39 protein-coding genes and 1 tRNA gene (1 of these 40 running past the window's edge) are annotated in these 40,841 nt (G+C 66.3%); 35 read left to right on the plus strand and 5 right to left on the minus strand.

Annotated elements, in window-relative coordinates:
* From C1706_RS09010 to dprA, 11 genes are all read left to right on the plus strand, one after another.
* Positions 1-1,645: the 3' portion of a fumarate reductase/succinate dehydrogenase flavoprotein subunit gene (locus C1706_RS09010; RefSeq protein WP_129458907.1), read on the plus strand. Its footprint begins 350 nt before the window's first position; 1,645 of the gene's 1,995 nt are visible here — the last part of the coding sequence; its start codon lies off the left edge, out of view; its stop codon occupies positions 1,643-1,645.
* Positions 1,642-2,394 (plus strand): succinate dehydrogenase/fumarate reductase iron-sulfur subunit, encoded by a 753-nt coding sequence (locus C1706_RS09015; protein ID WP_129458908.1) that lies wholly within the window; start codon positions 1,642-1,644, stop codon positions 2,392-2,394. The genes C1706_RS09010 and C1706_RS09015 overlap by 4 nt, the downstream gene beginning before the upstream one ends.
* Positions 2,395-2,605: 211 nt before the next feature.
* Entirely contained in the window at positions 2,606-3,463 is an 858-nt protein-coding gene (locus C1706_RS09020; RefSeq protein ID WP_129458909.1) for an IclR family transcriptional regulator, read from the plus strand.
* A 128-nt stretch (positions 3,464-3,591) separates the two neighbouring features.
* Positions 3,592-4,935, plus strand: a complete 1,344-nt coding sequence (locus tag C1706_RS09025) for an MFS transporter (RefSeq protein ID WP_129458910.1) — start codon at positions 3,592-3,594, stop codon at positions 4,933-4,935.
* A 235-nt stretch (positions 4,936-5,170) separates the two neighbouring features.
* Positions 5,171-5,521, plus strand: coding sequence for a 50S ribosomal protein L19 (gene rplS / locus C1706_RS09030; RefSeq protein ID WP_129458911.1), 351 nt, complete (start codon positions 5,171-5,173; stop codon positions 5,519-5,521).
* A 20-nt stretch (positions 5,522-5,541) separates the two neighbouring features.
* Entirely contained in the window at positions 5,542-6,288 is a 747-nt protein-coding gene (lepB, locus tag C1706_RS09035) for a signal peptidase I (protein ID WP_206661057.1), read from the plus strand.
* A complete protein-coding gene (locus tag C1706_RS09040) occupies positions 6,288-6,926 on the plus strand; it encodes a ribonuclease HII (RefSeq protein WP_129458913.1) in 639 nt (212 codons plus the stop codon). The genes lepB and C1706_RS09040 overlap by 1 nt, the downstream gene beginning before the upstream one ends.
* Positions 6,923-7,234: a DUF2469 domain-containing protein gene (locus tag C1706_RS09045; protein WP_129458914.1), complete on the plus strand. Its 312-nt coding sequence runs from the start codon at positions 6,923-6,925 to the stop codon at positions 7,232-7,234. The genes C1706_RS09040 and C1706_RS09045 overlap by 4 nt, the downstream gene beginning before the upstream one ends.
* A 99-nt stretch (positions 7,235-7,333) precedes the next feature.
* Positions 7,334-7,696, plus strand: coding sequence for a YraN family protein (locus C1706_RS09050; RefSeq protein ID WP_129458915.1), 363 nt, complete (start codon positions 7,334-7,336; stop codon positions 7,694-7,696).
* Positions 7,693-9,222: a YifB family Mg chelatase-like AAA ATPase gene (locus tag C1706_RS09055; protein ID WP_284690561.1), complete on the plus strand. Its 1,530-nt coding sequence runs from the start codon at positions 7,693-7,695 to the stop codon at positions 9,220-9,222. The genes C1706_RS09050 and C1706_RS09055 overlap by 4 nt, the downstream gene beginning before the upstream one ends.
* Complete coding sequence (gene dprA / locus C1706_RS09060) at positions 9,219-10,415, plus strand: DNA-processing protein DprA (RefSeq protein WP_129458916.1); 1,197 nt, start codon at positions 9,219-9,221, stop codon at positions 10,413-10,415. Before C1706_RS09055 ends, dprA begins: the two co-directional genes overlap by 4 nt.
* 53 nt (positions 10,416-10,468) lie before the next feature.
* Here dprA and C1706_RS09065 read toward each other — a convergent pair whose 3' ends face one another.
* Positions 10,469-11,278 (minus strand): sulfite exporter TauE/SafE family protein, encoded by an 810-nt coding sequence (locus C1706_RS09065; protein ID WP_206661058.1) that lies wholly within the window; start codon positions 11,276-11,278, stop codon positions 10,469-10,471.
* 321 nt (positions 11,279-11,599) lie between these two features.
* On the opposite strand from C1706_RS09065, the gene C1706_RS09070 reads away from it, so the two are divergent.
* Positions 11,600-13,087, plus strand: a complete 1,488-nt coding sequence (locus C1706_RS09070; protein ID WP_129458917.1) for a mannitol dehydrogenase family protein — start codon at positions 11,600-11,602, stop codon at positions 13,085-13,087.
* Between the two features lie 79 nt (positions 13,088-13,166).
* Here the strand turns inward: C1706_RS09070 and C1706_RS09075 are convergent, their stop codons facing one another.
* Positions 13,167-14,066 carry a DUF4862 family protein gene (locus C1706_RS09075; protein WP_129458918.1) on the minus strand — a complete coding sequence of 300 codons (900 nt, stop codon included), beginning with the start codon at positions 14,064-14,066 and terminating at the stop codon, positions 13,167-13,169.
* Between the two features lie 193 nt (positions 14,067-14,259).
* Here C1706_RS09075 and C1706_RS14005 point away from each other — a divergent pair, with 193 nt between their 5' ends.
* The 4 genes from C1706_RS14005 to C1706_RS09090 all read left to right on the plus strand — a co-directional run bounded on the left by C1706_RS14005 (position 14,260) and on the right by C1706_RS09090 (position 17,171).
* Entirely contained in the window at positions 14,260-14,457 is a 198-nt protein-coding gene (locus tag C1706_RS14005; protein WP_164987496.1) for a hypothetical protein, read from the plus strand.
* A complete protein-coding gene (locus C1706_RS09080; RefSeq protein WP_164987497.1) occupies positions 14,454-16,034 on the plus strand; it encodes an LCP family protein in 1,581 nt (526 codons plus the stop codon). The genes C1706_RS14005 and C1706_RS09080 overlap by 4 nt, the downstream gene beginning before the upstream one ends.
* A gap of 98 nt (positions 16,035-16,132) precedes the next feature.
* Positions 16,133-16,218: transfer RNA gene (locus tag C1706_RS09085), tRNA-Leu, on the plus strand.
* A 635-nt stretch (positions 16,219-16,853) separates the two neighbouring features.
* Complete coding sequence (locus C1706_RS09090) at positions 16,854-17,171, plus strand: hypothetical protein (RefSeq protein ID WP_129458920.1); 318 nt, start codon at positions 16,854-16,856, stop codon at positions 17,169-17,171.
* A 176-nt stretch (positions 17,172-17,347) separates the two neighbouring features.
* Here C1706_RS09090 and C1706_RS09095 read toward each other — a convergent pair whose 3' ends face one another.
* A complete protein-coding gene (locus tag C1706_RS09095; protein WP_129458921.1) occupies positions 17,348-18,325 on the minus strand; it encodes an aldo/keto reductase in 978 nt (325 codons plus the stop codon).
* Between the two features lie 19 nt (positions 18,326-18,344).
* Positions 18,345-19,184, minus strand: a complete 840-nt coding sequence (locus C1706_RS09100; RefSeq protein WP_129458959.1) for an undecaprenyl-diphosphate phosphatase — start codon at positions 19,182-19,184, stop codon at positions 18,345-18,347.
* A 116-nt stretch (positions 19,185-19,300) separates the two neighbouring features.
* Between C1706_RS09100 and mshC the strand changes: the two genes are divergently transcribed.
* From mshC to C1706_RS09120, 4 genes are all read left to right on the plus strand, one after another.
* Positions 19,301-20,539, plus strand: coding sequence for a cysteine--1-D-myo-inosityl 2-amino-2-deoxy-alpha-D-glucopyranoside ligase (gene mshC, locus C1706_RS09105; protein WP_129458922.1), 1,239 nt, complete (start codon positions 19,301-19,303; stop codon positions 20,537-20,539).
* A gap of 111 nt (positions 20,540-20,650) precedes the next feature.
* Complete coding sequence (locus C1706_RS09110) at positions 20,651-20,914, plus strand: phosphoribosyl-ATP diphosphatase (protein ID WP_129458923.1); 264 nt, start codon at positions 20,651-20,653, stop codon at positions 20,912-20,914.
* Positions 20,915-20,940: 26 nt separating this feature from the next.
* Positions 20,941-21,786, plus strand: coding sequence for an ATP phosphoribosyltransferase (hisG, locus tag C1706_RS09115; protein WP_431830695.1), 846 nt, complete (start codon positions 20,941-20,943; stop codon positions 21,784-21,786).
* On the plus strand, positions 21,783-22,220 hold the full coding sequence (locus tag C1706_RS09120; RefSeq protein WP_129458925.1) for a PH domain-containing protein: 438 nt from the start codon (positions 21,783-21,785) through the stop codon (positions 22,218-22,220). The genes hisG and C1706_RS09120 overlap by 4 nt, the downstream gene beginning before the upstream one ends.
* A gap of 57 nt (positions 22,221-22,277) precedes the next feature.
* On the opposite strand, the gene C1706_RS09125 is transcribed toward C1706_RS09120, so the two are convergent.
* Positions 22,278-22,775 (minus strand): hypothetical protein, encoded by a 498-nt coding sequence (locus tag C1706_RS09125; protein ID WP_164987498.1) that lies wholly within the window; start codon positions 22,773-22,775, stop codon positions 22,278-22,280.
* Between the two features lie 58 nt (positions 22,776-22,833).
* On the opposite strand from C1706_RS09125, the gene C1706_RS09130 reads away from it, so the two are divergent.
* The 15 genes from C1706_RS09130 (at position 22,834) to tyrS (ending at position 39,796) form a co-directional block, all read left to right on the plus strand.
* A complete protein-coding gene (locus C1706_RS09130) occupies positions 22,834-23,337 on the plus strand; it encodes an SseB family protein (RefSeq protein ID WP_164987499.1) in 504 nt (167 codons plus the stop codon).
* 224 nt (positions 23,338-23,561) lie between these two features.
* Positions 23,562-24,263: a translation initiation factor IF-3 gene (gene infC, locus C1706_RS09135; RefSeq protein WP_129458928.1), complete on the plus strand. Its 702-nt coding sequence runs from the start codon at positions 23,562-23,564 to the stop codon at positions 24,261-24,263.
* A 70-nt stretch (positions 24,264-24,333) separates the two neighbouring features.
* Complete coding sequence (rpmI, locus tag C1706_RS09140; protein WP_129458929.1) at positions 24,334-24,528, plus strand: 50S ribosomal protein L35; 195 nt, start codon at positions 24,334-24,336, stop codon at positions 24,526-24,528.
* Positions 24,529-24,569: 41 nt separating this feature from the next.
* A complete protein-coding gene (gene rplT / locus C1706_RS09145) occupies positions 24,570-24,935 on the plus strand; it encodes a 50S ribosomal protein L20 (RefSeq protein ID WP_129458930.1) in 366 nt (121 codons plus the stop codon).
* A gap of 125 nt (positions 24,936-25,060) precedes the next feature.
* The gene (locus C1706_RS09150; protein WP_129458931.1) at positions 25,061-25,882 is read left to right on the plus strand and encodes a TrmH family RNA methyltransferase; all 822 of its coding nucleotides are present in this window, start codon (positions 25,061-25,063) and stop codon (positions 25,880-25,882) included.
* 17 nt (positions 25,883-25,899) lie between these two features.
* Positions 25,900-27,009, plus strand: coding sequence for a phenylalanine--tRNA ligase subunit alpha (gene pheS, locus C1706_RS09155; protein WP_129458932.1), 1,110 nt, complete (start codon positions 25,900-25,902; stop codon positions 27,007-27,009).
* Complete coding sequence (gene pheT / locus C1706_RS09160; RefSeq protein ID WP_129458933.1) at positions 27,006-29,564, plus strand: phenylalanine--tRNA ligase subunit beta; 2,559 nt, start codon at positions 27,006-27,008, stop codon at positions 29,562-29,564. Before pheS ends, pheT begins: the two co-directional genes overlap by 4 nt.
* A 117-nt stretch (positions 29,565-29,681) precedes the next feature.
* Positions 29,682-32,207: a DEAD/DEAH box helicase gene (locus tag C1706_RS09165; RefSeq protein ID WP_129458934.1), complete on the plus strand. Its 2,526-nt coding sequence runs from the start codon at positions 29,682-29,684 to the stop codon at positions 32,205-32,207.
* Positions 32,208-32,288: 81 nt separating this feature from the next.
* Positions 32,289-33,317 (plus strand): N-acetyl-gamma-glutamyl-phosphate reductase, encoded by a 1,029-nt coding sequence (gene argC / locus C1706_RS09170; RefSeq protein WP_129458935.1) that lies wholly within the window; start codon positions 32,289-32,291, stop codon positions 33,315-33,317.
* On the plus strand, positions 33,314-34,468 hold the full coding sequence (argJ, locus tag C1706_RS09175; protein WP_129458936.1) for a bifunctional glutamate N-acetyltransferase/amino-acid acetyltransferase ArgJ: 1,155 nt from the start codon (positions 33,314-33,316) through the stop codon (positions 34,466-34,468). The genes argC and argJ overlap by 4 nt, the downstream gene beginning before the upstream one ends.
* A 5-nt stretch (positions 34,469-34,473) precedes the next feature.
* A complete protein-coding gene (gene argB, locus C1706_RS09180) occupies positions 34,474-35,367 on the plus strand; it encodes an acetylglutamate kinase (RefSeq protein WP_129458937.1) in 894 nt (297 codons plus the stop codon).
* Positions 35,364-36,527, plus strand: coding sequence for an acetylornithine transaminase (locus tag C1706_RS09185; protein WP_129458938.1), 1,164 nt, complete (start codon positions 35,364-35,366; stop codon positions 36,525-36,527). The genes argB and C1706_RS09185 overlap by 4 nt, the downstream gene beginning before the upstream one ends.
* Positions 36,524-37,027 (plus strand): arginine repressor, encoded by a 504-nt coding sequence (locus C1706_RS09190; RefSeq protein WP_284690562.1) that lies wholly within the window; start codon positions 36,524-36,526, stop codon positions 37,025-37,027. The genes C1706_RS09185 and C1706_RS09190 overlap by 4 nt, the downstream gene beginning before the upstream one ends.
* Entirely contained in the window at positions 37,024-38,439 is a 1,416-nt protein-coding gene (gene argH, locus C1706_RS09195) for an argininosuccinate lyase (RefSeq protein WP_129458939.1), read from the plus strand. The genes C1706_RS09190 and argH overlap by 4 nt, the downstream gene beginning before the upstream one ends.
* 91 nt (positions 38,440-38,530) lie before the next feature.
* Positions 38,531-39,796, plus strand: coding sequence for a tyrosine--tRNA ligase (gene tyrS, locus C1706_RS09200; RefSeq protein WP_129458940.1), 1,266 nt, complete (start codon positions 38,531-38,533; stop codon positions 39,794-39,796).
* Positions 39,797-40,841 lie beyond the last annotated feature (1,045 nt).

A 40,841-nucleotide genomic window follows, 5' to 3' on the forward strand; every position in this document is an offset into this window, starting at 1 on the left:
CTACCGCGCCCGTGAAACGAACGTCTACCGGCTCGCTGAGGTCAGCGCCAACATCATCGACCAGTGTGTCGCGCAAGGCGTCCCCTTCGCTCGCGAATATGGCGGCCTGCTCGACAACCGTTCGTTCGGTGGCGTTCAGGTGCAGCGCACGTTCTACGCGCGCGGCCAAACCGGCCAGCAGCTGCTGATCGGCGCCTACCAGAGCCTGGAGCGTCAGGTGGCGGCGGGCACGGTCACGATGTACACCCGCCACGAGATGATGGAAATCATCATGTCGGAGGGGCGTGCACGAGGCATCGTCACCCGGAACATGGTGACCGGCGCCATCGAGGCCTACACCGCCGATGCGGTCGTCCTGGCCACGGGTGGCTACGGCAACGTGTTCTTCCTGTCGACGAACGCGATGGGCTGCAACGCCACCGCCGCGTGGCGCGCCCACCGCAAGGGCGCCTACTTCGGGAACCCGTGCTTCACGCAGATCCACCCGACCTGCATCCCGGTGCACGGCGACACCCAGTCCAAGCTCACGCTGATGTCGGAGTCGCTGCGTAACGACGGTCGCATCTGGGTGCCTAAGAAGGCTGAGGATTGCACGAAGGATCCTCGCCAGATCGCCGAGGAGGACCGCGACTACTACCTGGAGCGGATCTACCCGGCGTTCGGCAACCTGGTTCCCCGTGACATCGCGTCGCGCCAGGCCAAGAACATGTGTGACGAAGGACGCGGCGTCGGCCCGGCCGTCGAAGAGGTCAACCACCGCACCGGCGAGACGGTCTCCCGTCGTCGTGGCGTGTACCTCGACTTCGCCTCGGCCATCGAGCGGCTCGGCCGCGATGCCGTGGAGAAGAAGTACGGCAACCTCTTCGACATGTACGCGCAGATCACGGGTGAGAACCCGTACGAGACGCCGATGCGCATCTACCCGGCCGTGCACTACACGATGGGCGGCCTGTGGGTTGATTACGACCTGCAGAGCAACCTGACCGGCCTGTACGTGACGGGCGAGGCGAACTTCTCCGACCACGGTGCCAACCGCCTCGGCGCGTCCGCGCTGATGCAGGGCCTGGCCGATGGCTACTTCGTCCTGCCGAACACGATCAACGACTACCTTGCTGGTGCGCCTTTCGCCCCGCTGGGTGCCGATGATCCCGCAGTGGTGGAGGCGGTCAACGACGTGAAGAACCGCGTCAACCGACTGCTGTCCATCGACGGTTCCCGCACAGTTGACAGCTTCCACAAGGAACTGGGCAACATCATGTGGGAGTACTGCGGCATGGAGCGTACCCAGGAGGGTCTGACCTACGCGATCGGGCGCATCCGTGAGCTTCGCGAGGAGTTCTGGTCCGACGTCAAGGTCACCGGCGTGAACGAGGACTTCAACCAGACCCTCGAGCGCGCGGGCCGCGTTGCCGACTTCTTCGAGTTGGCCGAACTCATGTGCGTGGACGCCCTGCACCGCCGCGAGTCCTGTGGCGGTCACTTCCGGGCCGAGTCCCAGACCGAGGAAGGCGAGGCGCTGCGTCACGATGACGAGTACCTCTACGTCGCGGCGTGGGAGTTCGGCGGCGAAGGCAGCAAGCCGGTCCTGCACAAGGAACCGCTCGACTACGAGTTCATCGAGCTGAAGCAGAGGAGCTACAAGTGAACATCAACCTGCGAGTCTGGCGGCAGCCGAATGCCCAAACGCCGGGCAAGATGGTGTCGTACCGGGTCGAGGGTGTCTCTGAAGACATGTCGTTCCTCGAAATGCTCGACCTGCTGAACGAGGACCTCACGGTCAAGGGCGAAGAGCCGGTGGCTTTCGACCACGACTGCCGCGAAGGTATCTGCGGTATGTGTGGCGTCGTCATCAACGGTGCCGCCCACGGCCGGTCCGCGTCCCCGGTGCCGACCACCACGTGCCAGTTGCACATGCGGTCGTTCGCTGACGAGGCGACGATCGACGTGGAGCCGTGGCGGGCGGGTGCTTTCCCGGTCATTAAGGACCTGGTGGTAGACCGCACGGCCTTCGACCGGATCATCCAGGCGGGCGGCTTCATCAGCGTCAATGCCGGATCGGCCCCTGAAGCCCACTCGGTGCCGGCGCCCAAGGCCGAGGCGGATCGTGCGTTCGACGCAGCGACCTGCATCGGGTGTGGCGCCTGTGTGGCGGCGTGCCCGAATGGTTCGGGCATGTTGTTCACGTCCGCGAAGATCACGCACCTGGCGATGCTGCCGCAGGGCCAGCCCGAGCGGTACACGCGCGTGCGGACCATGGTCGCCCAGCATGACGACGAGGGCTTCGGTGGCTGCTCCAACATCGGTGAGTGTGCGGCGGTCTGCCCCAAGCAGATCCCGCTGGACACCATCAGCCAACTCAACCGTGACTTGATGAAGTCGCTGTTCAAGCGCTGATTCGATCACCTCATTGCGCCAAGGGCGCCGTTCCCGACGTAAGGGGACGGCGCCGTTGGCGTTTGGCCTCTCGTTGCTGCGCTGTTGCCGTTCGCGACCGCTCCGCGGGTGGACTCGGTAGCCTGAGCCCATCGGCAAGGACGCCCGCGCCTGACTCGGACTGTTCGGTTGCGCCTACCCGCCGTGGAAGATGAGCACGACAGGAGAGCACATGCCCGCCCGCTCCGGCAGCGACGAGGTTCCAGCAGGATCGGCCCCGGCGGTGATCCGCGCGGTGCGGATCTTGGACGCGTTGGCGGACAGCCCCACCGGCTTTCTCACCCTGTCGGATCTTGCCCGAGAGGTGGGAATCCCGAAGTCCTCCGCAAGCGCCATCTGCCTAGCACTGGAGGCTGGCAAGCTCATTCATCGCGAAGACATTGGCTATCGCCTGGGGCGTCGCAGCGTCGAGTTGGGCGGGGCTTACCTCGCTCGCATGGATCAGGTCACGGAGTTCTACGACGTGTGTAGCAGTTCAGAGCTCTTTCGCCACGAAACACTACGGCTCAACGTCTTGGCGGGGATCGACACCTTGTGCGTCGCCCGCTACGAGGGGCACCCGGCACTGCGACTGACCTCCGGTATCGGCGACAAGTTCCCGGCCCATGCGACGGCCCAGGGAAAGGCCCTGTTGGCACGTCTGGATGACGCCGAGGTCAGGCGCATCTTTCACGGGTTGCCACGGCTGGAGGTCGCTACCGCGAAGACGATGAGGGAACTCCCCGCCTTGCTGGACGATCTTCGCGCGACCCGGGAGCGTGGCTTTGCCGTGGATGAGGGGGAGGCCGCCGACCATGTCGTTGGCCTGGCCGTCACGGTGCCGACACGAGGGGTGCGCAGCCCGATGCTGGCGGTGTCGGTCACGTTGCTGGACTGGGAGGCAACCACCGAGCGTCGGATCCGTATGGTCGCCGGGTTGCGCGAAGTGGCTCGGGCCCTGGGGAATCCCATGTCGTCCACGGGTGCGGGGGAGGCCACGCCGTCTTCGGGACTGGCCTCTCGCCATGGTGGTTCGCCCGTGAACACATGAGATCGTCGAATGTGTTCGATCTACTGTGCGCTGTTCGATAGAGAGTGCATACTGAGGGGGTCGGTGATCGTTGTGGCTCACCCGCGGCCATGAGGCTTCCGGCGTAGAAACGCTCGAAAGGAACCTCGATGCCCCTCGCCTCAACTCCGGCTGCGCAGGAAGAGCACCACGTCGACCCTGACCAACTTCGACGCGCCACACTCGCGTCCTCCGTCGGGTCCGCGCTGGAGTACTACGACTTCTATATCTACGGTCTGGCCACCGCGCTGATCTTCGGACCCTTGTTCTTCGGCCCCCTCGGGGATGCCGGAGCAACCATCGCAGCCTTCGGCACCTATGCGGTGGGGTTCGCGGCCCGCCCGATCGGCGGTTTGGTCTTCGGCCACCTCGGCGACAAAGTTGGCCGCAAATCCATCCTGATCATCACCATCGCCCTCATGGGTGGATCCAGCTTCCTCATCGGCTGCCTCCCCACCTACGCGGCGGCGGGCATGGTGGGGCCGGTGCTCCTGGTAGTGCTGCGCATCCTGCAAGGTCTCGGCGCCGGTGCCGAGCAGGCCGGGGCGACGGTTCTCATCTCTGAGTTCGCACCCCCTCGACGCCGTGGCTTCTTCGCCTCGTTGCCGTTCGTCGGCATCCAACTCGGCACCGTGCTGGGTGCGGGCACCTTCGCGCTCATCGCCTTGGCGCCCCACGAGGTTCTCTTCGGTTGGTTGTGGCGCCTTCCCTTCCTGCTGGGCGCAATCCTGGTCCTGGTCGCGGTCTGGATTCGCTTGAAGCTGAAGGAGTCTCCGACGTTCGAGGTCCTCGAGCGCGAAGACGGTGAAGAGCCGGTCAAGATGGGGCTCGGGGAAGCGCTGCGGACCTCGCGCAAGAACATCCTCATCGGCATCGGGTTGCGCATGGCCGAGAACGGGAACTCGTCGATCTACTCCGCCTTGCTGTTGTCGTTCATCGGGGGCATGGCGGTCTACAAGGGCCAGAACCCCGGTCCGCTGGGGGCCGTCATCGCGGCCGTCGTGTCGGCGATCATGGTCGTTGTGTTTGGCTTCCTGTCGGACAAGTACGGACGGGTGCGCGTCTACCGTTTCGGTGCGCTCTTCCAGGCGATCATCGCTCTGCCCGCCTTCTACTTGCTCACCTTGGGGCAGACCTGGCTAGTGTTCGTCGTCATGTCGGCCGGTATCGGCATCGGTGTCCAGGCAATGCTCGGGCCGCAGTGCGCGCTGCTGCCTGAACTCTTCGGCAACACCCACCGATACACCGGTGTGGCCATGTCCCGCGAGATCTCTGCGGTGTTGGCAGGCGGGATCGCCCCCTTGCTGGGTGCATCGTTGCTGGCTGTGACCGGCCATGCCTGGTGGGTCGTGGGCGGTTACTCGCTGGTGCTCTCCCTCATCACCTTCGCGACCACCTTCGTGACGCCTGAGACGGCAGGGCGGTCTCTTACGGCGCTGGAGGATGCGTCTTGAGGTGACGCGACGTCACCACGGCACTGACGTGAGGAAGGCGGGCCCCGCACCGGGGTCCGCCTTCCACGGCGAGAGGGCCTGCCCCCAGGAATGGAAAGGAACTGGTTCGCCAAGTGGAGTGCGGTGTGGCAAACTTGTGCAGGTTGTGCACGCGCTCCTGCCACAGGGGGTTGGCGCGGCATGGCAGACGAACATCAATATGAGGTGACCTGTGGCACCGGCGAGGACGAATCCAATGAACAAGCTCGTGGCGGACATCGCCGCCTCCCAGCTCCGCGATGACCTTCCTGACTTCCGCCCCGGCGACTCGGTCAAGGTGCACGTGAAGGTGGTTGAAGGCACGCGTTCGCGTATCCAGGTCTTCGCTGGCGCGGTCATCGCGCGCAACGGCCGCGGGATCGGTGAGGCGTTCACCGTCCGCAAGGTCTCCTTCGGCACGGGTGTTGAGCGCACCTTCCCGCTGCACTCCCCGATCATCGACAAGATCGAGGTGGAGCGGCGCGGTGACGTGCGGCGCGCCAAGCTGTACTACCTGCGTGGTCTTCACGGCAAGGCTGCCAAGATCAAGGAGAAGCGCGACCGCTGATCGCGTCAGGAGGGGATCGCGTGGACGAGGAGCGTGGCAATGGCGTGGGCGGTTTCCTGAAGGAGACGGCAATCGTCGTGGTAGGGGCTTTGATTGCCTCCACCTTGCTCCGGCTCTTCCTCGTCCAGGTCTTCCTCATCCCATCGGGCTCCATGGAGTCCACTTTGAATATCAACGATCGCGTCGCCGTGCAGAAGGTCACTCCCTTCCAGCGCGGCGACGTCGTCGTGTTTCGTGACGACTTGGAATGGCTGGGTAACCCGGACCGATTCGCCCATGAGCCATGGCAGGATGCGCTGATCTTCCTCGGCCTGATGCCGGATCCCTCCGCTGGACACCTGATCAAGCGGGTCATCGGGACGGCCGGCGACAGGGTCGTCTGCTGTGACGTTGATGGACGCATCACGGTGAATGGGGCCGCTCTCGACGAAACGGCGTACCTCTACACCGACGATGCCGGGGTCCAAAACGCGCCCTCGCTGTACCCCTTCGATGTCGTCGTGCCTGCCGGGCGCATCTTTGTGATGGGTGATCACCGGGAGGCGTCGGCCGACTCACGTTGTCATCTTTCCGAGAATGCTCTGGGCGTGACGAACCTGGGCGGGTTCCCTTCACGAGATTCTGTGGTGGGCGTGGCTGCGGTCACACTCTTCCCCTTCGAGCGATGGCGGACCTTCTCCACTCCCACTGTTTTCGGCGGTATCCCCGCCCCAGCGTCACCGGCTCCCGAACGGCCGGTGATCACCGGGGAACTGCCTCCCTGCTGATGAGCTTCATCATCCGTCGAGACGCGGGCCTGTACGGGTACGAGCGGGCGCTGCGGCGAGCCGGGTTCGACCTGGTGGCCGGCGTGGATGAGGCGGGCCGGGGTGCGTGCGCCGGGCCGCTGGTCGCCGCCGCCGTCATCTTGCCGACGCGTCCCATCGAGGGCCTGGCTGACTCGAAGAAGCTGACGGCCGCACGTCGGGAGAGGCTGTATCCCGAGATCACGCAACGAGCGTTGGCATGGTCGGTCGTCCGGGTGGAGCCCGAGGAGTGCGACGCTTTGGGCATGCATGTCGCTGACGTGGAAGCGCTCCGGCGTGCCGTAGCCCGTCTCGACACGCGCCCTCATTTCGTCTTGACCGACGGCTTTCCCGTCGACGGGCTGGGAACTCCATCACTGGCGATGTGGAAGGGGGACGCGGTGGCTGCCTCGGTGGCCGCAGCGTCGATCATCGCCAAAGTGACCCGCGACCGCATCATGGTGGACTACGCGGCGGAGTTCCCCACGTACCAATTCGACGTCCACAAGGGATATTGCACGGCGCTGCATCAGTCGGAACTGGACGAGCAGGGCCCGTGCGCGATTCATCGTCAGGCTTGGGACAATGTGGCGCGAACCACTAAGCTGAAACGGTCATGAGCACCGACGATCTAGAGCAGTACGAGTCCGAGCTGGAGTTGCAGCTGTACCGCGAGTACAAGGACGTCGTGGGCATCTTCACGTATGCCGTGGAGACCGAGCGCCGATTTTACCTGTGCAACGCCGTGGATCTGAAGGTGCGCACCGAGGGCGGCGACGTCTACTACGAGGTGTCCATGGGGGACGCCTGGGTGTGGGACATGTACCGGCCCGCTCGTTTCGTGAAGTCAGCCAAGGTGTTGACCTTCCGCGATGTGTCGATCGAGGAGATTACGCATTCGGAACTGCAGGTTCCCGACAGCCTGTAGACCTCTCACGATCCACAAGGGGGGCCAGATGTCCTGCTGGTCGTCCACAGGCCAGCGTGATCGTGACGCGCCACGCGTGGGAGCGCCCAACGTGAGTTCGTGGATGAACGACGTGGCATCGGGGCCCGGGGCGAGGAGTTGGCCGCCCGTTATCTCACGCGGCTGGGCTGGTCCGTCCTGGCGCGCAACTGGCGTTGCCGATACGGCGAACTGGATCTGATCTGCCGCCAACCTGACGGGACGGTGGTGGTGTGCGAGGTGAAATCCCGCACCGGGCACGGCTATGGAACCCCGTTGGAGGCCATCACTCACGCCAAGGCGCAGCGTCTGCGACAGCTGACCGCCGCGTGGGTGAAGGAACACGACCAACCCGTCACTCGCCTCCGCATCGACGCGGTCGGTGTCTTGTGGCATCGCGACGGCACGGCGAGTGTGACCCATGAGCGGGGGATCGCGCGATGAAACTCGGGCTAGCGCAGAGCGTGGGGCTCATCGGCATGGACGCCACGGTGGTGGACGTGGAGGCGGTCGTGGGTGGCGGCCTACCTCGCACGGTCATCGTCGGCCTTCCCGATGCGGCCCTGCACGAGGCTGGTGATCGCTGTCGTGCTGCACTCACCCAGGCCGGGTTCACCTGGCCCGACCAGCGCGTCACGATCAATCTGAGCCCGGCCTCGCTGCCCAAGGCAGGAACCCACTTCGACATCGCCATCGCCGCCGCGGTCCTGACAGCAGCGACCTTGCTCCCGGCGGGACGCCTCCAAGGGACGGTCTTCTTGGGGGAACTGGGTTTGAACGCGCGCGTTCGTTCTGTCCGGGGAGTTCTTCCGGCCGTGCTCGCCGCAGCGAACGCCGGGTTCACGCGTGCCGTGGTTCCGGCCGCGCACGTCCATGAGGCCAGTCTCGTCGAGGGCATCGAAGTGGTGGGAGTGAACACTCTCCACGATGTCGCGACGTGGCTGCGTGGAGGGGAAGTACCTTTGCCCGCGCCAGAGCCCGCCGAGACGGTGGAGGAACACCAGTGGGATCTGGTGGATGTAGCTGGGCAGTTGGAGGCGCGTTGGGCCATCGAAGTGGCCGCTGCAGGGCGCCACCACGTGTTCTTGACGGGGCCACCGGGTGTGGGCAAGACGCTCTTGGCCGAACGACTCCCCGGGATCCTTCCCGAGTTGTCCCCCTCGGAAGCCCTGGAGGTGGCGGCGATTCGTTCCGTCAGCGGGCTTGCGCTCGGCACCCAGTTGTCGCGCCGTGCCCCCTTCTCCGCCCCGCACCATTCGGCTTCGGTGGCAGCGATGGTGGGAGGCGGCGCTCGGATCGCCCAGCCTGGCGCGATCTCGCTCGCCCATCGCGGCATCCTCTTCTTGGACGAAGCGCCAGAGTTCAGTCCGCGCGCACTCGACGCTTTGCGAACACCCTTGGAATCGGGGCGAGTCGAACTGGCCCGCTCGTTGGCCAGTACGAGCTATCCGGCACGATTCCAACTCGTGCTCGCCGCCAATCCTTGCCCGTGCGGGCATGCGGGCCAAGCCGGAGTTCACTGTGAATGCACGCCGATGGCGGTCCGGCGTTACGGCGCACGGCTCTCCGGGCCGATCCTTGACCGCGTCGACATCATTGCGCCCCTACGCCCGATGACGAAGTCCTACTTGCGTGCGGCGGGCTCCACCGGCGAGCCGAGCGCTGCCGTCGCGGCCCGTGTGGCCGAGGCGCGCGAGCGTCAGCGCGTGCGCCTCGAGCCGGTGGGGTGTCGGACGAACGCAGAAGTGCCCGGATCAGTCCTGCGGACGTCTTTGCCCCGTCCGGAGGGAGTGGACCTCCTCGAAGCGACGATGACGCGCGGGCTGCTCAGCCTGCGTGGGCTGGACAAGGTCCTGCGACTTGCGTGGACGATCGCCGACCTTAACGGCGCGGATCGGCCGCGGCTCGATCATGTTCGCGCGGCGATCGCACTGCGTCGGGGCGAGGACCAGGCGGGGGTGGTGTCATGAGTGCGACCCACGAGGAGCGTATGGCGCGCTTGGCGCTGAGTTGTGTCGTCGAGCCGGGCGACCTCCAGTTGGCTCAACTGCTGGAAACCTACTGTGTCGAGGAGATCTGGGAGCGCCTGCGCCAGGACGGCCCGCCGGGGGCATGGCGCAATCGCGCCCACGCTTTGAACCTCGAACACGTCACTCAACAAGCCCAGAAGGCGGCGGCTCGATTTGTGATTCCCGGTGACGCACAGTGGCCGGCGGCGCTGGGTGATCTTGCCGCGGCAGACCCGGTCCGCGACTGGGGAGGGACGCCTCTGGGGTTATGGGTGAAAGGAAACGGCGCGCTGGGCCCTATGACCAGAGACGCCGTCTCGGTGGTCGGAGCCAGGGCCGCGAGTCCCTACGGCGAGAGGGTGGCTGCGGAACTGGCCGGTGCGGCGGCTGAGCGTGGGTGTTGTGTCGTCTCGGGGGCGGCCTATGGAATCGATGCTGCGGCCCACCGCGGGGCTCTTGCATCCCAGGGATCGACCGTTGCCGTGGTGGCTGGGGGCGTTGACGAGGCCTACCCTCGGGCGCATCGGCGCCTGTTGGACGACATCGCCGAATCAGGCTGCATCGTGTCAGAAGTGCGGGTGGGGGAGCACCCGACCCGACGGCGTTTCCTGGTCCGGAATCGGCTCATCGCCGCTTTGTCGGCAGGCACGGTCATCGTCGAAGCCTCGCTGCGCAGCGGGGCGCGAAACACGGCCTCGTGGGCCACCGCGTGTGGCCGCGTTGTGATGGCCGTTCCAGGGCCCGTCACCAGCGCCACTTCCGTCACCCCGCATCGGCTCATTCGCGAGGGAGAGGCGACGCTGGTCACATGCATCGATGACGTGCTCGAACTCATTCACCCCCTCGGGGAGGTGATGCCACAGCGGGAACGGCGCGGTCGACTGCTGGATTCGCTGTCAGACCAGGCAAAGGCTGTTTTCGAAGCGCTCCCTTTGCGGGGCGGGCGGGATGCAGGCGAGATCTCCCTGAGGGCCGGAATGCCGCTCCCTGAGGTCATGGCGGCCTTGGTCGGTCTCGCCGACGCCGGTTGGGCGCGCCCGCTCTCCGATGGTCGATGGGGCCTTGGCCCTACGAGTGACAGACCGGTGGCCGAAGCGGACACTGCCTCCTACCCCGAAAGCGGTCGAAGTCTGGGGGAGCAAGCGGGGTTCTGAGTTGGCGTGCCACGGCCATGCCCGGCGCCCCCGGCCATGCAAGGTGCCAGGGATTAGCGCAACAGCAGCGCCAGGGAGGCCAAGCCCGACGCGGTAATCGTGACGACCTCAAACTGGCGCTGGGTGACCTTCCCGATGACCCACACACCCGCGAGGGTGCCCAGGAGGACGGCAGGAATGAGGAGTGCAACCAAGGTCAGGTTCGTGGGGGAGTAGAGCCCGAGGCCTACGGTGAAAGGTGTCTTGGAGAGGTTGACGAGAAAGAAGAACCAAGCGTTGGTACCGATGAAGCGGGCTTTGTCCACCCGGGACGCCAGGAAGTACAGCGCCATGACGGGGCCCGCGGCGTTCGCCGTCATCGTCGCAAAACCGGCCGCGCCACCCGTCAGCACGGCCCTGCCCCACCGGGGGGTAGGCGAGAGGCGCTGCGGCGAGGCTTCGTCGGCGCTCGCCAGGGCCGGCATGGCTGCCGTCTCGTGAGGGGAGTCTCGTCGGCGGCGCTGCCACAACTGCAGCAGGACCATCACGACCAGCAGCCCTCCAATGGTGCGGCGCATCACTACGTCATCTACCACTGACATGAAGAGGGCCCCTAGCGCCAAGCCAGGCAGCACGCTGGGCAACAAGCGCAGCAGCAACGCCCAGGACACAGTGCGGTATCGGCTGACGGCGACGACGTCGCCGACGAGAAGCAACAGCAAAACGGTGGCGGTCGACTCCTTCGCTGGCATTCCCCAGGCGAAGACGGCCACAGCGATGGCGGCGACGCCACCAAACGATGTCTTGGAGAAGCCGATGATGACCGCTCCAGCCGCCATCGCGGCCAACAGCGGCCAGCCGAACGTCGCAATCAGGTCAGGCACCCGACGACTGTATTGGGTAGTGCGGACCAGGGGGGTACTGCGGACCGATCCTGACGCCGGTGTCCGGTGTCCGGTGTCCGGCGTCCGGCGTGTGCACGGCTCGTCCCGGACAACCGGGGCAACACCCCTGGCCAGCGGGGACGGGGGTGTTACGTTGAGAGAACCGCCAGCCTGGGGCGCCCACGACGTGACGCGCGGCTGGAGGTGGAGAACGCGGACGTCCCGATGGGGTGTCGTCAGGACTCCAATCGCAGCAACTTTTCTCGCAGTCGCAGTCGCAGCCGCGTTTGGCGGCTTGAAACGGATTGGTGATCAACGAGCATGACCGAGCAACTCAATCGCCTCAACGTGAACCGGGAGGCGATCCTCGGAGCTTCCGCGCCGGAGCGCACCGGCATCATTCACTTTGGGCTCGGCAACTTCCATCGCGCTCACGCGGCCGTGAATACGGCATTGGCCATGGCCGCCGAGCCGGGAGACTGGGGCATCGTCGGGATCGCGAATCGCTCCCGCAAGGTCACCTCCGCGCTGGAGGCGCAAGACGGCCTCTACAGCGTTGTCACGCTGGACCCCGAGGCGGAACATGTCGACGTGGTGGACGTCCATCGGCGCTTCTTGGTCGCCGCCGAGGATGGGCCAGCCATCATCGAAGCCGTCGCTGATCCTGCACACAAGATCATCACGCTGACCATCTCGGAGAACGGCTATCACCTCGATGGCCGCACGGGAAAGCTGGACGTGGAGTCGCCCGACATCAAGGCCGACCTGGCCGAGGGTGCCGAGCCCACGACGCCGTTGGGGCAAATCGTGGCGGGACTGACCGCGCGTTTCGCGGCCAATGCTGCTCCCATGACGGTGCTGTCTTGCGACAATCTGCTGTCTGCGGGCAACACCACGCGTGCGGCCGTCCTTCAGTTTGCTGAGGCCGCACACTCCAGTGACGAGTTCCTGGCATGGTTGGACGGCCACGTCACCTTCCCGAACGCCATGGTGGATCGCATCGTGCCCGCGCCCACGGAGGGGACCAAAGCCGAGGTGGAGGAGGCGCTGGGCCTGCACGACGAGGCGCCGGTGCCCGCGGAACTGTTCACGATGTGGGTCATTGAAGACAAGTTCGCGGCTGGGCGTCCGAAGTGGGAAGCGGCCGGAGCGATCTTCTCCGACGAAGTCGAGAAGTACGAACTGGTCAAGCTCCGCCTCCTCAACGGGGGACACTCGCTCATCGCGTACCTGGGCGGCCTGGATCGCCAGGAGACGATCCCGGACTCACGGGCACAGCAGTTCATCGCCGACGCCACGCGCCAGGCGCTCGAAGTGGACTACCTTCCCAGCATCGACCTTCCGGCCAACTTCGATCCCCAGGAGTACATCGACAGTTTGTTCCGTCGTTGGAGCAACACGGTTCTAGGGGACAAGACCTCTCGCGTTGGGTCGGACGGTTCGACCAAGCTTCTCCAGCGTGTCCCGATCCCGGCACTCACCGCGCTCGCGCAGGGACGGATGCCCGAGCAACTGGCGTTGACCGTCAGCGCCTGGATGTGCTGCTGCATTCCTCCGCGCGGTTTCGAACCGGGCCCGATCGCCGACGCGATGATTGAGCCCAAGGCGGACCTCCTCAAGGCGGCCACCGCACAGGCCACCTCGGTGCGAGAGCACGTCGAGGCCATCCTGGATTCCGGAGTGTTCCCCGACGACCTCGTCGGGCAGCAAGCGTTCCGCGATCGCGTGGTGGAGTACGCCGAGATGATCGTGGCTGATGGCGTCCGGGAAGCAGCCGCTGTTGCGCTCAAGCGAGGCGCTCAGGCCTAAACCCCTCACCGCCAAAGAGTCCCGCTCCCCCCAGGAGGAGCGGGACTCTTTGCGCGAATGCGGACGACGGGGTGGTGGTTTACAGCAGTTCGGCGAAGAGGTCGACGATCGCGCCGAGTTGGGTGGCACGCTCCTCAACGGGAAGGTCGTCGGGCCGCAAACCGAACTTGAGCCCGACGATGACGTCATCACCGGCAGCCTCCAAAGCTGCGGTGATCTCCTCGGCCCCCAGGAGGGTGCCAGGGGGAGAGAACGGCAGCCCAGCGGGGGGAAGGTGGCGATCGAGCCACGTCCCGAAGTCGCTGTGCTCGCCGGAGGCGCTGGAGAAGAAGACTGCTCCCAGCACGCCAGCCTCTGCGGCGCGTCGGATATGACTCAAGGGGAGGTCCTTGCCGCGACCCTCCAGCGCGCTGCGCCCCCAGTTGATGCCGATCTTCCAGCGTGGATCCGCTGACGCTTCGACGAGGGAGAGTTCCTCCTCGAAAGTCAAAAAGGCCTTTTCGCCGTGGTGGTCGGGGGTGGTCGCGTCGCCGTGCTCCACGAGGAACACCATCTCTGAGCCCCAATCCCAGCCGCTGATGGTCGCCATCGATGCGGCCATGGCTTCGGCGTCGGCCGTGTTGCTCGGTCCGCTGTGGAACTCGATCGCCTGGACGTGATGGCACTGCTCGCGGAGAGCGGCGATGTCGTCTCGCGCCTGGGCTGCGAACGCTAAGGCCGCGTTCCGCCCTGCCTCATCGGGGGAGGCGAGCCCGAACGTTGCATCGTTGGCAATGCGGCCCATCGTCCCGGGAATGCAGGTGATGACGTGAGACCACTCGGCCCGCCATGAGGGATGAGCGACGACGTGGTCGACCTGCGGAAGCTCCAGGCCACCCACGATGGGTCGGGCCGCGAGGGCATCCAGAATGATCGATTCGCCCGTGTCGGCGCTCGGGGAGTAGGCGGCGTAGGCGCCCACGATGAGGTGCTTGGACATGGGCCCATGATCGCAGGGATTCCTCACTGAACAGGGGGGAAGGGTCAACTCGACCGATGTTGCCGCAGCGAGGGCGGTACGGCTTCTGCGGGCGCGACCATAGTCTGATCCGCCATCGGCTCCCGGGCTCGCCCTCGCGTCCGGTCTGTGTCAGGCATGCGGGAGGCAAGGGTGGCCCCGTACTCTTTCGACTATGGCCTTGATGCTGGACGCTTTGACGCACCCGCGCGCGGTGGCTCCGATGACAGGTGGCATGGTGACGACGGGCGCGGCGATCGACATCGCCCGGGTGGGGTTCGGCGGCCTCCTCGCCGGACGCCTGAGCGTCGCCCCGTGGTCCTCCTCGGGACCATCGGTGCGGCCAGACAGCATGACGGGACTGATGCGATGACGGGCAGCGACTACACCCCCCAGCATGTGGCCCAGTCACCGGAGACCCCGCCGCTGCAGGGCGCCGAGCGCCGACGCAGTTTCGGGACGGCCAGTGCTCTGACGGTGGTCAGCGCCGTGATTCCTGGGCTCGGGCTGGCCGGGACGCGCTGGCGGGTGTTCGGGCTCGCGTTGACGGCGGTTGCGGTGGCGGTCGCGGTGCTTGCCGGGGTTGGCTCCGTGTTCGCGAGGGGCTGGGCCTTGTCTGTGGTGGCGAACCCGACGTGGCTCATGGTGATGGCTGTGGCGCTGGCGGTGTTTGGCCTGCTGTGGGCTGTTGCCGTGACGGCCACGCAGGTCCTGACGCGTCCGCACCCGGCGCGCGCATGGCAGCGCGTCGTGGGTGCCGTGCTGGTGGCCGTGCTCACCTTCGCCGTGGCGATGCCGTCGGCCTTTGGTGCTCGGAGCCTGGTAGAGACGTCATCCCTGCTGCGCGCGGTCTTCCAAGATCCAGACGATCCGGGTGGCGCGAACGCGCCGAGCTTTGGTAACGGTTCGGATCCGTGGGCCAACAAGCCCCGACTCAACGTGTTGATCCTGGGTGCCGACAGCGGAGACGACCGCACGGGAACCCGCACCGACACGGTGATGCTGGCGTCGATCGACACCAAGACGGGAGACACCGTCTTGCTGGGTCTGCCTCGGCAGACTGAGCGCCTCATTTTCCCCGCGGGAAGCGCGCTCGCGAAGATTTGGCCCGACGGATACCACCTGCCTGGCGAACCCGATGGCGAGCAGCAACTCAATGCCATGTACCAAAACGTCATCCGCTATCCGGGCGCTGCGGCCAGTTTGCCGCCGTCCAAGGATCCCGGGGCGACGATGCTCAAGATGGCCGTCGGCACCTCCCTTGGGGTGGACATCGACTATTACGTCATGGCGAACCTCGAGGGATTCGTGGAGATCGTGGACGCCCTCGGTGGCGTGACGGTGAACGTCAACAAACCCCTGCCCGTGGGGGGAAAGAACCCCAACGGCGCCGATCCGGGCTTCCCGCCGGATCGTTGGCTGCCGCCTGGTCCCGATCAGCATCTGAATGGATACGACGCTCTCTGGTATGCCCGCGGTCGCTATCACACCGACGACTACGACCGGATGCGGCGCCAGCGATGTGTGATCAAGGCCCTGAGCCGCCAGGTCAACCTGACGACAGTCCTGGCCAACTACGAGGCCTTGACCCAAGCCGGACGCGACGTGGTCGCGACCGACGTTCCCAATAGCCTCTTGCCTGCTTTGCTGGATCTTGCAGGCCGAGTGCGCAACGCACCCCTGCGGTCGGTCTCCTTCCAGAATGGGGTAGACGGGTTCTCCACGACGCACCCACAGTGGAGCGCCGTTCAGCAGCGCGTTGCCGAGGCGCTGGCGCCCCAGGCGGCCCCGCCGGCGTCGGGGGGTCCGTCGACGCCTGAGGTGACGCCGAGCAAGCCTGCGGCAGCTCCCACGACAACCCGGTCGGGGGCGGCGAAGACACCGTCGGCCGAGCCGTCGGCCACCCCGACGCAGGTCGCGGACGAGTGTGCCTACAACCCCGTCGCCTGAGAGTGCGATGCTGCGGGCACAGTTGACGAGCCGTTTCGACATGGCCGTGCGTCCGCGCTATAGTTGCGGGGCTGCCAGGGAGACCTGGCCGACACCTTGCGCGGGTGGCGGAATTGGCAGACGCGCTAGCTTGAGGTGCTAGTGCCCGATTAAGGGCGTGGAGGTTCAAGTCCTCTCTCGCGCACGAGACAAGAGGCCTTGTTGTTGGGGGTAAGTCCCTAGTGACAAGGCCTCTTGGTATGTGTGAGTAGATCCACGTCTGCCGCAAACCTGGCCATGTCGAGCAGGGCACCTGCCTCGGCGCCGTGTGAACCATGGCGTGCATGGTGGTGGTGGCCTCCTCCTGTCGTTGACTCCCCAGGCAGATGCTGCTGCGCCGCTGGCGCCACCTCTGAGGCAAGTAGTGGCGGGGCTGGGGCGCGGCTCCCTAGTCTTGGTGCCACAAAGGAGGCGCATATGAGCAATCAGCAATGGAATCAACAAGGTGGATATCCTCCCCCGCCACCGCACTATGGCGGCTATCCCCCTGGGGACGGACTCCGACAGCAACCGTATCCGAGTGGCGCTCGTCCCAGCGCAGGTGGGGGCAACAGAAAATTGCCGTGGATTCTCGTCGGGGCAGCCCTCGTGCTGGCGATCATCTTCGGGACCGGGTGGGTGCTGGCGCTGAAGGGAGGCGAGTCTGGACCCGACGTCCCGCCCCCGTTGCCTTCTGGCGCCGAAAGGGTTCCGGGCGCAAGTCCTCCGACGCTGCAGACGGCTCCAAGCCAACCCGAGGTATCTGCACGGCCACCCGATACCTTGGCGAAGGTAGAGGACATGCCGATGAGCGTCGGCTCCCGTGAGCGTAAAGAGTTCGCTGGCCTTCCTATCTACGCGCACGCTGGCGACAGTGACGGATGGATCTACGTGATCAGCAATGGCTCGCGCCTGGATCTGAAGATGTGGGCGCTCACCTTAGACGAACCGGCCTTCTCTGCCGACGGCACTTTTGTGTGCGGCACAGTCGAAAAGACGCCGACCTGTTACCTGGCGACAGTGAAGTACGGCATCATATCAATCAGCAGTCCTGGGAGTAACTTTGACTCTTCGGAACTGCCCGCGTTCACCAGCGAGTTTGCTCAAGGCCTGAAGTAGCAGCCATAGAACCCGCCAGGAGCTGGGACGTCAGGGGGCCTTCTGCTGAACACCACGAGGCTTCCTCGGCTTCACCCCAGCGAAGACCTTCGCTCCAGTGAAGAGGGGTGGCACTGCGAGTGCTCGGTGTGCGGGGAACGTGTGCACCGTGGATCGTGGATGCATCGGAGGGCCCCCTAAAGGTCGCGAGCCTCATTGGGCCCACCTGAGACGTCGTCGAGAGCACGAGCGATCTCGGGGGGCAGCGTCATGTCCTCGGCCTCCAGGTAGGGCTCCAGATGAGCGGCTGATCGGACGCCGAGAAGGGGAGCGGTGACGCCGGGGGCATCCCGCACCCACACATAGGCGACCTGCGCTGGCGTCATACCCAGTCCGTCAGCGGCCTTGGCGACGGCCTCGACGACGGCCCGGGAGCGCGGCTCCAAGTAGGGCTCCACGTACCAGTGGAAGTGCTGAGTGGCGCCGCGGGAACCGCGTGGCACTCCCGTTCGGTACTTGCCGGTCAGGACGCCTCGTCCTAGAGGTGACCAGGGAAAGAACCCCATCCCGAAGTGCTGCAATGCGGGGAGTACTTCTACCTCTGCGCGGCGGGCCAACAGCGAGTACTCCACTTGGTTGCTGACGATCGGCGCGCGGCCAGGAACGGCGCGCTGCCAGGTGGACGCGGTGGCGGTCTGCCACCCGACGAAGTTGGAGACCCCGACGTAGCGAGCCATGCCGGAGGTGACGGCGAAATCCAAGGCGGCAAGGGTTTCATCGAGGGGTGCGTGCCCCCAGGCATGCACTTGCCACAGGTCGACGTAGTCGGTGCGCAGTCGCTCCAGCGACCCCCGCAGATCGTCCAGAAGGGCTGCCCGAGAGGTGTCGACCACCCGGGCGCCCTCCCGGAATACGAAGCCGGCCTTCGTGGCGATGACGAGGTCCTCGCGCTGAACATCGGAGCGGAACATGCGCCCTAGCAAGCGTTCGGCTTCGCCACGCCCATAGGCGGGGGCAGTGTCGATCAGGGATCCGCCAGCGTCGACGAACCGGTGCACGCAGGCGCGGGCATCCTCGGCGTGGGTGTCACGGCCCCAGGTCATCGTGCCCAGGCCAGCCCGGGAGACCGTCAGACCGCTAAACCCGACGCTGCGCTCGCCGAACGTCGCCCCCATCGCCACTGTGGTCTCCCGATCAGATCGGGGAGACGACGTTGGTCAACAACAGCACCACGATGATCGCGGCCAGCACGATCCGGTAGATGACGAATGCGGTGAAGTTGTTGGTGGCGACGAACTTCAGCAGCCAGGCGATGGACAGGTAGGCGATCGCGAAGGACACCACGATGCCGATGATGGTGGCTGTCCAGCCCACGCCGCCGGGAGCGGCGATATCGGAGGCCGCAGAGATGGCTTGATAACTACCTGCTGCCACCAACGTGGGGATGCCGAGGAAGAAGCTCATGCGCGTGGCGGTCACGCGGTCAATGCCCAAGAAGAGTGCGCCGGAGATGGTGGCACCCGAGCGGCTCACGCCCGGCACCAAAGAGAAGCACTGAATCAGGCCCAGCAGAGCCCCGTCCTTCCAGGTGATGGTGTGCTCGCCGCGGTCCTGCTTGCCGAAACGGTCCGCGCAGAACATCACCACGCTCCACACGAGCAGGCCACCCACCACGAACCACAAGGAGCGCAGGGGCCCTTCGATGAGGTCCTTCAATGCGAAGGCAATGACGGCGGTCACGAGGAAACCCGCGATGATGGCCCAGCCGAGGTGGAAGTCGGGGCCGCGCTTGTCCTTGTTGGCCAGCCCCGAGAACCAGGCACCCGCGATGCGGACGATGTCGGAGAAGAAGTACACGATCGACGCGATCATCGCCCCGATCTGGGTGATGGCGGTGTAGGCCGTGACCGACGTGTCGTTGATGGGCAACCCCATCAGGCTCTCGACGACGGTGAGGTGCCCGGTGGAACTGATGGGGAGGAACTCCGTCACGCCCTCCACGACGCCCAAGATGACCGATTGCCACCATTCCAACATGCGCTGTTTCTCCGCTCGTTCGCCGAATCAGACAACTCAGCGTAGCCCGGCCGAGCGCGACTAGGCTGTCACGGGCGCGGCATCGAGCCGCCCACCAGTCGCGAGGAGAATGCATGAAGGCGTGGTCCCGTCCCGAGATTCCGACGCTGACGCCTGATCCGACGTTGCCCCGCGTCCACGATTCCGCGTCCGGCACCGCGCTCGCTGTCGGTGCCGGGGATGGTCCTGCCCGCATGTATGTGTGTGGCATCACGCCCTACGACGCGACCCATCTCGGACACGCCAACACCTATGTCGCCTTTGATCTGTTGTACCGCATCTGGCTGGACGCAGGCCGCGAGGTGATCTACACCCAAAACGTCACCGATGTGGACGACCCCCTCCTGGAGCGTGCCGAAGCAACCGGTGTCGCCTGGCAGGATCTGGCCGCCGACCAGATCGCGTTGTTCCGCAGCGACATGGAGGCCCTGCGGGTTGTGCCTCCCACCCATTACGTGGGGGCTGTGGAGTCCATCGACTGGGTGATCGCCATGGTGCAGCGACTCATCGCCGCCGGGCTTGTCTACCAAGTCGACGATCCCGAGTACCCCGACTGGTATTTCGCCTCCACGCAGGCTCCCACGTTCGGCGAGGTGGCCCACCTGGACCGTGCGCAGGCGCTGGCAATCTTCGGCGAGCGCGGGGGTGACCCGGATCGACCGGGCAAGCGAGATGCCTTGGACTGCCTCGTCTGGCGGCTGGAGCGTCCAGGGGAACCCGCCTGGGACTCGTCGTTGGGTCGCGGACGACCGGGGTGGCACATCGAGTGCTCGGCTATTGCCCTGCACACCCTCGGCGAGCAGTTCGACGTGCAAGGAGGAGGCTCAGACCTGGTGTTCCCGCATCACGAGATGAGCGCTGCGGAAGGGACGTCGCTGTCTGGGCAGCCCTTCGCCCGCGCGTTCGCGCACGGGGGCATGGTCGGTTACGAGGGCGAGAAGATGTCCAAGAGCCGTGGCAATCTCGTCCTGGTCTCACGCCTCAGGGCCGCCGGGGTGGATCCGATGGCGATCCGCCTGGTACTGCTGGCCCACCACTACCGCAGCGATTGGGAGTACACCGCCGCAGATCTCGACGCGGCTCAGGCGCGCCTGCTCGCCTGGCGTGGTGCGGTCGCCGCAGCGGCGGCGCTCCCTGCAGGCCCCACGATCGCCACCCTGCGCGCGGCGCTGCGCGATGACCTGAATGCGCCGCAGGCCCTCGCCGCCGTCGACGCATGGGCTGCCGCGTCGTCGGCCATCGATGGAGATGACGTGGACGCGCCCGCAGACATCGCACAAGCCCTCGATGCGCTCCTGGGCGTCCGTCTGTAGAACGGGTGAGGTTCGGCGCGCTCGCGCGAAGGCGCGGCGAGGCGGTCGCTGTGTGTCCGCCCGTCCGCCCCGGCGCGGCGTCTGGGGCTTACGCCACTAGACTTCGGCTACGTGAAGACGTTCGAGGAACTGTTCGCGGAACTATCCGCTAAAGCCGAGGCGAGGCCAGCCGGATCCGGCACCGTCAAGGAGTTGGACGCAGGCGTCCACGCGATCGGGAAGAAGATCGTGGAGGAGGCCGCCGAAGTGTGGATGGCGGCCGAGTTCCAGTCCGACGCTGAGGCGTCCGAGGAGATCAGCCAACTCCTGTACCACGTACAGGTGATGATGATCGCCAAGGGGCTCACCCTCGCTGACGTCTACCGCTACCTGTGAGGGGAACGACCGTGAACGATCGCCCGCTGCTGCGCATCGCGCTACCCAACAAGGGCTCCCTGGCCGAGGCCACGCAAGCGATGCTTCGCGAGGCCGGCTATGCCCAGCGCTCCGACAGCAAGGATCTGGTCCTCCTCGACGAGGCCAACGGTGTCGAGTTCTACTACCTGCGCCCGCGTGACATTGCGGTGTACGTGGGGGAGCGGACGCTCGACCTGGGATTCACTGGCCGCGACATGCTCCTGGACTCAGGCGCTGACGCTGAGGAAGTCCTCGCGCTTGGGTTCGGCGGAACCCGCTTCCGCTTTGCCGCACCGGCTGCGTCCGGGTGGACGGTGGCCAACCTGGCGGGCCAGCGGATCGCGACCTCCTACTCGGGGCTGCTGGGCGCCTACTTGGAGCGCCAAGGCGTCTCGGCTCGACTGATCAAGCTGGACGGTGCCGTGGAAAGCGCGGTGCGTCTGGGTGTGGCCGACGCCATCGCCGACGTGGTCGAGACCGGTTCCACCCTGAAGCGAGCGGGGTTGGAGGTCTTCGGTGAGCCGATCCTGGCCTCCGAGGCCATTTTGATCCAGCCGCGCGGAGCGCAGGAGCCCGCTGGGCTGGGATTGCTGCTTCGCCGCCTGGCTGGGGTCATGACGGCGCGCAACTACAAGATGGTTGACTACAACATCGCCGCAGACAAACTGGAGGTTGCTGCGTCCGTCACTCCCGGCATCGACAGCCCCACCGTTTCGCCGTTGGCGCGCGAGGGCTGGTTCGCGGTGCGCGCCATGATTCCGGCCAAGCAGGCGCCCCTCATCATGGATGAGCTGTGGGAGGTCGGTGCTGAGGGGATCCTGGTCACCGACATTGCGGCGTGTCGGCTGTGAGTTCGCCTGAGGAGTTCGAGGCGCATCCGCATCTGTTGCGCAGGCAGGCGCTGATCTGGACGGTCGTCATGTTCGGCGCCGCTCTCTTCGGCTGGTTCAGCCTTCCCGCCGCGATCCGGGGCATGTTCACGCTGCCGCAGACGCTGACGCTGCTGTTCTTCCTCGCGTTCATGCTGGGGATCGTGTGGGTAGTGGCCAGCGGTTTTGTTCGCGCGGACGCCGAAGGGCTCTGGGGGCGCAACGGGTTTCGCCGCTACCGGTATCGCTGGGACGAGGTGGAGTCCATCCGCTATCGCGACAGCGACCACTGGCCGTTCGTCGAACTGAATGATGCGACGGACCGACCGATACTGGGCATCATGCGCTCTGACGGCGATGCGGCGCAGGGGAAGGTCGATCAGCTCCGCGCGTTGGCTACGCGACCCTCCGCCTGAGGGAAAGCTGCTGCGCGAGGGAAAGCGACTGCGAGGTGCCACTCCCGCGCCGGCCGATCAGTTGATGCCGCGCTTGCGTAGCAGTTCGCTGATCTCGTCGAACTCGGATTCACCGCCAGCGGCCGGTGGTGCCGCCGCAGGTGCGGGACGGGAGGCCGGTGCGGAGGTGCTGGTGGCGGGCAGGCCGGGCGAGGCTGGGTGCCCGTTGGAGGCCGCCTGCTTCTCGGCTTTGGCTGCCGCACGGCGATCCTTCGCCGACTCGGACGGGATCAAGCGGCTCCCCACCAGGAGCAGGGCTCCGATGCCGCCCAGGACCAAGCCGACCCATTGGATCGGGGTGAACTGCAAGCCGTTCCACCAGGCATAAAGCGAACGGGCGGCGCCCTCGGCTGCAGAGCCGAGCCCGGCGAGGTAGATCGCCATGGGGAGCAGCGTCAGCCCGATCCACCAAAAGACGGTCTTGACCTGCGCGCGACGCCAGATCAGGGCGGTAATGATGACGCACACCACCGTGGTCACGCTGGCGATCAGGAGGTGGATGAGGTTCGCGTCCATGCGCTCCAGCCTACGGGGTCGATTTGGGGTGAGGTCGCCGATGTGCCAGCGTGGGCGCATGAAGACGTTGGGGCAACCGAATGCTGCCTTCGCCGGGGACCGGGGGGATCCCGATCCCGCCCTGCGAACGATCCTGGCACGGGCCTACGACGGCGACGTGGCGTATCCCCGCGCCATCGCGGCGTTATGCACGGCTCGCCTGCTCCTCCCGATCGTGGCGGCGGGCGACGAATCCGGCGATGGGCCTGATCCCGACCGCGTGGCAGAAATGGCGGCGGTCCTGGTCCGCTCTGAGTCCGGTGACACGGCTGTGCCGGTCTTCACCGGCCTGGACGCCTTGACGGTGTGGAAGGCGGACGCCCGCCCTGTCCCGTGCACGCTGGACGATGTGGCGGCCACCGCGGTGGAGACGAGTTCGACGGCGATCCTGATCGACCTGCCTGGCCCGCACCCGGTGGTGATTGAACGCGAGCTAATTGACCAGTTGGCTCAGGGGCGGCGACTCGTGGAACTGCCAGACGGCGGCTTCGGCTGGATGTTCCGTGAGGCGCCGACGGCCTGAGGTGCGGCAGGAGTTGGGGTAGCGCCCACCTTCGGTTAGGATGGAGCAGTTCGACCACCTGATTGAGGTGCGTCCGATGTAAGCGGAGTTTCCAAGCTCCCACCTGCACGATCGATGATCGTCGGGTTCTGTCGGTGCCCCGGAGTGATCCGGGTGAGTGCCGCGTGCTTGGGCCTCCGCATGCTGCGGGGGCCTTTTTCGTGGTCGGTCACCCGTTTCAACGTATGGAGGAACCCATCAGCACTGAACCGCGCATCAATGAGCGCATTCATGTGAACGAAGTCCGCCTCGTCGGCCCCAACGGCGAGCAGGTGGGCATCGTGCGCATCGACGACGCCTTGCGTCTGGCCCGAGAGGCAGATCTCGACCTGGTCGAGGTGGCCCCGATGGCCCGCCCTCCCGTCGCCAAGCTCATGGACTACGGCAAGTTCAAGTACGAGTCGGCACAGAAGGCACGTGAAAGCCGCCGCAACCAGGCGAACACGGTCATCAAGGAGATGAAGCTTCGTCCGAAGATCGACTCCCATGACTATGAGACCAAGAAGGGTCACGTCGTCCGCTTCTTGCGTGGCGGCGACAAGGTCAAGATCACGATCATGTTCCGCGGTCGCGAGCAGAGCCGACCCGAACTGGGCTTCAACCTGTTGAAGAAGCTCGCCAATGACGTCGCCGAGGACGGGACGATCGAATCCCAGCCCCGGCAAGACGGCCGCAACATGCTGATGGTGCTCGCGCCGACGCGGAAGAAGGCAGAGGCGCGCGAGCAGGAGAAGGCCGATAAGGCGGACAAGGCTGCTCAGCGTCAGGCCGACGCGGAGGCCGAGGCGCGGGAGCAGGCAGAGATGCGCGCCGCACACCAGGCCAAGGCTGAGCCGAAGAAGAAGCGCGGTCCGGCCGACAATCTGGATCCCGATATCGACGTGTAGGGTTCCGCCCCACGACCAGGGCCTTGACGGTCCACGAACGCGAGTTCACGAGAAGAAAGAGAGCGGCGACATGCCGAAGATGAAGACCCACTCGGGTGCCAAGAAGCGGTTCCGGGTCACCGGAAGCGGCAAGATCATGCGCCGTCAGGCGGGCAAGATGCACCTGAACGAGCACAAGCCCACCAAGCGCACCCGCCGGTTGAGCGGCGATGTCGTGCTCAGCGCGGCCGACGTCAAGACGGCGCGCAAGCTGCTCGGCAAGTGAGCCGAACCACCCACTAGGCATTTCAACAAGGAGATTCGATCATGGCACGCGTCAAGCGCGCAGTGAACGCGACGAAGAAGCGTCGCGAGGTTCTGGACCAGGCGTCCGGTTACCGGGGGCAGCGTTCGCGCCTCTACCGCAAGGCGAAGGAGCAGCTGCTCCACAGCGCGACCTACAGCTACGCGCACCGCAAGGACAAGAAGGGCGACTTCCGTTCCTTGTGGATCCAGCGGATCAACGCGGCTGCCCGCGCCAACGGCATGACGTACAACCGATTTATCTCGGGCCTCAAGGCCGCTGGCGTTGAGGTTGACCGCAAGATCCTCGCGGATCTGGCCGTGACCGACGAGAGCACGTTCGCGTCGTTGGTCGAGTTGGCCAAGGCGAACCAGCCTGCGGCTGCCTGAGAGGGCACTTCTCGACGCTGCGCGGCAGCCCCGGCCACGGCTGGGTGCTGCCGCGTTCGCGTCCCCACAGGGCTTGCTTCAAGGCTCTGTTGGTGCGGTAGTGATGGTGAGAGGAAGGAACGGCCATGACGCAGGATCGTCTGGAACTCGATGAGGCCAGTAAGTCCGTGTTGCGGGAGTCGCGCGCGTTGTTGCGCGGCAAAGAGCGACGCGCGCAGGGCCGTTTCCTTGTGGAGGGGCGCCAGGCAGTGCGGGAGGCGCTGCGCGGTGACGCCGTGGTCTCTCGGCTGTTCGTCCGTTGGGACAGCGCCCGTGACAACCGCGATCTCATCGACCTGGCGCGCTCTGGCGGGGTTCCGGTCCACGGTGTGAGCGAGCAGAACCTCGCCACGATGTCAGACACGGTGACCCCGCAAGGTGTCATCGCTGTTGCGGGCTCCATCGACGTTCCCCTGGAGCAGGCGCTGAGCGGGGCTCCCCGGCTGGTGGTCGTGTGCGACCAGATCCGTGATCCGGGTAATGCTGGCACCGTCATCCGGTGCGCCGACGCCTTCGGAGCCGACGCCGTGGTGATGTCGACCGATTCGGTTGACCTGCACAACCCGAAGGTGGTTCGTGCGAGCGTGGGCAGCATCTTTCATCTGCCGATCGTTGTGGGGGTCGAGTTCTCTGGTGCGCTGCAAGCGTGCCGTGACGCGGGCCTGCAGGTCTTCGCGACCGATGGCGAGGCGGAAGCCACCTTGGTGGATCTGGGAGCCGAGTTGGCCGCGCCCACAGCGTGGGTGATGGGCAACGAGGCGTGGGGTCTGCCCGATGAGCATCGTGAACTCGCCGACCGGGCGGTGGCCGTTCCCCTGTACGGTCATGCTGAATCTCTCAACTTGGCGACGGCCGCCGCCATCTGTCTCTACACCTCCGCCAGCACGCAACGCGCAACCGGACACTGAACCGACAAGGAGGGCCCATGTCAGGGCCGAATGACAACTACGATCCCAAGCAAGTGGCCGCGTTGAGCGCCGAAGCGTTGGAGGCGATGGTCGCCGACGCTGAGGCAGCCTTCGCCGCCGCGACCACCACCGCTGACCTGAAGGCGGCACGGCTTGCCCACGTGGGCGAGAAGTCGCCCATCGCGTTGGCGAACCGCGAGATCGGTGCGCTGCCTCCCGCCGCGCGCAAGGACGCCGGACAGCGGATGGGGCGCGCCCGGGGGCAGCTCAACGCGGCGTTGGCGGCCCGTCAAGCCGACGTCGAGTCCGCCGAACTGGAGGCGGCCCTGGCGTCGGAGTCGGTGGACGTGACGCTGCCGGTCGCCTTGGCACCCGAGGGTGCCATCCACCCGATCACCGGGCTGATGGACCTCATGTCGGACGTGTTCGTCGCCATGGGCTGGGAGGTCGCAGAAGGGCCGGAGGTCGAGGCCGAGTGGCTGAACTTCGATGCCCTCAACATCGGACGCGATCACCCCGCCCGGGGGGAGTCCGACACGATCTTCGTCGCCCCGGCCGGGGTTCACCGCGTCCTACGGACCCACACGTCACCGGTGCAGATCCGTTCGCTGCTGGAGCGTCCGTTGCCCGTCTACGTCGTGTGCCCTGGCACCGTGTACCGGGCCGATGAGTTCGATGCCACGCACGTGCCGGTGTTCCATCAGATCGAGGGCCTCGTCGTGGACAAGGGCATCACCATGGCTCACCTGAAGGGGACCCTGGACCACCTCGCCCAAGCGATGTTCGGTGATGTCCGGACGCGTTTTCGCCCCAACTACTTCCCGTTCACTGAGCCCAGCGCCGAGATGGACCTGGAGTGCTTCGTCTGTCACGGGGCTTCCGTGGGGAACCCCGACGCCCCCTGCCGGACCTGCCGCAGCGAGGGCTGGATCGAATGGGGCGGCTGTGGCGTCGTCAACCCGCGCGTCCTGACGGCTGCCGGAATCGACCCGGAGGAGTACACCGGTTTCGCCTTCGGGATGGGGATCGAACGCACCTTGATGTTCCGCAATAACGCCGCTGACATGCGCGACATGGTCGAAGGAGATGTCCGGTTCAGCCGGGCGCTGAAGGGAGAGGCCCGATGAGGGCGACGAAGAGCTGGATCGCCGAATACGCCGCGCTTCCCGACGATCTCAGCGGGCGTGACCTCGGCGAGGCCTTGGTGCGCGCTGGCCTGGAAGTCGAATCCGTCGAGACGATCGGTGGGGACGTCAGCGGTCCGGTCGTGATCGGCCGCGTCCTCGGGTTCGTGGAAGAGCCGCAGAAGAACGGCAAGGTCATCCGCTGGTGCCATGTCGACGCCGGGGCGCAGCATGCCCCCCAGGACGCGCCCGCTCCGCTGGAGCGTGGGGGGATCACCGCCCCGCTTCAGGGGGAGGACGGCCCCTATTGGCCGCGCGGGATCGTGTGTGGGGCGAGCAACTTCAACCCCGAGGATCGGGTGGTCGTCGCCCTCCCGGGCAGCGAACTGCCCGGTGGTTTCGCTATCGCCTCCCGCAAGACCTATGGCCACATGTCTGACGGAATGATCTGCGCCGAAGACGAACTGGGTCTGGGCTCGGATCATCAGGGCATCATCGTGCTCCCGAGCACCGACGCGGAGGGTGTTGCCTGGACGATCGGCGCGGGCGCGCTGGACGCCATGGGCGTGGTGGACGACGTCTTGGAGATGCCCATCACCTCCGACATGGGGTACTGCCTGTCGGTGCGCGGGTTGGCCCGTGAGGCCGCCCAATCCCTCGACGTCGCTTTCACCGATGTGGTGTCGCTCCCGACGCCCGCCGCGCATGCGGACGGCTACCCGGTGCGCTTGGAGACCCCCGCCAGCGGGCTGTTCGTCGCGCTCACGGTGGAGGGGTTCGATCCGAGCGCCGCAACACCGGACTGGATGCGGCAGCGTCTCACCGCGGCAGGGATGCGCTCGCTGTCCCTGAGCATCGATGTGTCGAACTACGTGATGCTGGAGACCGGCCAACCGAATCACTGCTACGACGCGGACGCCCTGCGTGGCCCCCTCGTGGTGCGCACGGCCGCCGCAGGCGAGCATCTGGTGACCTTGGACGACGTCGATCGGACCTTGGACCTGGCCGACGTGGTCATCGCCGATGATCGAGGCCCGATCGGTCTGGCGGGCATCATGGGTGGCCAGGACACCGAACTGCGCGACACCACGACCCGCATCGTGATCGAGGCTGCGCACTTCGACCCGGTGACGGTGGCTCGGTCATCGCGGCGTCACAAGCTCAGCAGCGAGGCTTCCCGTCGTTTCGAACGCTGGGTCGACCCGGGGGCGGCCTACAGTGCGGCTCGCCGCGTGGCCGATCTTTTGATCGAGTTGGGCGGGGGAGCCTTGGTGGCTGAGACGGTTGCCGGAGCGGTCCCGACGATGCCGACGCAACGCATCGAGGTGGGGTTGCCCGAACGCGTCCTGGGAATGCCGATCCCCGCAACGACGGTGGTGGAGGTCTTGCGTCGCTCAGGGGTCGAGGTGACCGATGAGGGCGCAGCGCTGACGCTGGTGCCGCCGACGTGGCGGTTCGACCTGGTCGATGCCTACGACTATGTCGAGGAGGTCGGCATCAAGGTCGGATTCGACCACTTGCCGTCCGTGGTGCCGCCCGCACCCGTGGGCGGCGGCCTCACCCGCGAGCAGATGGCCCGGCGTGCCCTCCTGCGCGCTCTGGCTGCCGCCGGTTTCGTGGAGGTGCTCACGTTCCCGTGGGCATCGGAGGCCGACCTGGATGCCCTGGGCTTGGACGCGAGCGACGAACGACGCGCCACCGTCCGCCTGGTCAACCCGTTGGCGGACACGGCGCCCCTGCTGCGCACGAGCCTGCTGCCGGGCCTGTTCGGCGCCGCGCAGCGCAACGCGTCGCGCGGCGTCGACGACATCGCCTTGATGGAGATCGGCCGCGTGTTCTTCACCTCCGGCGATGCGGCATCACCGGAGCCCGGCGTCAGCGAACGCCCCAGCGATGCCGTGCTCGACGAGATCGCCGCGACGTTGCCGCAGCAGCCGCGTCACCTCGGTGCCGTGGTGGCCGGGGCGTGGCGTCCGGCCGGGTGGCAAGGGCCTGCGGAGCCTGCAGGTTGGCAGCAGGTGTTCGGGTTGGCGGAGTTGGCGGCACGTACCGTCGGCGTGTCATTGGAGCGGCGTCCGGCGACGCGTGCGCCCTGGCATCCCGGGCGTTGCGCGGCGCTCGTCGTGGACGGTCAGGTGGTCGGCTATGCCGGCGAGTTGCACCCCGCCGTCATCAAGGCGTTCTCGCTCCCGGCGCGCACGGCGGCGCTGGAACTCGACGTGGATGCGCTGATTGCTGGCGTCGGTGGCCCCGGGTCCCTGCCTCTGGTCTCGGGTCATCCGGTCGCCAAGGAAGACATCGCCTTGGTCGTCGACGAGGCGGTGACCGCCGCCCAGGTGGAGTCGGCGATCACCGCGGGTGCAGGCGAACTGCTCGAGTCGGCGACCCTGTTCGACATCTATCGGGGCGTCCCGGTGCCAGCGGGCAAGAAGTCGATGGCGTTTGCTCTGCGCTTCCGCGCTCAGGATCGGACGCTGACCGCCGAGGAGGTCGCGCTCGCCCGTGAGGCGGCGATCACCGCTGCCGGACAGGTGGGGGCAACGCTTCGCGCTGAGTGAGCGTCGTGTGCTGAACCCGGGGGTCTCGTCTGCGTGTAGGCGGGGCCCCCGGCGTCGGGTCAGGGTGCGGTGGTGCGCGTCCGGGTGTCGCGTACCGCGTGAGAGCATGGGAGGGATATGACGATCCTGGATTACGTGCCGTCCGCCGGGCACCGAGACGACCCCGACGCCGTGTTCGAGCGGTTCAGTGCGTGGGCCGGACGCGACGGGCTTTCCCTGTACCCGCACCAGGACGAGGCGCTGATCGAGATTCTCAGCGGGGCGAACGTCGTGGTGACCACCCCCACCGGTTCTGGGAAGTCACTGATCGCCACCGGGGCCCACTTCGCGGCCCTCAACTCCGGTCGTCGCAGCTACTACACCGCTCCGATCAAGGCCTTGGTGAGCGAGAAGTTCTTTGCTTTGGTGGACGCGTTCGGCGCCGAGAATGTGGGCATGGTCACCGGGGACGCCTCGGTGAACCCCGAGGCGCCCATCGTGTGCTGCACAGCGGAGATTCTGGCCAACATCGCCTTGCGCGAAGGCCACGACGCTGAGGTCGGGCTGGTGATCATGGACGAGTTCCACTTCATCGCTGACCCCGATCGCGGCTGGGCCTGGCATGTGCCGCTGGTGGAGTTGCCGCAGACCCAGTTCGTCATCATGTCGGCCACGCTGGGGGACGTGACCCGCTTGGCGGACAGCCTGACCGAGTCGACCGGCCGGGAAACGGCCGTGATCGGTGGCGTCACGCGTCCGGTGCCGTTGACGTTTTCATGGTCGCTGGAGCCCATTCATGAGACCATCGCGAACCTCGTAGCGACCCATCAAGCCCCGGTCTACGTCGTCCACGGCACGCAAGCTGCGGCCGTCGAACGCGCTCAGGCTTTGCTGAGTCAAGGAGTCTCGGGGGCCGCTCACCGCGAGGAACTCGCCGATGAACTGCGCGGGTTCGCGTTCGCGTCCGGCTTCGGACAGAGCCTGGCCAAGCTGCTGCGGGCTGGCATCGGGGTGCACCATGCGGGAATGCTGCCGCGCTACCGCCGCCTCGTGGAGCGGCTCGCGCAGCGAGGCCTGCTAGGGGTGATCTGCGGGACGGATACGCTCGGGGTCGGGATCAATGTTCCGATCCGGACAGTGTTGTTCAGTGCGCTGACGAAGTTCGACGGACGCCGCCAGCGGGTGCTGCGCAGCCGCGAATTCCACCAGATCGCCGGGCGGGCAGGTCGCGCCGGGTACGACACGGTCGGTTACGTCGTCGCACAGGCCCCTGAGCACGAGGTCGAGAACGCCCGCATCGTGGCGAAGTTCGCCGACGACCCCAAGAAGCTACGGTCGGTTCGCCGCAAGAAGCCGCCGGAAGGATTCGTCAACTACACCGAGGCGACCTTCGCCAAGCTCATCGAATCCGAGCCGGAGGAACTACACCCTCGACTCAAGATCACCCACGGGCTGTTGCTGAACCTGCTGCAACGCGACGAGGACACCGGGGCGGCCGTGGTGCACCTGATCGATTCGATTCACCCCGACGCGACCACGAGGCGCCGACTCATCCGCCGAGCCGCGCAGTTGGCGCGATCACTCGTCCGAGCGGGCGTCGTCGAGCGGTTGGAGCATCCCACCGCGGGTGGGCGCCGGTATGCGGTCGCCGTCGACCTGCAGCGGGATTTCGCGCTCAACCAGCCGCTGTCGGCCTTCGCCCTGGCGGTCATCGAGACGCTGGATATGGAGACCCCCACCTACGCGTTGGATGTGGTCAGCGTCATCGAGGCGACGCTGGAGGATCCGATGGTGATCTTGCTGCAGCAGCAGTTCACGGCACGGGGTGAGGCCGTGGGGGAGATGAAGGCGGACGGCCTGGAGTATGAGGAGCGGATGGCCGCGTTGGAGGAGGTCACCTGGCCCAAGCCGCTGGCCGACCTGCTGACGCACACCCACCAGGTGTATGCCGCAGCTCATCCGTGGTTGTCGGAGACTCCGGTGAAGCCGAAGTCGGTCGTCCGCGACATGTATGAGCGGGGCATGCGCTTTGGGGAGTTCGTCGCCCACTACAAGGTGCAACGCAGCGAGGGGCTGTTGCTGAGGTACCTTTCGGACGCCTACCGCGCGCTTCGGCAAACGGTGCCCGAAGCCTCACGCACAGACGAACTGGCCGACCTCATCGCGTGGCTGGGCGAGGTGACCAGGCTGGTCGACTCCTCGTTGATTGATGAGTGGAACCGGTTGGCGTCCTTGTCGGCCAGCGACACTGCCGAGCCCGATGCCCCCAGTGAACCCTCGCGTCCGGTGACCGGAAACGAGCGAGCCTTCACGGTGATGGTGCGTAACGCGTTGTGGCGTCGCATCGAGTTGATGGCCAGCGATGACGTGGAGGCGCTGGCGAGCTTGGAGACGGCGCAGCCGGTCGTGATGACGCGTCCGCGGTGGGATGAGGCCCTGGGGGACTACTGGGATGAGCACGATGAGATCGGCACGGATCAGGACGCTCGTGGACCTGCCTTCTTCGCGGTGAGCAAGCGTGATCGAACGTGGCAGGTACGCCAGATCGTCGCCGACCCGGCGGGCAACCGGGACTGGGCTCTCCATGCATGGGTCGATCTCGATGAGTGCGACGCGGCGGGAGACCTCGTCTTGCATGTGACGGATTTCTCGCGTCAGGACTGATCCCTGCGGGGCAGTGTGGCGGGGCGTGGACACACCGAGCGCCGGTTTGCATCATTATGTTGATCGGCACATAATCATGCCATGATCAAGATCGCAGTCGCGGGCTGCACGGGCTATGCGGGCGGTGAACTGCTGCGGTTGCTGGCCGTCCGAGACGACGTCGAAATCGGCGCCCTGACTGCGAAGTCATCCGCCGGGACGATGCTGGGCCAGCACCACCAGCACCTCACCACGTTGCTCGAGCGCGAGGTGCTCGACACCACCGCGGAGAACCTGGCGGGCCACGACGTGGTCTTCCTGGCACTCCCGCACGGCGCGTCCGCAGAGGTCGCTGCCACCCTGGGGGACGACACCGTGGTCGTCGACGCTGGCGCCGACTTCCGCCTCGAATCTGCAGCAGACTGGGCGCACTTCTACGGCACCCCCCACGCAGGCACCTGGCCCTACGGTCTGCCCGAACTACCGGGCCAGCGCGAACGGCTCGCCTCAACGCGGTGCATCGCCGTGCCGGGATGCTTCCCGACGACCATCACCTTGGCCTTGGCGCCCGCGTTGCAGGCCGGTCTCGTCGACGGTCATGACGTGGTGGCCGTCGCGCCGACCGGTCCCTCAGGTGCCGGGAAGGCGCTCAAGCCTCACCTGTTGGGCGCCGAGTTGATGGGATCCGCGTCCGCCTACGGGGTGGGGGGAGTGCATCGTCACGTTCCGGAGATTTTGCAGAACTTCCGCAAGCTCGGGGCCGCCGCGCCGAGCATCTCCTTCACGCCCGTTTTGGTGCCGATGTCGCGCGGAATCCTCGCCACGGTGACGGCACCCCTCACCTCTCCGCTCAGCACGCGCGACGCCCGTGAGGCCTACGCCGCCGCGTGGGAAGGGGAACCGTTCGTGCGTCTGCTCCCCGAGGGATTGTGGCCCCAGACGCAGTCTGTGCTGGGGAGCAACTATGTGCACGTCCAGGTTGCCGTCGATGAGCAGGCCGGTCGCCTGGTCGCCGTCGCGGCCCTCGACAATCTCACCAAGGGCACCGCAGGTGGCGCCATCCAATCCATGAACCTTGCCCTGGGTCTCCCCGAAACCTTGGGCCTCACCACGATGGGAGTCGCCCCGTGAGCGTGACCGCAGCACGTGGCTTCGTCGCCGCTGGCGTCGCAGCAGGAATCAAACCGACCGGCAAGCGGGATCTTGCGCTCGTGGTGAACGTTGGCCCGCAGCGTTGCGCTGCCGGGGTGTTCACGAGCAATCGCTTCCAGGCCGCCCCGGTCGTCTGGTCGATGTCTGCCCTGGCCGGGGGCGAACTCGATGCCGTCGTCCTCAATTCGGGTGGTGCGAACGCCTGCACCGGCGCCGAAGGCCTGGCCGACGCCTCAGCGATGGCTGAGGCGACCGCAGCTGCCGTGAACACCGAGGCGGGGCGGGTGGCGGTGTGTTCGACCGGTCTCATCGGCGTCCGGCTCCCCTTGGACGCGATCCGTGGGGGAATCGCCGATGCGGCTCATCACGCGTCCGCCGATGGGGGAGCGGCGGCCGCCGAAGCCATCATGACGACCGATACGGTCAGCAAGCAGGCCGCCGTCACCAGCGAGGCTGGCTGGACGGTGGGCGGCATGGCCAAGGGCGCCGGGATGCTGGCACCTGCCCTGGCCACCATGCTGGTCGTCATCACCACCGACGCCGACCTCACTCCCGAGCAGGCGGACGCCGCCCTGCGCGCTGCCACACACGTCACCTTCGACCGCACCGATTCCGATGGGTGCATGTCGACCAATGACACCGTCCTGCTCCTCGCCAACGGAGCCTCCGGGCTCGTGCCGGATCAGGAGGCGTTCACTGAGGCGTTGACTGGCGTCTGCGCCTCCTTGGCGCATCAGTTGCTGGCGGACGCCGAGGGATCCAGCCATGACATCGCCGTCACCGTGACGCATGCCGCCACCGAGGAGGACGCCCTCGAGGTGGCGCGGGCCATCTCCCGCTCCAACCTGTTCAAGACGGCGATCTTCGGCAACGACCCGAACTGGGGTCGCGTCCTGGCCGCAGCGGGGACGACGCGGGCGACCTTCGACGCCGAGGCTGTCAGCGTGAGCTTCAACGGCGTCACGGTCTTCCGGACCGGCGGGCTAGGGGAGGACCGTTCCCTGGTCGACCTGACGCCACGCGAGGTGAGCGTGGAAGTGGATCTGGCTGCCGGGTCGACGTCGGCCACGATCTGGACCAATGACCTCACCTACGCCTACGTGGAAGAGAACGCGGAGTACTCCTCATGAGCCCGATGACCACACGCACGGCGCAACTGCAAAGCGAGATCTATACCAAGGCCGGGACCCTCATCGAGGCGTTGCCCTGGCTGGAGAAGTACGCCGGGAAGACCGTGGTGATCAAGTACGGCGGCAATGCCATGACCAGCCCCGAGTTGAAGAAGGCGTTCGTCGAGGACGTCGTGTTCCTGCGCCAGTGCGGGGTGCGTCCGGTCGTCGTGCATGGGGGCGGGCCGCAGATCAACGCGATGCTGCGACGCCTCGACATTCCCTCGGAGTTCCAGGGAGGGCTGCGGGTCACCACCCCTGAGGCGATGGAAGTCGTCCGGATGGTGCTCGTGGGTCAGGTGGGCCGCGAGTTGGTCGGGTTGCTGAACGTGCACGGGCCCCTCGCCATCGGGATGTCCGGCGAGGATGCCGGCTTGTTCACCGCGCAGCGGCGGGGGACTCTCGTTGATGGGCACACCGTCGATCTGGGACGCGTCGGCGAGGTCGTCGACGTCAACACGGGGGCGATCGCCGACCTCATTGAGGCCGGACGCATCCCCGTTGTCGCCAGCGTCGCTCCGGATGCGCATGGGTCGGTGCTCAACGTGAACGCCGATACCGCCGCGGCCGCCTTGGCTGCAGCACTGGACGCGGCACGCCTGCTGGTCTTGACCGACGTGGAGGGGCTGTACAGCAATTGGCCTGACACGAGCGAGATCATCGCCTCCATCACGACGACGGAACTGCGGGCGATTCTGCCGTCGCTCGCCTCCGGCATGATCCCGAAGATGGAGGCCTGCTTGGAGGCAGTGGAGGCCGGCGTGCCGTTGGCGACGATTGTGGATGGACGCCGACCGCACTCGTTGCTGTTGGAGATTTTCACAGACGAAGGAGTCGGAACGATGGTGGTTCCCGCATGAGCACAATGATGGAGCGGTACGGCACCGCGATGATCAAGGCATTCGGGACCCCGCAGCGCGTCCTGGTCCGCGGCGAGGGCCCCTACGTGTGGGACGCGGAGGGAACCCGCTACCTGGATCTTTTGGGCGGAATCGCCGTCAACGCGCTGGGACATTGCCATCCGCGTCTGGTGGCGGCGATCGCTGAGCAGGCCGCGACGCTGATGCATGTCTCGAACCTGTTCACGACTCCGCAGCAGATCGAGTTGGCCGAAAGGCTTGATGCGCTTGTGGGTGGCGGACGGCATGCTCGGACGTTCCTGACGAACTCCGGCTCGGAGGCGAATGAGGCGGCGCTGAAGATCACGCGCCTCACTGGTCGCCACAAGATCATCGCCATGGAGGGGTCCTTCCATGGCCGGACGCTGGGTGCTTTGTCGCTGACCGCGACCGCGAAGTACCGCTTGCCCTTCGAGCCGCTCCCGGCGGGGGTGACCTGGGTTCCCTATGGTGATGCCGACGCGTTGGCGGCAGCGCTGGACGACGAGACGGCCGCGGTGATTCTGGAGCCGATCCAGGGCGAGAACGGGGTGGTGGAGCCACCTGCGGGTTACCTGCAGTTTGCTCGGGAGCAATGCGACGCGCACGGTGCGCTGCTGTGGTTCGACGAGGTGCAGACGGGGATGGGACGCACCGGGGCGTGGCTGGAATCCGCAGCCCAGGGTGTCCAGGGTGATCTGGTCACGTTCGCCAAGGGGCTCGGCGGAGGCTTCCCCATCGGCGCTTGCGTGGCCGTGGGGCAGGCGGCTGATCTGATCCAGCCGGGGCAGCACGGGACGACGTTTGGTGGCAACCCGCTGGCCTCTCATGCGGCGTTGACGGTGTTGGACATCATCGAGTCCGAGGGGCTCTTGCTGCATGCGGAGCGCACGGGAGCGTGGCTGGCGTCCTCGATCGAGGCTGTGGGCTTGCCGCAGATTGATCATGTGCGGGGGCGGGGCCTGCTGCGGGGCGTCGTGCTGACCGAGCCGATTAGCGCCGATATTGCCCGGCGGGCGCTGGAGCGCGGGTTTATCGTCAATGCTCCGCGTCCGGATGTGCTGCGTTTGGCGCCGCCGTTGATCGTCACCACCGATGATCTTCAGCCGTTCATTGACGCCTTGCCGGATCTGGTGGCGTGAGCGAGCGGCCCCAACTGGGGACGAAGGCGGCACGGCAACGGCGGATCGTGGAGTTGCTGATGCGCCGTTCGATTCGGTCGCAGACCGAGTTGGCGGATCTGCTGGCGGACGAGGGGTTTGCTGTCACCCAAGGGACGCTGTCGCGTGATCTGGTCACGGTGGGCGCCATCCGGCTGCGGGCCGCCTCGGGGGAACTGGTGTACGCGGTGCAGGACGTTGAGGCGGCCGACATCGGACGGGCTCGTGCGCGGCTGGCTCGACTGGCGGCCGAGCTCTTATTGAGTGCTGAGGCGTCCGCGAACTTGGCGGTCCTCAAGACGCCGCCGGGGGCGGCCCAGTTTCTCGCTTCGGCGATCGATCGGGCGTCGTGGGACAGCGTGCTGGGTACGATCGCCGGGGACGATTCGATCCTGCTGGTGAGCCGCGACCCTCTCGGGGGTGCGGCGCTAGCCGAGGAAATGCTCATGTTGGGTGCAGGCGGTAAGGAGAACGAGGGATGACCGAGGCTGGACAAGGGCGGCTGTGGGGCGGTCGCTTCCAGGGTGGGCCCGCCGAGGCGATGTTCGCCTTGTCGAAGTCGACACAGTTCGACTGGCGCCTGGCTTATCTCGACATCGCCGGGTCGCGCGCTCACGCCCGCGCGCTGCACCGAGCGGGATTGCTTTCCGACACCGAGTTGGAGCAGATGCTCGCGGCGCTGGAGCAGTTGGACGCCGACGTGGCCTCCGGCGCGTTCGTTGCCGCTGAGACAGATGAGGACGTCCATGGTGCGCTGGAGCGTGGCCTCATGGAGCGGGCCGGTCATGAGTTGGGGGGACGCCTGCGGGCAGGGCGTTCGCGTAACGACCAGATCGCGACGTTGATCCGGCTGTATCTGCGCGACGAACTGCGAACCATCTCGCTGGGGGTTGCTGACGTGGTCACCGCGCTGGCGGGCCAGGCTCGCACCCATCTGGGTGTTCCCATGCCGGGGCGCACGCACCTGCAGTCGGCCCAGCCGGTGCTGTTGTCGCATCATCTTCTGGCGCACGCCTGGCCGCTGCTGCGCGATCTGGATCGAATCCGCGACCTGGATGCCCGGTTGGCGCTGTCGCCCTATGGTTCGGCCGCGCTTGCGGGCACGTCGTTGGGGCTGGATCCGGAGTTCGTCGCCGCAGAGTTGGGGTTTGACGGGTCGGTTCCCAACTCCATCGATGGGACGGCGGCACGCGACCTGGTGGCCGAAGCGGCCTTCGTGCTCGCCATGATCGGTGTGGATCTTTCCCGGGTGAGCGAAGAAGTCATCCTTTGGTCGACCGTCGAGTTCGGGTTCGCGAAGCTGGACGACGCGTGGTCCACTGGCTCTTCGATCATGCCCCAGAAGAAGAACCCCGATGTCGCAGAGTTGGCTCGGGGCAAGGCCGGTCGGTTGATCGGTCATCTCACGGGCCTGTTGGCGACCCTTAAGGGTCTCCCGCTGGCGTACAACAGGGATCTGCAAGAGGACAAGGAGCCGATCTTCGACGGCCTTGACCAACTGCGGGTGCTCCTTCCGGCCGTGGCGGGCATGATCGCCACCTTGGACTTCCAAACCGGCCGCCTCGCTGAGCGTGCCCCGCAGGGTTTCTCGCTAGCCACCGATGTCGCGGATTGGCTGGTCAAGCAGCGCGTTCCCTTCGCTGAGGCGCACGAGATCGCGGGCAAGGCGGTGCAGTACTGCGAGCAGCGCGGTATCGAACTGACGGATCTGACTCCCGAGGATGTGTCCCAGATCGATCCGCACCTGACGCCGGGTGTTTTGGAGGTTCTCAGCGTTGAGGGTTCGATCAATGCGCGCGACGGGCGCGGCGGTACGGCCTTGGCGCGGGTGACCGAGCAACTGGCAGAGGCTGAGCAGACGTTGGACGCGCATCGTCATTGGCTGGCTGACTGAGCAGCCCCCGCCCTTGGGTCACGGGGCAGGGTCTGGGTTCTGCGGTGGCGTCGTGCCGCAGGGCGCAAGGCCCTCCGCTAGGTTGGAGGGCGTGAACGTACTGATCGATGAACTGCAGTGGCGCGGGCTGATCGCCCATTCGACGGATCTGGACGCCTTGAGCGCCCACCTTGATGCCGGATCGGTCAGCAGCTATGTGGGATTCGATCCGACGGCCCCCAGCATTCACATGGGAAACCTGGTCCAACTGATGGTCCAGAGAGCCCTCCAACGCGCGGGGCATCAACCGTTTTTGCTGGTCGGTGGTTCGACGGGGCTGATCGGTGACCCCAAGCAGGCCGGCGAGCGCGTCATGAATGACGAGGAGACGGTCCGCGGATGGGTGGAGCGTATCCGGGCCCAGGTGGGCCGCCTGATTGACTTGGACGGCGAGCGGGGTGCACGCCTGGTCAACAACCTTGACTGGACGCGCACCATCAGCGCGTTGGATCTCCTGCGCGATGTCGGCAAGCACTTCTCCGTCAACCGGATGTTGGATCGCGAGGTGGTGAAGTCTCGCCTCGAGGCGGGGATCAGCTACACCGAGTTCAGCTACGTGCTGTTGCAGTCGTTGGATTTCCGTGAGTTGTACCGGACCTACGGCGTCACCATGCAAACGGGGGGCTCTGACCAGTGGGGCAACATCACCGCTGGTATCGATCTCATCCGGCGTTCCGAGGGCGCCCGGGCTCATGGGGTGGGCACCCCCTTGCTCACCAAGGCTGATGGGACGAAGTTCGGCAAGACGGAGTCGGGGACGGTGTGGCTGGATCCCGAGATGACCTCGCCCTACGCCTTCCACCAGTACTTCCTTAATGCCGAAGATGCCATGGTGGTCGCCTACCTCAAGGTCTTTAGCGAGCGCCCCCGAGAGGAGATCGAGGAGATCGCACGGCAGTCGGCTGACAAGCCACATCTGCGCATCGCTCAACGCGCGTTGGCCGACGACATCACGGACCTCGTGCATGGCCGCGCGGAGCGTGAATCGGCCGCCGCTGCGGCCGCCGCCCTGTTTGGGCAAAGCGAACTCCACGATCTGGACGCACGCACGCTAGCGGCCGTGGCGAAGGAGCTGGACGCCGCACCGGTGGCCAACGCGACGCAGCTTCCGAGCGTGGTCGAAGCTTTGGTTGCTACCGGGGTTGTGGCCTCGAAGTCGGCTGCTCGGCGCACGATTGACGAGGGGGGTGCCTACGTGAACAACGTGAAGGTGACCGATCCCGAGGCGGTGCTGTCCAGCGACGATCTGCTTCAAGGGCGATTCGTCGTGGTTCGCCGTGGACGCAAGACAGTGGGGGCGCTCGCCCTCACCGACTAGCGCTCGCGTGCTGGCGTCCCTCGACGGTGGCTTCGGCACTACGGCACCAGCACGTCGACGCCGGCACTCCGGCGCCACTGCGTCGACGTCGGCACCTCGGCACCAATGCGCCGACGTCGGCACACTCCGGTGCCAGCACTTCGACGTCAGACCGCAGGTACCGACAGCCCGACACCCGGAAGTCCCGCACCAACAGTCGGACGTGAGAACTCCTGTACTGACGGTCCAACGCCCGGAACTTCGCCGGCACCACTTCAACATCAGCACTCGGTCACCGTTCGGCCGCCCGTCGTGTGGGGTCGGTGACTTCCTCACTACGACAAGGGCTCCCAGACAGGGGGCCCTTGTCGTGTCTAGGGATTTCCCCTTCTCGTGTGCGAAGGCTTGCCCAGCCTCCTCATGTGCGAAGGCTTTCCCAGCTCGTCCCGCATCCGGCGATGCGGGAACGTCACGTTCCCGGTACCAGTGAGGTTCGCCGCGAACCCGCGTCCTGCTGATCCCCGGAAGGCAACAGTCGGGACCGCCCGGCTGGGAACCCGGTTGCCCATCGCCGGGAACCCGCGTTGCCCATCAACGCGGAGAGGCCCCACGCGCCTCGTGCTGGGCCGCCCGGGATTCCAGTAGGCCGAGCTTGGGTGGGCCCCGCACAACCAGTGCCCCGTCTAGCCAGTACCCCGTCTAACCAGTACCCCGTCTAACCAGTGACCGCGCAAACCGATGCCCCGCGAAGGTAGCCGCCCGCCCCGCCCCTCCGATCCCGCCCCGAACCAGGCACCGGCCACAGTGATTCGCTCCCCTTTGCCGAGCGGCACCCCGGGCACCGAGGTGCCGCAGATGCTCCCTTCCCGCCACATCCGAAGCCTTGGCAACCGTGTTGCCGGTTGTGGGGTGGGGTTTGGTGGGGTTGGTGGTGGGTGTGGGGGTGGTTGATTTGGTGGTGGGTTGTGGTGGGTGTAATGTTTCTCAAGCGCTCGGGGGCTGGTTGAGCTTCGGTTTGAGGGTTCTTGGGTGTCGCGTTTGGTGCTGTTTGGCCTTGTGTTTTGGG

It is taken from the genome of Propioniciclava flava (genome assembly GCF_004126535.1).
In the GTDB taxonomy this organism is placed as follows: Bacteria; Actinomycetota; Actinomycetes; order Propionibacteriales; family Propionibacteriaceae; genus Propioniciclava; species Propioniciclava flava.

Excerpts from the sequence above, each read along its gene's own strand:
- C1706_RS09095 (WP_129458921.1), bottom strand. The coding sequence starts at position 18,325 with ATGGGGGCGACGTTCGGCGAGCGCAGCGTCGGGTTTAGCGGTCTGACG.
- C1706_RS09165 (WP_129458934.1), top strand. The coding sequence starts at position 29,682 with ATGACGATCCTGGATTACGTGCCGTCCGCCGGGCACCGAGACGACCCC.
- C1706_RS09130 (WP_164987499.1), top strand. The coding sequence starts at position 22,834 with ATGAAGACGTTGGGGCAACCGAATGCTGCCTTCGCCGGGGACCGGGGG.
- C1706_RS09125 (WP_164987498.1), bottom strand. The coding sequence starts at position 22,775 with ATGGACGCGAACCTCATCCACCTCCTGATCGCCAGCGTGACCACGGTG.
- rpmI (WP_129458929.1), top strand. The coding sequence starts at position 24,334 with ATGCCGAAGATGAAGACCCACTCGGGTGCCAAGAAGCGGTTCCGGGTC.
- C1706_RS09075 (WP_129458918.1), bottom strand. The coding sequence starts at position 14,066 with ATGTCCAAGCACCTCATCGTGGGCGCCTACGCCGCCTACTCCCCGAGC.
- C1706_RS09040 (WP_129458913.1), top strand. The coding sequence starts at position 6,288 with ATGAGCTTCATCATCCGTCGAGACGCGGGCCTGTACGGGTACGAGCGG.
- C1706_RS09070 (WP_129458917.1), top strand. The coding sequence starts at position 11,600 with ATGACCGAGCAACTCAATCGCCTCAACGTGAACCGGGAGGCGATCCTC.
- C1706_RS09150 (WP_129458931.1), top strand. The coding sequence starts at position 25,061 with ATGACGCAGGATCGTCTGGAACTCGATGAGGCCAGTAAGTCCGTGTTG.
- C1706_RS09090 (WP_129458920.1), top strand. The coding sequence starts at position 16,854 with ATGCCGATGAGCGTCGGCTCCCGTGAGCGTAAAGAGTTCGCTGGCCTT.
- argC (WP_129458935.1), top strand. The coding sequence starts at position 32,289 with ATGATCAAGATCGCAGTCGCGGGCTGCACGGGCTATGCGGGCGGTGAA.
- rplT (WP_129458930.1), top strand. The coding sequence starts at position 24,570 with ATGGCACGCGTCAAGCGCGCAGTGAACGCGACGAAGAAGCGTCGCGAG.
- rplS (WP_129458911.1), top strand. The coding sequence starts at position 5,171 with ATGAACAAGCTCGTGGCGGACATCGCCGCCTCCCAGCTCCGCGATGAC.
- dprA (WP_129458916.1), top strand. The coding sequence starts at position 9,219 with ATGAGTGCGACCCACGAGGAGCGTATGGCGCGCTTGGCGCTGAGTTGT.
- argB (WP_129458937.1), top strand. The coding sequence starts at position 34,474 with ATGACCACACGCACGGCGCAACTGCAAAGCGAGATCTATACCAAGGCC.
- C1706_RS09020 (WP_129458909.1), top strand. The coding sequence starts at position 2,606 with ATGCCCGCCCGCTCCGGCAGCGACGAGGTTCCAGCAGGATCGGCCCCG.
- infC (WP_129458928.1), top strand. The coding sequence starts at position 23,562 with ATGGAGGAACCCATCAGCACTGAACCGCGCATCAATGAGCGCATTCAT.
- pheS (WP_129458932.1), top strand. The coding sequence starts at position 25,900 with ATGTCAGGGCCGAATGACAACTACGATCCCAAGCAAGTGGCCGCGTTG.
- pheT (WP_129458933.1), top strand. The coding sequence starts at position 27,006 with ATGAGGGCGACGAAGAGCTGGATCGCCGAATACGCCGCGCTTCCCGAC.
- C1706_RS09025 (WP_129458910.1), top strand. The coding sequence starts at position 3,592 with ATGCCCCTCGCCTCAACTCCGGCTGCGCAGGAAGAGCACCACGTCGAC.
- C1706_RS09045 (WP_129458914.1), top strand. The coding sequence starts at position 6,923 with ATGAGCACCGACGATCTAGAGCAGTACGAGTCCGAGCTGGAGTTGCAG.
- mshC (WP_129458922.1), top strand. The coding sequence starts at position 19,301 with ATGAAGGCGTGGTCCCGTCCCGAGATTCCGACGCTGACGCCTGATCCG.
- C1706_RS09080 (WP_164987497.1), top strand. The coding sequence starts at position 14,454 with ATGACGGGCAGCGACTACACCCCCCAGCATGTGGCCCAGTCACCGGAG.
- C1706_RS14005 (WP_164987496.1), top strand. The coding sequence starts at position 14,260 with ATGGCCTTGATGCTGGACGCTTTGACGCACCCGCGCGCGGTGGCTCCG.
- argH (WP_129458939.1), top strand. The coding sequence starts at position 37,024 with ATGACCGAGGCTGGACAAGGGCGGCTGTGGGGCGGTCGCTTCCAGGGT.
- C1706_RS09055 (WP_284690561.1), top strand. The coding sequence starts at position 7,693 with ATGAAACTCGGGCTAGCGCAGAGCGTGGGGCTCATCGGCATGGACGCC.
- C1706_RS09185 (WP_129458938.1), top strand. The coding sequence starts at position 35,364 with ATGAGCACAATGATGGAGCGGTACGGCACCGCGATGATCAAGGCATTC.